50 protein-coding genes and 8 pseudogenes (1 of these 58 running past the window's edge) are annotated in these 57,671 nt (G+C 56.7%); 48 read left to right on the forward strand and 10 right to left on the reverse strand.

Annotated features, from left to right (window positions below; all coding sequences use genetic code 11):
• Window positions 1-131: 131 nt before the first annotated feature.
• The 3 genes and pseudogenes from O8B93_RS24530 to O8B93_RS24540 all read left to right on the forward strand — a co-directional run bounded on the left by O8B93_RS24530 (window position 132) and on the right by O8B93_RS24540 (window position 2,999).
• Window positions 132-1,096, forward strand: a pseudogene (locus tag O8B93_RS24530) (Gfo/Idh/MocA family protein).
• Window positions 1,097-1,106: 10 nt separating this feature from the next.
• Window positions 1,107-1,964, forward strand: a complete 858-nt coding sequence (locus O8B93_RS24535; protein WP_269712434.1) for a sugar phosphate isomerase/epimerase family protein — start codon at window positions 1,107-1,109, stop codon at window positions 1,962-1,964.
• Window positions 1,965-2,060: 96 nt separating this feature from the next.
• Window positions 2,061-2,999: a substrate-binding domain-containing protein gene (locus tag O8B93_RS24540; protein ID WP_269712435.1), complete on the forward strand. Its 939-nt coding sequence runs from the start codon at window positions 2,061-2,063 to the stop codon at window positions 2,997-2,999.
• A 53-nt stretch (window positions 3,000-3,052) separates the two neighbouring features.
• On the opposite strand, the gene O8B93_RS24545 is transcribed toward O8B93_RS24540, so the two are convergent.
• Window positions 3,053-3,178, reverse strand: a complete 126-nt coding sequence (locus tag O8B93_RS24545; RefSeq protein WP_269712436.1) for a hypothetical protein — start codon at window positions 3,176-3,178, stop codon at window positions 3,053-3,055.
• Between O8B93_RS24545 and O8B93_RS24550 the strand changes: the two are divergent.
• From O8B93_RS24550 to O8B93_RS24650, 21 genes and pseudogenes are all read left to right on the forward strand, one after another.
• A pseudogene (locus O8B93_RS24550) lies at window positions 3,150-3,329 on the forward strand (ABC transporter permease); the annotation flags it as partial. The gene O8B93_RS24545 and the pseudogene O8B93_RS24550 sit on opposite strands and share 29 nt — an antisense overlap.
• A 1-nt stretch (window position 3,330) precedes the next feature.
• Window positions 3,331-4,156, forward strand: a pseudogene (locus O8B93_RS24555) (ABC transporter permease).
• 103 nt (window positions 4,157-4,259) lie between these two features.
• Window positions 4,260-5,039, forward strand: coding sequence for a LamB/YcsF family protein (locus tag O8B93_RS24560; protein WP_269712437.1), 780 nt, complete (start codon window positions 4,260-4,262; stop codon window positions 5,037-5,039).
• On the forward strand, window positions 5,032-6,630 hold the full coding sequence (locus O8B93_RS24565; protein WP_269712438.1) for a 5-oxoprolinase subunit B/C family protein: 1,599 nt from the start codon (window positions 5,032-5,034) through the stop codon (window positions 6,628-6,630). The genes O8B93_RS24560 and O8B93_RS24565 overlap by 8 nt, the downstream gene beginning before the upstream one ends.
• Window positions 6,627-8,348, forward strand: a complete 1,722-nt coding sequence (locus O8B93_RS24570; protein WP_269712439.1) for an acetyl/propionyl/methylcrotonyl-CoA carboxylase subunit alpha — start codon at window positions 6,627-6,629, stop codon at window positions 8,346-8,348. The genes O8B93_RS24565 and O8B93_RS24570 overlap by 4 nt, the downstream gene beginning before the upstream one ends.
• 12 nt (window positions 8,349-8,360) lie before the next feature.
• Window positions 8,361-9,317, forward strand: coding sequence for a lipoyl synthase (lipA, locus tag O8B93_RS24575; protein ID WP_269712440.1), 957 nt, complete (start codon window positions 8,361-8,363; stop codon window positions 9,315-9,317).
• Window positions 9,318-9,600: 283 nt separating this feature from the next.
• Window positions 9,601-10,800, forward strand: a complete 1,200-nt coding sequence (locus tag O8B93_RS24580; protein ID WP_269712441.1) for an ABC transporter substrate-binding protein — start codon at window positions 9,601-9,603, stop codon at window positions 10,798-10,800.
• 76 nt (window positions 10,801-10,876) lie between these two features.
• On the forward strand, window positions 10,877-11,647 hold the full coding sequence (locus tag O8B93_RS24585; protein ID WP_269347605.1) for an ABC transporter ATP-binding protein: 771 nt from the start codon (window positions 10,877-10,879) through the stop codon (window positions 11,645-11,647).
• Window positions 11,648-12,382, forward strand: a complete 735-nt coding sequence (locus O8B93_RS24590; RefSeq protein WP_269712442.1) for an ABC transporter ATP-binding protein — start codon at window positions 11,648-11,650, stop codon at window positions 12,380-12,382. It abuts the gene before it with no gap.
• Entirely contained in the window at window positions 12,375-13,289 is a 915-nt protein-coding gene (locus O8B93_RS24595) for a branched-chain amino acid ABC transporter permease (protein ID WP_269712443.1), read from the forward strand. Before O8B93_RS24590 ends, O8B93_RS24595 begins: the two co-directional genes overlap by 8 nt.
• A gap of 11 nt (window positions 13,290-13,300) precedes the next feature.
• A complete protein-coding gene (locus tag O8B93_RS24600; protein WP_269712444.1) occupies window positions 13,301-14,371 on the forward strand; it encodes a branched-chain amino acid ABC transporter permease in 1,071 nt (356 codons plus the stop codon).
• A gap of 38 nt (window positions 14,372-14,409) precedes the next feature.
• Window positions 14,410-16,068: a GMC family oxidoreductase gene (locus tag O8B93_RS24605; protein WP_269712445.1), complete on the forward strand. Its 1,659-nt coding sequence runs from the start codon at window positions 14,410-14,412 to the stop codon at window positions 16,066-16,068.
• Window positions 16,065-16,502 carry a hypothetical protein gene (locus O8B93_RS24610; RefSeq protein ID WP_269712446.1) on the forward strand — a complete coding sequence of 146 codons (438 nt, stop codon included), beginning with the start codon at window positions 16,065-16,067 and terminating at the stop codon, window positions 16,500-16,502. The genes O8B93_RS24605 and O8B93_RS24610 overlap by 4 nt, the downstream gene beginning before the upstream one ends.
• A gap of 24 nt (window positions 16,503-16,526) precedes the next feature.
• Entirely contained in the window at window positions 16,527-17,297 is a 771-nt protein-coding gene (locus O8B93_RS24615; protein WP_269712447.1) for an electron transfer flavoprotein subunit beta/FixA family protein, read from the forward strand.
• A gap of 10 nt (window positions 17,298-17,307) precedes the next feature.
• On the forward strand, window positions 17,308-18,261 hold the full coding sequence (locus tag O8B93_RS24620) for an electron transfer flavoprotein subunit alpha/FixB family protein (protein ID WP_269712448.1): 954 nt from the start codon (window positions 17,308-17,310) through the stop codon (window positions 18,259-18,261).
• A gap of 4 nt (window positions 18,262-18,265) precedes the next feature.
• The gene (locus O8B93_RS24625; RefSeq protein WP_269712449.1) at window positions 18,266-20,191 is read left to right on the forward strand and encodes a heterodisulfide reductase-related iron-sulfur binding cluster; all 1,926 of its coding nucleotides are present in this window, start codon (window positions 18,266-18,268) and stop codon (window positions 20,189-20,191) included.
• Window positions 20,192-20,476: 285 nt separating this feature from the next.
• On the forward strand, window positions 20,477-21,361 hold the full coding sequence (locus O8B93_RS24630; protein WP_269712450.1) for a LysR family transcriptional regulator: 885 nt from the start codon (window positions 20,477-20,479) through the stop codon (window positions 21,359-21,361).
• Between the two features lie 105 nt (window positions 21,362-21,466).
• Complete coding sequence (locus tag O8B93_RS24635) at window positions 21,467-22,462, forward strand: threonine ammonia-lyase (protein ID WP_269712451.1); 996 nt, start codon at window positions 21,467-21,469, stop codon at window positions 22,460-22,462.
• A gap of 21 nt (window positions 22,463-22,483) precedes the next feature.
• Window positions 22,484-23,551, forward strand: coding sequence for a DUF4392 domain-containing protein (locus O8B93_RS24640; protein WP_269712452.1), 1,068 nt, complete (start codon window positions 22,484-22,486; stop codon window positions 23,549-23,551).
• Window positions 23,552-23,559: 8 nt separating this feature from the next.
• Window positions 23,560-24,024 (forward strand): RidA family protein, encoded by a 465-nt coding sequence (locus O8B93_RS24645; RefSeq protein WP_269712453.1) that lies wholly within the window; start codon window positions 23,560-23,562, stop codon window positions 24,022-24,024.
• Window positions 24,025-24,435: 411 nt separating this feature from the next.
• A complete protein-coding gene (locus O8B93_RS24650) occupies window positions 24,436-25,590 on the forward strand; it encodes an alpha-hydroxy acid oxidase (RefSeq protein ID WP_244562691.1) in 1,155 nt (384 codons plus the stop codon).
• Window positions 25,591-25,701: 111 nt separating this feature from the next.
• Here the strand turns inward: O8B93_RS24650 and O8B93_RS24655 are convergent, their stop codons facing one another.
• Both O8B93_RS24655 and bhcR read right to left on the reverse strand, forming a co-directional pair.
• On the reverse strand, window positions 25,702-26,484 hold the full coding sequence (locus tag O8B93_RS24655; RefSeq protein WP_269712454.1) for an FCD domain-containing protein: 783 nt from the start codon (window positions 26,482-26,484) through the stop codon (window positions 25,702-25,704).
• Window positions 26,485-26,622: 138 nt separating this feature from the next.
• Window positions 26,623-27,459 (reverse strand): HTH-type transcriptional regulator BhcR, encoded by an 837-nt coding sequence (bhcR, locus tag O8B93_RS24660; protein WP_269712455.1) that lies wholly within the window; start codon window positions 27,457-27,459, stop codon window positions 26,623-26,625.
• 174 nt (window positions 27,460-27,633) lie between these two features.
• Here bhcR and bhcA point away from each other — a divergent pair, with 174 nt between their 5' ends.
• From bhcA to O8B93_RS24685, 5 genes are all read left to right on the forward strand, one after another.
• Window positions 27,634-28,824, forward strand: coding sequence for an L-aspartate--glyoxylate aminotransferase BhcA (gene bhcA, locus O8B93_RS24665; protein WP_269712456.1), 1,191 nt, complete (start codon window positions 27,634-27,636; stop codon window positions 28,822-28,824).
• A gap of 14 nt (window positions 28,825-28,838) precedes the next feature.
• Window positions 28,839-29,786, forward strand: coding sequence for a beta-hydroxyaspartate dehydratase BhcB (gene bhcB / locus O8B93_RS24670; protein ID WP_269712519.1), 948 nt, complete (start codon window positions 28,839-28,841; stop codon window positions 29,784-29,786).
• A 10-nt stretch (window positions 29,787-29,796) separates the two neighbouring features.
• Window positions 29,797-30,960 (forward strand): 3-hydroxy-D-aspartate aldolase BhcC, encoded by a 1,164-nt coding sequence (gene bhcC, locus O8B93_RS24675; RefSeq protein ID WP_269712457.1) that lies wholly within the window; start codon window positions 29,797-29,799, stop codon window positions 30,958-30,960.
• An 80-nt stretch (window positions 30,961-31,040) separates the two neighbouring features.
• Window positions 31,041-32,006, forward strand: a complete 966-nt coding sequence (gene bhcD / locus O8B93_RS24680; protein ID WP_269712520.1) for an iminosuccinate reductase BhcD — start codon at window positions 31,041-31,043, stop codon at window positions 32,004-32,006.
• A 140-nt stretch (window positions 32,007-32,146) separates the two neighbouring features.
• Window positions 32,147-33,172, forward strand: coding sequence for a type I glyceraldehyde-3-phosphate dehydrogenase (locus O8B93_RS24685; protein WP_269712458.1), 1,026 nt, complete (start codon window positions 32,147-32,149; stop codon window positions 33,170-33,172).
• Window positions 33,173-33,226: 54 nt separating this feature from the next.
• Here O8B93_RS24685 and O8B93_RS24690 read toward each other — a convergent pair.
• Window positions 33,227-34,779, reverse strand: a pseudogene (locus tag O8B93_RS24690) (ISL3 family transposase).
• An 86-nt stretch (window positions 34,780-34,865) separates the two neighbouring features.
• On the opposite strand from O8B93_RS24690, the pseudogene O8B93_RS27980 reads away from it, so the two are divergent.
• Together O8B93_RS27980 and O8B93_RS24695 are read left to right on the forward strand one after the other, a co-directional pair.
• Window positions 34,866-35,009, forward strand: a pseudogene (locus O8B93_RS27980) (sugar phosphate isomerase/epimerase); the annotation flags it as partial.
• On the forward strand, window positions 34,954-35,085 hold the full coding sequence (locus O8B93_RS24695; protein WP_269712459.1) for a hypothetical protein: 132 nt from the start codon (window positions 34,954-34,956) through the stop codon (window positions 35,083-35,085). The pseudogene O8B93_RS27980 and the gene O8B93_RS24695, both read left to right, overlap by 56 nt.
• A 351-nt stretch (window positions 35,086-35,436) precedes the next feature.
• Here the strand turns inward: O8B93_RS24695 and O8B93_RS24700 are convergent, their stop codons facing one another.
• The 3 genes and pseudogenes from O8B93_RS24700 to O8B93_RS24710 form a co-directional block, all read right to left on the reverse strand.
• Complete coding sequence (locus O8B93_RS24700) at window positions 35,437-36,180, reverse strand: NADPH-dependent F420 reductase (RefSeq protein ID WP_269712460.1); 744 nt, start codon at window positions 36,178-36,180, stop codon at window positions 35,437-35,439.
• A 318-nt stretch (window positions 36,181-36,498) separates the two neighbouring features.
• Window positions 36,499-37,164: an ATP-binding protein gene (locus O8B93_RS24705; protein WP_269712461.1), complete on the reverse strand. Its 666-nt coding sequence runs from the start codon at window positions 37,162-37,164 to the stop codon at window positions 36,499-36,501.
• Window positions 37,161-37,472: pseudogene (locus tag O8B93_RS24710) on the reverse strand (IS21 family transposase); the annotation flags it as partial. The pseudogene O8B93_RS24710 and the gene O8B93_RS24705, both read right to left, overlap by 4 nt.
• Between O8B93_RS24710 and O8B93_RS24715 the strand changes: the two are divergent.
• The 6 genes and pseudogenes from O8B93_RS24715 to O8B93_RS24740 all read left to right on the forward strand — a co-directional run.
• Window positions 37,461-37,759: pseudogene (locus O8B93_RS24715) on the forward strand (integrase core domain-containing protein); the annotation flags it as partial. The pseudogenes O8B93_RS24710 and O8B93_RS24715 sit on opposite strands and share 12 nt — an antisense overlap.
• A 411-nt stretch (window positions 37,760-38,170) precedes the next feature.
• Window positions 38,171-40,174 (forward strand): HAMP domain-containing methyl-accepting chemotaxis protein, encoded by a 2,004-nt coding sequence (locus O8B93_RS24720; RefSeq protein WP_269712462.1) that lies wholly within the window; start codon window positions 38,171-38,173, stop codon window positions 40,172-40,174.
• Window positions 40,174-40,515 carry a hypothetical protein gene (locus O8B93_RS24725; RefSeq protein ID WP_269712463.1) on the forward strand — a complete coding sequence of 114 codons (342 nt, stop codon included), beginning with the start codon at window positions 40,174-40,176 and terminating at the stop codon, window positions 40,513-40,515. The genes O8B93_RS24720 and O8B93_RS24725 overlap by 1 nt, the downstream gene beginning before the upstream one ends.
• 175 nt (window positions 40,516-40,690) lie before the next feature.
• A complete protein-coding gene (locus tag O8B93_RS24730) occupies window positions 40,691-42,682 on the forward strand; it encodes a putative bifunctional diguanylate cyclase/phosphodiesterase (RefSeq protein ID WP_269712464.1) in 1,992 nt (663 codons plus the stop codon).
• A 53-nt stretch (window positions 42,683-42,735) separates the two neighbouring features.
• Window positions 42,736-43,983: an ABC transporter substrate-binding protein gene (locus O8B93_RS24735; protein ID WP_269712465.1), complete on the forward strand. Its 1,248-nt coding sequence runs from the start codon at window positions 42,736-42,738 to the stop codon at window positions 43,981-43,983.
• A gap of 426 nt (window positions 43,984-44,409) precedes the next feature.
• Window positions 44,410-45,405 (forward strand): helix-turn-helix transcriptional regulator, encoded by a 996-nt coding sequence (locus O8B93_RS24740; RefSeq protein ID WP_269712466.1) that lies wholly within the window; start codon window positions 44,410-44,412, stop codon window positions 45,403-45,405.
• Between the two features lie 185 nt (window positions 45,406-45,590).
• Here the strand turns inward: O8B93_RS24740 and O8B93_RS24745 are convergent, their stop codons facing one another.
• Window positions 45,591-48,671, reverse strand: coding sequence for an autotransporter outer membrane beta-barrel domain-containing protein (locus tag O8B93_RS24745; RefSeq protein WP_269712467.1), 3,081 nt, complete (start codon window positions 48,669-48,671; stop codon window positions 45,591-45,593).
• A 273-nt stretch (window positions 48,672-48,944) separates the two neighbouring features.
• On the opposite strand from O8B93_RS24745, the gene O8B93_RS24750 reads away from it, so the two are divergent.
• Window positions 48,945-49,388, forward strand: a complete 444-nt coding sequence (locus O8B93_RS24750) for an alpha/beta hydrolase family protein (protein WP_269712468.1) — start codon at window positions 48,945-48,947, stop codon at window positions 49,386-49,388.
• Window positions 49,389-49,593: 205 nt separating this feature from the next.
• Here the strand turns inward: O8B93_RS24750 and O8B93_RS24755 are convergent.
• Window positions 49,594-50,498, reverse strand: a pseudogene (locus tag O8B93_RS24755) (ribokinase).
• A 19-nt stretch (window positions 50,499-50,517) separates the two neighbouring features.
• Here O8B93_RS24755 and O8B93_RS24760 point away from each other — a divergent pair.
• The 10 genes from O8B93_RS24760 to O8B93_RS24805 all read left to right on the forward strand — a co-directional run bounded on the left by O8B93_RS24760 (window position 50,518) and on the right by O8B93_RS24805 (window position 57,279).
• Complete coding sequence (locus O8B93_RS24760) at window positions 50,518-51,408, forward strand: FadR/GntR family transcriptional regulator (RefSeq protein WP_405049089.1); 891 nt, start codon at window positions 50,518-50,520, stop codon at window positions 51,406-51,408.
• A gap of 28 nt (window positions 51,409-51,436) precedes the next feature.
• Window positions 51,437-51,883 (forward strand): ribose 5-phosphate isomerase B, encoded by a 447-nt coding sequence (rpiB, locus tag O8B93_RS24765; protein WP_269712469.1) that lies wholly within the window; start codon window positions 51,437-51,439, stop codon window positions 51,881-51,883.
• Between the two features lie 31 nt (window positions 51,884-51,914).
• Window positions 51,915-52,832 carry an NAD(P)-dependent oxidoreductase gene (locus O8B93_RS24770; RefSeq protein WP_269712470.1) on the forward strand — a complete coding sequence of 306 codons (918 nt, stop codon included), beginning with the start codon at window positions 51,915-51,917 and terminating at the stop codon, window positions 52,830-52,832.
• Window positions 52,829-53,506 carry an amino acid ABC transporter permease gene (locus tag O8B93_RS24775; RefSeq protein ID WP_269712471.1) on the forward strand — a complete coding sequence of 226 codons (678 nt, stop codon included), beginning with the start codon at window positions 52,829-52,831 and terminating at the stop codon, window positions 53,504-53,506. Before O8B93_RS24770 ends, O8B93_RS24775 begins: the two co-directional genes overlap by 4 nt.
• A gap of 13 nt (window positions 53,507-53,519) precedes the next feature.
• On the forward strand, window positions 53,520-54,215 hold the full coding sequence (locus O8B93_RS24780) for an amino acid ABC transporter permease (RefSeq protein WP_269712472.1): 696 nt from the start codon (window positions 53,520-53,522) through the stop codon (window positions 54,213-54,215).
• A 2-nt stretch (window positions 54,216-54,217) separates the two neighbouring features.
• A complete protein-coding gene (locus O8B93_RS24785; RefSeq protein ID WP_269712473.1) occupies window positions 54,218-54,943 on the forward strand; it encodes an amino acid ABC transporter ATP-binding protein in 726 nt (241 codons plus the stop codon).
• A 27-nt stretch (window positions 54,944-54,970) separates the two neighbouring features.
• On the forward strand, window positions 54,971-55,768 hold the full coding sequence (locus O8B93_RS24790; RefSeq protein WP_405049090.1) for a transporter substrate-binding domain-containing protein: 798 nt from the start codon (window positions 54,971-54,973) through the stop codon (window positions 55,766-55,768).
• An 87-nt stretch (window positions 55,769-55,855) separates the two neighbouring features.
• Window positions 55,856-56,656, forward strand: coding sequence for a transporter substrate-binding domain-containing protein (locus tag O8B93_RS24795; RefSeq protein ID WP_269712474.1), 801 nt, complete (start codon window positions 55,856-55,858; stop codon window positions 56,654-56,656).
• 200 nt (window positions 56,657-56,856) lie between these two features.
• Window positions 56,857-57,138 carry an FCD domain-containing protein gene (locus O8B93_RS24800; protein WP_269712475.1) on the forward strand — a complete coding sequence of 94 codons (282 nt, stop codon included), beginning with the start codon at window positions 56,857-56,859 and terminating at the stop codon, window positions 57,136-57,138.
• Between the two features lie 9 nt (window positions 57,139-57,147).
• Complete coding sequence (locus O8B93_RS24805) at window positions 57,148-57,279, forward strand: hypothetical protein (RefSeq protein ID WP_269712476.1); 132 nt, start codon at window positions 57,148-57,150, stop codon at window positions 57,277-57,279.
• Between the two features lie 212 nt (window positions 57,280-57,491).
• Here the strand turns inward: O8B93_RS24805 and O8B93_RS24810 are convergent, their stop codons facing one another.
• Window positions 57,492-57,671: the final stretch of a heme-degrading domain-containing protein gene (locus O8B93_RS24810; protein WP_269712477.1), read on the reverse strand. It continues 282 nt past the right edge of the window; only the last 180 of its 462 coding nucleotides appear in the window; its start codon lies beyond the right edge, outside the window; it ends in the stop codon at window positions 57,492-57,494.

Below are 57,671 nucleotides of genomic sequence, written 5' to 3' on the forward strand. Positions count from 1 at the left end.
AAAATGTAATCGTTGACATTATGATTTTTGTGTTGTTGTATACGTTAACATCACAAATTTGACGGCCTTAATGGCTGCGGGAACTTACGATCAAGGGCATTGATTATGTGCTGCCCAATGGAGGCCTACCAGTGAAGAAGTTGAATGTTGCGCTTATTGGCACGGGGTTCATGGGCAAAGCCCATTCGATAGCGACGGCGGTTGTGCCGATCCTGTTCGGCGCGCCGATCGAGATTGAGCGCAAGGTGGTCGTCGATATCGACGAGGAGTTGGCGCAGAACGCCGCCAAACAATATGGTTTTGCGGAATATGCAACTGACTGGCGGGAAGTCGTTTCACGGCCCGATATCGACATCGTTGATATCTGCACGCCCAACAGTACCCACGCCGAGATTGCGATAGCCGCCGCCAGGGCTGGCAAGCACATCATGTGCGAGAAGCCGATGTCGATGACGGTCGCCGAGGCGGAAGCCATGCTTGCGGCTGCGGAAGAGACCGGCGTTGTGACGATGGTATCTTATAACTACCGCCATACGCCGGCCTTGCAGATGGCCAGGAAGCTGATTGAGGAGGGACGCATTGGCGACATCCTGACCTTCCGCGGTTATTACCTGCAGGACTGGGGCGCGGACCCGGAAAAGCCGCTCTCCTGGCGCTTTAACAAGGCACTGGCGGGCTCTGGTACGCTCGGCGATATCGGGACGCATGTGATTGACGCCGCGCGCCTTCTGGTCGGCGAGTTCGCTTCGGTCAACGCAATCGTCAAGACCTTCATCCCGGAGCGTCCGCTGCCGGCCGCCTCAATGAGCTGCGCGTCGCCTTTGCCGATGATCCGGCCGATGCCTTCGGCTTCCGCACCATCTATTCCGGTCCGAACCAGCCGTTCGGCGACAAGCTCTGGCCGGTTGCCGGCATGGGGCAGGGCTACATCGATATCAAGTCGATCGAATGGTACAACTTCCTGAAAGCCATCGCCGACAAGACTTCGGCTTCGCCGGACTTCAAAGACGGTGTGCAGATCGAGCGCATCGCAGAGGCAATCCTCGTCTCAGGACAGACCGGAGCCTGGGAAAATATCGAACAATCTGCCGTCTGAGGAGTGTTCCATGACCATTAAACTTGCAATGCATACATGGCCTTATGCCAGCAATCCTACATGGCTTCCGGCTTACACGCTCGAAGAAACCATTCGGCGTGTAAAAAAGATCGGCTATGACGCAATCGAAATTGGCTTGGCCAGCCCGCACGTCTTTCCCCAGACTTTGAGCGCTCAGCGCAGGAAGGACCTGGGTCAAATGTTGAAAGATTATCAGTTGGAACTGGCGGCAACCCTGCCGGCTCATGGCGGTGGTCCTGGCAATAACGTCGCTTCGCCCATTCCTGAAGAACGACGTTGGGCCATCGACAATTACAAGGACACAGTGCGGCTTACGTCTGATTGGGGCGGCAACCGCGTGATCTGCCTGCCTGGCTGGTACATCTTTGGCACCACTTACCGGCAGGCGTGGGATTGGGCGAGGGATGCGATCAGCGAGATCGCTCGATTTGCACAGGACTTCGGCGTCGAGATCGTCATTGAGCCCACGCCGGAAGACAGCAACATCGTGAATACATGCGACAACACCATCGACATGATGAAGGACGTTGGCGAAGCAAATGTAAAGCTGATGTTCGATGCGCACCACGTTCTGGCTGAGAAGGAAGTGATGAGCGACTACGCCTATACCATGGGCAAGGACCTCGTCCACATTCACGCATCGGACAACGACCGACTTCCACCAGGTATGGGGCGAGGCGACTGGCCGGCCCTGATCGATGCTCTCTGGGAAACAGGGTTTGACGGTTATCTTTCGATGGAATGCGGCTTTCACAAGCGGGGCATCGAGCCGGATTGGGTTGCTCGCGTGTCGCTGGAGTATCTCAAGCCGCTTGTCGACGCTGCAAATGCTCGCAAACCGAGGTGAATGAGTAATCGGCAACATTTTGGCCGCCCCCGGGAGTGGGCGGTCCGGCAAAATCTTGGTGCCGCCGGACACCAGATATAAAAAGGGGAATATGATATGAAACAATGGATTCTTGGCGCGACCCTGGCAACCTTCACTGCGTCGGTTGCTCATGCAGGCGACATCGGGGTCACGATTTCTCACAGTGACTCCAACCTTGCGGTTCTGGTGCAGGGCATGAAGGATGAAGCCGCAAAGGTGAAGCAGCCGCTTCAGATCGAATTTGCAGAAGGCGATGTGAACAAGCAGCTCTCGCAGGTGCAGAACTTTATCGCAGCTGGCGTGGACGCAATTATTGTAAATACGGTCGAGACGTCGGCGACACCGGCTATGACGAAGATGGCCGCCGATGCAGGCATCCCGCTGGTTTACGTGAACAATACGCCGAGCGATGTGAAAGAACTCGGCCCCAAAGCTGCATTTGTTGGATCCGATGAATATGTTGCGGGAACACTCCAGGCAAACGAAGTGTGCCGTGTTCTCAGGGAGTCTGGCAAGACGAAGGACGCAGGTATCCTGATCATTCAGGGCATCCTGGCGAATGAAACGGCCGTTCTGCGAAGCAAGGCCGTTCACGACGTCGCCGCTGCCCCCGATTGCAATTTCATGAAGATCATCGATGAGCAATCGGCGAATTGGGACCCGGTCAGGGCGCAGGACCTGATGACGAATTGGATAACCGCAGGCTACAAGCCCGCTGCCGTTCTGGCCAACAACGACGAAATGGCGCTTGGCGCCGTCAATTCGCTGAAGGCGGCTGGCTGGGACACGAAAGATGTCGTCATCGCCGGCATCGACGCGACACAGGAAGCGATGCATTACATGCAGAACGGTGACCTTGCCGTGACAGTATTCCAGGACGCTCTTGGACAGGGCGCCGGGTCCGTTGACGCAGCTATCAAGCTTGCGAAGGGCGAAAAGGTCGAGTCGCCGATGTGGATTCCCTACGAACTGGTCAATCCGGCAAACGTTGCGCAGTACCTGAAAAAGAACTGATCACGCTGAACCCGGCAGATGTATCCGTTGCGGATACATCTGCCCTGCTGAGATTATGCCAGAACAGAGAAAGTACAGACGATGACGACTTCATCGGAAGCCACGGCTGTGGCGGAAAAGCGTGCACCGAAAAGGAAGTTCCAGAGCGAGATGTCGATGCTGGTTGTGCTGGTTGGCATTGCCCTGACATTCGAGGTTCTCGGCTGGATCTTTGTCGGCAATTCGTTCCTTGCCAATCAACAGCGGCTGTCGATCATCATCCTCCAGGTTTCGGTGATCGGTATCCTGGCGGTGGGCGTGACGCACGTCATCATTACCGGCGGCATCGATNATGACGACTTCATCGGAAGCCACGGCTGTGGCGGAAAAGCGTGCACCGAAAAGGAAGTTCCAGAGCGAGATGTCGATGCTGGTTGTGCTGGTTGGCATTGCCCTGACATTCGAGGTTCTCGGCTGGATCTTTGTCGGCAATTCGTTCCTTGCCAATCAACAGCGGCTGTCGATCATCATCCTCCAGGTTTCGGTGATCGGTATCCTGGCGGTGGGCGTGACGCACGTCATCATTACCGGCGGCATCGATCTGGCGTCCGGTTCGGTGGTCGGCCTCACCGCCATGGTCGCCGCGTCCCTGGCCCAGAGTTCCACCGATCTGCGCGCGCTTTATCCCGCTCTGACCGACCTGTCGCCCATATGGCCGATCCTCGCCGGTCTGATTGTCGGGCTGTTGGCCGGCTGGATCAGCGGTATGCTGATCGCCAAGACCGCCATTCCTCCCTTCATTGCCACGCTCGGGATGATGGTCTGCGCCAGAGGCGTCGCCAAGTGGTATACGATGGGGCAGCCGATCGCGCTGCTGACGCCGGAGTTCACCTGGCTTGGCAAGAGCTTCCTCATCCTCGGCTTCCCGGTTCCGCACAATGGGCACCGCCTATGAGCTCGATGCGATCGCTGCGGCTGTCATCGGCGGCACCTCGCTCGCCGGCGGCGCAGGTCGCATCACAGGGACCCTGATAGGCACGATCATCCTCGGTGTGATCACCTCAGGCTTCACCTACCTGAAGATCGGCTCCTATTACCAGGAGATCATCAAAGGCGCCATCATCGTCTTCGCCGTCGTCATCGACCAGTACAGACGATCCAGGAAAATAAGGGCCTAGAGCGCGCTGTTCAATCGAGATTTGGTGCAAAGCGCAGCAACTGGCGAACGCCGCTCATGAAGTCGGCTTCTGACGAAGAACGCAAAGGCAATGGATAGTGAAAGTGGCAAGTATCGATTTGAACAGCGACCTTGGTGAAAGCTTCGGTCCTTGGCCGATGGGCGATGACGTGTCGATGTTGTCGCTCGTCACCAGCGCGAATGTCGCCTGCGGTTTTCATGCCGGTGACCCGGCGGGCATCCTCGTCGTGTTGAAGGAAGCAGCGAAGTGTGGCGTTTCAATCGGCGCACATGTCGGTTATCGGGATCTCGTCGGCTTCGGCCGCCGCAACATGGACCCTTCCAGCGCCGAACTCTTCGGCGATACTGTCTATCAGATCGGCGCGCTGATGGGCCTCGCCAAGGCCGCCGGAACTACGGTGCGCTACGTCAAGCCTCACGGTGCTCTCTACAACACAATCGCCCATGACGCCCGTCAAGCCGCCGACGTGATAGACGCCGTCAAGGCGGTCGATCCGTCACTTATGCTCTTGGTTCTTGCTGGCGCGCCGATCGTGGAGCAGGCTCGTGCAGCTGGCCTCACGGTTGTCTGCGAGGCTTTCGCCGATCGCGCCTACAATGCCGACGGCAGTCTCGTCAGTCGACGGCTTCCGGGCTCCGTCATCCATGATCCGGCAGCTGTCGCGGACCGTATTTTGCGCCTCGTGACCGAGGGTCGTATCGCCGCCATAGACGGTTCTGATGTTCGGCTGGAAACTCAATCGATCTGCATTCACGGCGATACGCCGGCGGCCGTAGGGATCGCGCGCAACCTGCGTGAGACGCTCGTCACCCGCGGTGTCGACCTGAAGCCCTTTGCCGAAGGGATTATTGTCCATGCGTGATAGTCTCCGCTTTCTTCCAGCAGGCGGCAACGCTCTCCTCGTCGAGCTTGGGGATCTGGAAACAACGCTGACATTACTCGACGGTCTGCTCGCCGCCCCGCCTGAAGGCGTGACGGAACTGGTGCCGGCTGCACGCACGGTAATGGTGCACTTCGACCCACTATTTACCGATCGCGCTCGCCTTGCGGCAGCGATCTCCGCAATCGACCTGTCCGTTCGTAGCACGCGGCGGGGCGAAGTCTTCGAAATCCCCGTCACCTATGACGGCGAGGATCTCGAGGACGTGGCGGAAATCCTTGGTTGGACGGTGGAGGAGGTCATTCGTCGCCATACCGAAGCGACCTTTACCGTTGCCTTCACCGGCTTCGCGCCGGGCTTTGCCTACATGACGTGCGACGATCCCGGTTTCGACGTACCGCGCCGGAAAAGCCCGCGCGTGCGCATTCCCGCCGGCTCCGTCGCCATAGCGGGCACGTTCGGGGGTGTCTACCCGTCCGACAGCCCCGGCGGCTGGCAGCTTCTCGGCAGAACTCCGCTCGCGATGTGGGACACCAATCGCCCGCGCGCCGCTCTTCTCGCGCCTGGCGACCGTGTACGCTTCCACGGCATGGCGAAGGGCGCGACCATGCCGGTATCCACTGTTTCGGCTCGGCCGGGGCAAGATGCGCGCCCTTCCGAAGGTCTCAAGATCACCCGCGCCGATCGCCCGGCGCTCTATCAAGATTTCGGCCGCCCTGGTCGGGCCGATCAGGGCGTTTCGGAGGCCGGCGCGCTCGACCGTGCAAGCCTCACCGAAGCCAATCTCTGCGTGGGCAATACCCGCGGCGCGGCGGCCATTGAGATTGCCTTTGGCGGCTTCGCGCTCAAGGCGGATCGGCCGGTGACGCTCGCCGTGACCGGCGCTCCCAGCCCGCTTACCATCCGCACGGCGGCCGGGCGCGAAATATCGGCTCCATTCGCTCGCCCTTTCTCGCTTGATGCGGGGGACGAGTTGACACTCGGTTTTCCGCCTGAAGGTACGCGTAGTTATCTGGCATTGCGGGGCGGCTTTGCCGTCGAGTCCATTCTTGGTTCGGCATCCACCGACACGTTGGCGAAAGTTGGGCCCCCGCCTGTTATCGCAGGCGACATACTCTGTGTGGCGAATGCTTGCGCTGCAGCCGTCGATGCCGACCGGCCGCAGCCACAACGCCTGCCGCGTGCGGTTGAGACGGTTACGCTCGATGTCGTTCTCGGGCCTCGTACCGACTGGTTCACGGAGAAGGGCGTGGAAACACTGCTCTCACAGGAATGGCAGGTGACGGCGGAATCGAGCCGCGTTGGTGTGCGGCTTTCCGGCGCCGATCCACTTGAGAGGCGCGATGCGGCCGAGCTTCCCTCGGAAGCCACGGCGCTCGGTGCGATCCAGGTGCCACATAACGGCCAGCCTGTACTCTTCCTCGCCGACCATCCGCTGACCGGCGGTTATCCGGTGATCGGCGTCGTCGCTTGCCATCATCTCGATCTCGCCGGCCAGATTCCCATCGGCGCGCGCATCCGCTTCAATTCTATCACAGCCTTCGATCCTCTTATACGGGAAACCGACCGATGAAAAAGCTGCTCATCGCCAATCGCGGCGAAATCGCCATCCGTATCGCCCGCGCCGCCCGCGACTACGGTGTCGCCTCAGTCGCTATCTACTCGGACGCCGACGCCAGCTCGCTTTATGTTGAGCTTGCCGACGAAGCCTATGGCCTCGGTCCCGGCCGGCCGGCGGACACCTATCTGGACATCGGGAAGATCGTGGAGATCGCGCGGCGTGCGGGTGCGGACGCTGTTCATCCGGGCTATGGCTTCCTGTCGGAACGGGCGGAATTCGCTCAGGCCGTGATCGACGCAGGCCTCATTTGGGTCGGTCCGAGACCTGCGGTCATCACGGCGCTCGGCGATAAGGTAGAGGCCCGTCGCATTGCCGAAAAGGTCGGCGCACCGCTCGTCAAGGGGTCGCCGGGCCCGTTGGCATCGGCGGCGGAGGCTGTCGCGTTCGCCAGGGAAGCCGGCTTGCCGCTTGCCATCAAAGCCGCGTTCGGTGGCGGTGGACGTGGTATGAAGGTGGCGCGCAAACTGGAGGAAGTCGGCGAACTCTTCGACTCCGCCGTGCGCGAGGCCAAGGAAGCCTTCGGCCGGGGTGAATGTTACGCCGAGCAGTTCCTCGACAAGCCACGCCATATCGAGGCGCAAATCGTTGCCGATAGCCACGGCAATACCGTCGTTCTCGGCACGCGCGACTGCTCGCTGCAGCGTCGCAACCAGAAGCTGGTGGAGGAAGCGCCCGCGCCTTTCATCACCGAGGAACAGCGTTCCCGTATTCACGACGCTGCACGCGCCATATGTGCAGCGGCCGGTTATACCGGTGCGGGCACGGTGGAATTCCTGCTGTCGCAGGATGGCGTGATCTCGTTCCTCGAGGTTAACACACGCCTTCAGGTCGAGCATCCGGTGACGGAGGAAACGACCGGTATCGATATCGTCATTGAGCAGTTGCGCATCGCCGACGGCTTGCCGCTTTCAGTGACGAAGACGCCTCCGCCGCGCGGTCACGCATTTGAGTTCCGCATCAATGCCGAAGATCCCGGTCGTGGTTTCCTGCCGACGCCGGGCCTCATCACTCTCTTTCGCGCGCCCTCCGGGCCGGGAATCCGGCTCGATGCGGGGGTGGAAACGGGTTCGGAAATCCCCGGCCTCTACGATTCCATGATGGCTAAACTCATCGTCACCGGTACGACACGCGGGGAGGCACTGATACGCGCCCGCCGGGCGCTCGCCGAGTTCAAGATTGAAGGTGTTGCTTCGGTGCTGCCCTTCCACCGCGCCGTGCTTGATGAGCCTGCATTCACCGGCGAGGATGGCTTTGGGGTCTTCACCAACTGGATCGAAACGGAATTCCGCGGCATTGAGCCCGCCGCTCGTGTGGATGCGGTCGAACGCGGTATTCTGCGCAGCTTTATTGAGATTGACGGAAAACGCCACACGCTCGGCCTGCCAACGGCACTCTTCTCCGGCCTTGCCGCGGCGCCTCCAGGTCCGCAAGCTGCGTCGGGAGTTTCCTTGGCCGAGGGCGCGGTGACAGCTCCCATTCCCGGCACGCTCCAGCAATGGCTGGTTGAGGACGGGGCGGAAGTCGCGCAGGGCGAGGCTGTCGCGCTTATCGAGGCAATGAAGATGGAAACCCGTGTTCTAGCCCCGAAGTCTGGCCGTATTCGAATTCTGGCCTCGGCGGAGCTTGGGAAAACAGTAGGCCTCGGCGAACACCTTGCAACAATCGAGTAGTGGCGGCGGGCTATGGTCACTATTCTCGACAGGACGTCGTCCGACGAAAAGCGTATCCGCCATCCGGAAAAGGCGCATCGGCCCGATACCGAGGTCATGCGCAAGCCGGAATGGATCCGCGTCAAGGCCCCGACTTCCAAGGGCTATCACGAGACGCGCGAACTGGTCCGCTCGCACAAGCTGGTAACGGTGTGCGAGGAAGCCGGCTGTCCGAATATCGGCGAGTGCTGGGAAAAGAAACACGCGACCTTCATGATCATGGGTGAAATCTGCACCCGCGCCTGCGCTTTCTGCAACGTTGCGACCGGTAAGCCCAATGCGCTTGACATGGACGAGCCCGAAAACGTCGCCAAGGCCGTCAAGCAGATGGGGCTTTCGCACGTCGTCATCACCTCGGTGGATCGCGACGATCTCGCCGATGGCGGTGCTGAACATTTCGAAAAGGTCATCTGGGCGATCCGTGCCGCATCTCCGACGACGACCATCGAAATCCTCACGCCCGACTTCCTGAAGAAGCCCGGTGCGCTGGAGCGTGTCGTCGCCGCCAAGCCTGACGTTTTCAACCACAATATGGAAACCGTTCCGGGCAATTACCTCACGGTTCGCCCCGGCGCGCGTTATTTCCACTCCGTGCGCCTGTTGCAGCGCGTCAAGGAACTGGACCCCACCATGTTCACCAAGTCCGGCATCATGGTTGGTCTCGGTGAAGAGCGCAACGAAGTGCTGCAGCTGATGGACGATCTGCGCAGCGCCGATGTGGACTTCCTGACCATCGGCCAATATCTGCAGCCGACCCGCAAGCACCACAAGGTCGAGGCCTTCGTGACGCCGGAAGAGTTCAAGTCCTACGAGACGGTCGCCTATGCCAAGGGCTTCCTGATGGTCTCCTCCAGCCCGCTGACCCGTTCCTCCCACCATGCCGGTGAAGACTTTGCGCGCCTCAAGACCGCGCGCCAACGACTTTCCTAACAAACGTACTAGCCGCGTCTAAATGCGTTAAGCCGTCCCAATATAAGGAAAACCTATGGTTCGACATTAGATAAAATAATTTTCCAAAATGATCTTCGTGCCATTCAATCAACGAAACTCACCTACGGAGGATGAAATACAGAATATATACAGAATAAAAAATCTTCGGTTGTGAATTAATTTGGCCGCATTGAAAAGTTGAAAAAACAATATGTGGCTTATTCGAATATAGCTCGAAGAAAAACATGTAACGAGAATTGTATAGTTCAAAAAAGGGGGAACTATGAAAATTTCGGCGATTGTTACAGGAACATTTTTTTCGGCCTCGACGCTGATGCTTTCGAACCCGGTTGTCGCAAAGGACGGGGAAATTGTCATCGGCATGGCCTACGCGAAAACGGGCTGGATGGAGGCTTACGACGGCGATGGCGCCAAAATGGCCGAACTCTGGATTGAGCGGGTCAATTCATCGGGTGGAATTGGCGGCAAAAAGATCAGGCTTCTGACGGCCGATACGAAGACGGATCGGGTAGAGGCCGCGAAAGCAGGCCAACGGCTCGTATCCGAAGGAGTTGATCTCCTTATCGTATCTGCGGATTATGACTACGGTTCTCCGACCGCCCTACAAGGTCAGAAGGCGGGCGTTATCTCTGTCTCCCTTGGCGCAGGCGACCCCAAAATGGGCGTCGTCGGCATTGGCCCACTAGTCTTCACCTCCGCCGTTGCTGCTCAGTTGGAGGGGGCTACGATGGCCGACTGGGGCATCGAGAAGAAAGGGTTCAAAAAAGGTTATGAACTCATTGATGACATCAACGAATACTCGAAATCAGTCTGTGCGGGATACAAATGGGCATTCGGCTCTAAAGCGAAGGTAGTTGGTAGCGATTCGTTCAAGCTCACCGACGCTGCTGTCAACGCTCAGGTGACACGACTTGCTGAAGCCGTCAAGAACGACGGGGTTGATAACGTGATGGTGTGCTTTAGCGGTACGCCAGCAGCAAGTGTCATCAGGCAGATTCGCGCGGCGGGCATTACTATTCCCATCATGTCAGGCACTTCAATGGACGGAACCTATTGGGTTAATTCTGTTCCGGATTTGAAGGATTTCTATCTTCCGACGTCTGCACTTCCCCAGGGAGATAGCCGGCCGGAAGTCAACAAAATTACCGAAGCGTTCAAAGTGAAGTACGGTTCTGTGCCCAGCACACAGTATCCTTATCCGATCTATGCTTGGCTCGACCTCTGGAGAAAAGCAGTCGAAGCAACCGGAACTACCGACACGAAAGCTGTCGTCGGTGAACTGGAAACCTATTCGGATGTTCCCACAGTACTTGGCCTCCGGAGCTTCAGCACGAAGCTTCACATCCAGACGAGATCACCTCTTTTAATAACACGTTATGCGGATGGGAAACAAGCGTTTGTGGAGGAATGGCGTATCCCGACAGACATCCCGGCCGAGGTTCTCTACAGAACCAAAAAGTGAACCGATACAACTAACTAAGCATCAATTTGGCGTCGCCAGCCGCCGCGCCAAATTGACGCTCAATCGAGTATAATACATGTTGTTATCGAAGCTTTTTGCGAAGGATACCTTCGGAGCCGATGGCGCTCGTCGTGAGTTGACCGTAAACAATCTCACGGTGCGCTTTCAAGGACTTTCCGCGATCTCGAATGTGACGTTGTCAATCGGGGGTAACGAGATTCTCGGCCTGATCGGTCCGAACGGCGCAGGCAAGACGACGCTCGTGAACTGTCTTACCGGCTTTCAAAAGCCGACCGAAGGTCAAATTCTCTTTAATGGCCATGACACCACCCGATGGACCGCGAAAACCTTCAGGCGAAGAGGCGTCGCGCGTACCTTTCAAGCCGGACGCCTTTTCAAAGATATGACCGTCCTTGAGAACGCACTGGTCACTGGTGTTGCCCTTGGCATGGGCAGTCGGGAGGCGAGGGCGCAGGCCCGAGCGCTGTTGGATTGGACAGGGTTGAAGGACAGATACGATCATTTGGCGTCTAGCCTCGCCTACACCGACCAGCGTCGTCTTGGTATCGCGAGGGCGCTGATGGTTTCGCCGAGATTTGTGTTGCTGGATGAGCCGGCCGCCGGCATGTCCGATACTGAGACCGAGGAACTTATGGGAATTATCGGCGAAATGCCGAAGATGTTCGACTGTAGCGTAATGCTGATCGAACATAACATGCATCTGGTGATGAGCATATGTGGTCGGGTTCATGTGCTCGATGGAGGAAAGACCCTAGCCGAGGGTGCGCCTGAAGAGATCAAGCGCCATGAGGCCGTCATCAATGCTTATCTCGGGATGGAGGAGTAATTGACGCCCTTGCTCGCAATTGATGATCTCCATGTCCATTACAATGGAATGATCGCTCTGAGGGGTATTTCCCTTGAGGTCAACATGAATGAGATCGTGTGCATTATCGGCCCGAATGGCGCCGGTAAGTCCACAACGCTGGCCGCCATCGCAGGTGGTGTCAAGGCAACCAAAGGCTCCATTCATTTGGCCGGCACGAATACGGCGGTCTTTGGCCCTGAAAAGCTGGCCGACATGGGCGTCTCGCTTGTCCCGGAGGGAAGACATATATTTTCATCCCTTTCCGTCGACGAGAATTTGATGATCGGGAGCCATCGGCGCACGGACAAGAAGGCGGTTAGAGCAGATCGAGATAGGCTATTGGGCTTGTTTCCCCGGCTGGTCGAGCGGTTGAATTATCCCGCAGGCCGCCTTTCCGGAGGTGAACAGCAAATGCTTGCCATAGCACGAGCGATCATGACGAAGCCGAAGCTCCTGCTGATCGACGAGCCTTCACTGGGTCTGGCGCCGAAGATTGTCGAGCAGATCTACAGTATCGTCACAGAGTTACGGGACCGCGACGGGTTGACCCTTCTGATAAACGAACAGTCATCCAACCGTATCCTGAAGCACGCAGATCGAATCTACGTTCTTCGCTCCGGCCAGATTCAACTGCATGGGCGTGCAGATGATCTGAAGGACGGTGAGCGCATTCGACGTGCATATTTCGGCTTTGAGGGAAACGGTCATGGTTGAATTTCTGCAATACAGCATCGATGCGTTAAGTTTAGGCAGCATCTACGCTTTGACCGCACTGGGTATCGGTCTTCTTTTCGGAATATTGCGGCTCATCAATTTCGCCCATGGGGATCTCATAACGATAGGCGCCTATGCTCTGATCGTTCCGTCCTCCAACGTGGCGGCCGAGATGTTCATCGGGTCCTTCGACATCTACCTGATGATTCCGCTCATCTGTCTTATTGTCGTCGTTGCGGCATTGCTTACGGATATTGCAGTTTTTCGACCGTTGCGGCGCGCCGCATCGCCGACGCTGCTGATCGCGTCTTTTGCAGTAAGCTACATTATTCAGAACGGTATTCTGACAATCTACGGCGGTCGAGCCAAAAGCGTAAACTTGTGGAACAATCTTAACCAGCAGTTCGCGCTGGGCGAGTTGCGGATTCCGATCCTTCAGCTTGTGACCATGATCGCGACCATGGCACTCATGCTGGGCCTGATCCTGTTCCTGAAATGGACCAAGTACGGGAAGCAAATGCGGGCTGCTTCCGAAGATTTCCGTATGTCGCAGTATCTGGGTATCCGAGGCAATCTGGTCATTGGTCTCGCCTTTGTCATCAGCGGCGTTCTGGCGACAGCGGTATCCTTGCTTTACACGACCCAAACAGCCACCGTCAGCTATACGATGGGTGTTCCCTTGGCACTTTTTGCGTTTGTCGCCGTTGTCGTCGGCGGCATGGGAAATCTCGCCGGCTCGGTCATCGGCGGTTATTTGATCGGCTTCCTCGTTACGATGCTCCAGGCATATCTCCCGCCAGATTTGAGAGGGTTCCGCGACTGCTTCGCTTTTGCTCTGGTCATCTTGATTCTCCTGGTACGTCCCTCAGGTCTGATCCCCGGACGAAATACAATTGAACGAGTCTAGGAGATTATATCGTGATTACGGAAAGCCGTTATACTTGGCGCAAGGCGATATTTGACTGGCAGGCGCCTGCAATTCTTGTCTTCTGTATTTCTCTCGTCGTCGTTCTGGCTTCATTCTTTGATTCTAGCGTTATATCGACAACGATTGTTGAGATGATGATTAGAATTGTCGTTGTCGTCGGTATTTACATCTTCATCGGAAATTCCGGCATCGTGTCCTTCGGTCACATTGGCTTCATGTGCATTGGAGCCTATGCGGCCGCCTGGGTGGGCGCCGATCCCCTTTTCAAGGATGTCATGCTTTCCGGCCTGCCGGACATTGTCAGGCTGCATCAATATCCCTTTATGGCTGGAGTTGCACTGGCGGTATTCTTATCGACATGCGTCGCGCTCGTTCTCGGCATTGCGATTATGCGTATTTCCGGCGTCGGTTCATCAATTGCGACTTTTGCGTTCCTGATGATTGTGAATAGTCTCTATTCGAACTGGGAGTCGGTTACGGCCGGCGTCAGCTCCATCACGGGAATTCCCACCGTGGTCGAACCCTGGATCGCCCTGGTCTTTGCCGGAATTGCTATTTGTATCGCTTTCGCTTTCCAGACATCGCGAATTGGCATCATGTTGAAGGCGACCCGGGATGATCCGGTCGCAGCAGTCGCGTCAGGTGTCAGTCTTGTCGGCGTGCGACTATTGGCATTTGTGCTGAGCGCTGCAGTCGTTGGAGCTGGCGGTGGATTATATGCCTATTTCCTCGGCATTCTGACGGTTGATCCATTCTACCTGCAGCTGTGTTTCCTGACGATCGCCATGCTCGTCGTCGGCGGTATGTCGAGCCTGACAGGTGCTGTTTCGGGGGTGATTTTTGTGACCCTTGTTACGGAGTCGCTGCGCGCACTTGAGCGAGGTGATGGGTTTATCGCACTTCCAACGGGAAGTCAGGAGCTCGGACTTGGCGTCCTCATGGCTGTGATGTTGGTGGTGCGGCCGCTTGGGTTGAGCAATGGAAAAGAGATCTTGCTGTTCAAATTTCAAAGGAACAAGCCGCCTCGCAGCCAGCGACGTGACGTTCTCGACTCTATCTGAATGTTAGGTGCGGCGCACTTGTCGATGGGAGAACAATTGTGAACTCAACAAACAAATCGTTTCGTGGTGAAAAGGTTGATGTGTTGATCGTCGGGGCTGGTCCCTCCGGATCAGTTGCAGCGAAGCGTCTCGCCGAAGCAGGCATGTCAGTTGTCTGTCTTGAGCAGGGCGCGATGCCGGATGCTGCGGATTTTCCAGGGGTCCGCGACGAATGGGAACTTGTCAATCAGAAGCAGTGGCATCCTGATCCCAATATACGTGACCGTGTCGCCGACTATCCGATTGAAACCTCGGAATCGTCGATCGCCCCCCTCATGTATGCGGGGGTTGGCGGAAGCGCCATCCTGTATGGCGGACATTGGGCGCCGTTCCTACCATCGGACTTTCGGACGAAGACCCTGGACGATGTGGGGTTTGACTGGCCTTTTACCTATGAGGACATCCTGCCCGATCTGATCGCGGTTGAGCAAGATGTCGGAATTTCGGGGCTGCCCGGCAACACAGCATATCCAGAAAGGGACGACTCTCATCTGATGCCGCCCCTTCCGATCGGCAAGGTCGGTAAAAAGGCCGCTGAGGGAATGAACAAGCTCGGTTGGCACTGGTGGCCCGGCATTCATGCCATCGCTTCTCGCCCTTACAACGGGCTTAACCCTTGCGTTCGTCGCGGCACGTGCATGACGGGATGTACGGAAGGTGCGAAATCGACCACCGACATAACGCACTGGCCGAGCGCCATACGGGCCGGCGCCCAGCTTCTTGCAAACTGTCGGGTCGCTGAAATCGAACTGAACGACGCCGGGTTGGCAAAAGGGGTCGTCTACATTGATAGCCGCGGTCGCAGGCGGCGGCAGGAAGCTGATGTGGTCATCCTGTGCGCCAATGCGGTTGGCACGCCCCGGCTGATGCTGGCGTCAGCGACGGGAAAGCACCCGAATGGGCTGGCCAATAGATCCGACCAGCTGGGACGCAACCTCATGATGCATCCCTATGCCGCCGTGCTTGGGATATTCGATGAGAATCTCGAGAGCTGGCGTGGTCCGTTTGGGCTGTCGCTGGAATCCTACGAGTTCTACGAGACTGACGCCGCCCGCGGGTTCAAGCGCGGCGCAAAGTGGAACATCATGCCGACCGGTGGACCGCTTGGCGTTACGGGCATGTTCGGCAGCGACGTGCTGGGCGAGGCTCACTCGGACCCCTTCGAAAGATGGGGCAAGGCATTTCCAGAAACAATCCTGCGTCGTTTCGGAAAGGGAATTCTCTATGGCATCCAGGGCGAGGATCTTCCGGAGGAGAATAACCGGGTCGTTCTCGACGAACACCTGACGGATAGCGATGGAATACCGGCGCCCAAAGTCATTTACCGTGTATCCGAAAACTCGCGAAAGTTGCTCGAATTTAACGTCGCACGCTGTGTTGAAGCGGCTGAGGCTTCGGGCGCCATCGAAACGCATATCATTCCGCAGGTTCGTGAAACCGGCTGGCACCTTTTGGGAACCGCACGAATGGGGGATGACCCGGAAACCTCGGTCACCGACCAGTGGGGCGCTACGCACGATATCCCCAATCTCTACATTCTCGATGCAAGCACATTTCCCACGTCAGCCGCGGTAAATCCGACGGCAACGATCATGGCCGTCGCCCATCGCCAGGCGGGAAAAATAATTGAAACGCGCAGAGAGTTGGAGAACCGATGAGCAATCCTTCCGATCCCGGTCCTCTGAGCGCCGGTGAAACATCGCGACTGGTACAAATTGGTAATATTCTGATCCCGGCCTACGACAGCTTGCCGAGACTGGAAGACACGCCGGTCATCGAAAATACCATTCAACGGGTCCTGAATTACCGGCCCGACCTGCTGGACGACCTTCGAAAAGGGCTTGCCGCCTCCGCAGATATGGGGCCGCTCCAGGCAGTGAACCACTTGCACAACCAGGATCCCGCCGCGATGCGCGCGATCGGACTTGTGCTCTCTGCCGCCTACCTGATGACCCCCGATATTCGCAATGTAATCGGCTATCCGGGCCAGGAAAGGGTAGAGCGCGAACAGAACGACCCAACCGAGATACCAACACGGGAAATGCTGGCTGGCGTTATCGCCCGCGGCACCATCTGTCGTTTCACTCCCTGACGAGTTGCAAGAAGGTTTAGAGCAATGAAAATCGCCGTATTGATGCGTTTGGTGCCCAATCTCAGTGAGGGTGTGGATCTTAACGAGGACGGAACCGATGTTGATCGGGAGTGGACCGACACCCAGGCCAACGAGACAGACGAGCAGGCCCTCGAAGAGGCGCTCGTCGTCAAGGAAGCGACTGGCGCCACAGTCTCCGCGGTAGCACTGTCGGACGAAGGGGTAGAACGCCTTCTGCGGTCAGCTCTGGCCAAGGGTGCGGATGACGTGGTTGAACTGGATCTCGGGATTGAACAAGCCCAGGCTCTTTCGTCGGCTGCAACCGCTCAGCTCATTGCCGATTGGCTAAGCGACCAGCAATTTGACGTGATCCTGGTTGGAAATCAGAAGGTGGATGATCCCTTCGGAGGCCTTGCCGCACATCTGTCGGCAGCTTTGGAACTTCCTGTCATCGCAGGTGCAACACAGGTGAATGTCCCGGATACTTCACGACTGAGGATACGCCAGGAATACGGTGGCGGGAACTCGGCATGGATTGAGTTTTCAGGAAAAGCAGTCATCGGTGTACAGGCAGCGAGCCGCCCGATCCGCTACATTTCGGGTTCCAAGCTACGTGAAGCGATGGCCAACCCTTCCTATCAAAAGGTTTCGGTATCCAATGATCGGCTTCGCACGAATGTTCCCAGCTTGAAGCTGGAGTTTCCTCAGTCTGTCGAGGGCATCGAGTTGATCGCTGACCCTGCAGAAGCGGCGGCCCGCCTGATGGCCATTCTTGAAGAGCGCAACTACATCTGAGGTGAAAGTGATGACGCAAGTTCTAATTATCGGCGAGACAACTGGCGATGCGGTAGCACGTGGGACGCTCGAGCTGATTTCGCTGGCGAGATCGTTGGCCTCGGCGGCCGAAATTACCATATTGCCTCTCTACGGCAGCGACACGGCGTTGGAGAAGATGGTATCTTACGCTTCCGTCGCTCGACCACAGTCCATTCCCTTGGACTATAATCCGGTTCTGGCGGCCGCTTCCGTGCGTAATGCTGTTCGCCAGCTATCACCCGATCTTGTTCTGATGTCCTATTCGCTTGCCGGTGTGGAACTTGGACCGGTGTCGGCAGCAGCCTGCGATGGATGCTGCATTAGCGGAGTCCAGCATGCAGATATCGCCAGCGGCAGCATAAATTGCGACGTGTTGCTGTATGATGGCAAACTCGTGGGCAAAGCGACAGGTTCGCTCCCTGCCTCGCTTATCATTCTCGTCGGCGCCTATCCACCCGCCGAGCCGCTCGATAGTCGCGCCGCAATAAGCGTCCTCTCCGACCCAGACCAATCCACCATCGTTCCCATGTTGGCGACGCCCGTTCCGCCGGATCTGGAGGTTTTCGATCTCGCCAGCGCCCGCGGTATCGTAAGTGTTGGACGAGGTATAGGCAGCCAAGAAAAACTGGGTGCCTTCCGCGAGTTGGCAAGCCTCCTGGGTGCCGAAATTGCAGGAAGTCGGCCGGTTATCGACAATGGCTGGCTTTCGAAGGATCGTCAGGTCGGCAAATCGGGACAATCCGTGCGGCCGGAGCTGTACTTGTCGATGGGCATTTCCGGTGCGGTGGAGCATCTTGAGGGCATTGTCGGCGCCGAATATGTGGTGGCAGTCAATACGGACGAAAAAGCTCCTATATTCCGCCGGGCCGACCTGGGAATAACATGCGACATTTTTGACTTCGCGGATGCGTTCGGCGAAGCTCTTCGCAAGCGGAACGGATAGTTCAATGTTTCTGGTCGCTGGTTGGATCGCCACTGCCGCATTTGCGGCCATGATGTTTGCAAGGTACTTCCGGCTCTATAAGGCTATAGCGGTTCCGGGTGGACCCTTGCGCAACGAGCGCCGTAGGGAGCGGCTCCTGGGAATGGTGCAGGATATCTTCCTGCACCAGCGATTGCGGCGGTTCACACTTTCCGGCCTGCTGCACGGGCTCATCTTTTTCGGATTCCTGTTTCTCATTACCGCCGCGTTCCAGTCCATATTCGGCGCGCTGTTTCCCGTTTTTGACGAAGCAGTCTCCAGCGTTTCGCTTAGCTGGTTCGGTGCTTTGCAGGAATTTGCCGCCATCTCCGTCTTGGCAGGGGTCGGATTGGCGGCCTGGCACAGATACGTGATAAAGCCGCGTCGTTTTCGCGGGTCAAATGAACGCGACGCATTGTTCATATACGGCTTTGTTTTGGCTATAATTCTGTCGATGATGGTGGAGTTCGCCGCTCTGCGCGTGCTCCACGGTCTACCATTTTCTATGTCCCATCCCATATCCTCGCTTCTAGCCCTGCTTTTTCCTTTATCGCCACCATACGGTCAAATCGTGCTTGAAGCGGCGCGATGGTTGCACATCTTCGCGATTCTGAGTTTTCTCGTTTATATCCCCGGCTCAAAGCATCGACATATCCTTCTCGCTGGCCCTAACATATTCTACCGAAGCCTTGAGCCGAAGGGCTGGTTGCCAAAGCCGAACCAGCGCATTCTAAAAGACGACGCGGAAGTCAAGATTGACTTGTCCTGGAAAGATAAGCTTGACGTTCTGGCGTGCACCGAATGTGGTCGATGTCAGGCCGTCTGTCCCGCCGCGGCCAGTGGTTCGGACCTTAGCCCAAAGCTTTTGATCATGACATTGCGCGATCAAAGTTTAGGGGAGGGAGAAGTCCGATACGAGGCGGGAATTTCGGAAAGTGCACTCTGGGCCTGTACGACCTGTCGTGCCTGCGTGGATGAATGTCCCATCCACATAGAGCATCTTCCCAAGATCGTCGATCTGCGGCGAATGCTTGTGGAGAACGCTGCGGTCGAACCCAAGTTGGCTGCGGCATTTACCAATCTTCAAAAGACCGGCAATTCCTTTGGTAAACCCGGCAAGAGCCGGGCAAAGTGGACTAAAGATCTTGCCTTTCGGATACCCGATGCCCGGGATCAACCGGTCGACTGGCTCTGGTTTGTCGGAGACGTTGCTGCGTTTGATCCCCGCGCCCTGGAGACGACGCGCCGTTTGGCCGAGCTATTTCATCGCGCCGGACTGAATTATGGCATTCTTTATGATGGAGAGAGTAATTCGGGAAATGACGTGAGACGCGCCGGAGAAGAGGGTACGTTTCGTGCTTTGGCATCCAACAACATCGCCGCCTTGTCGGAGGCGCAATTCAACAGGATTGTTACTTCGGATCCGCACAGTTTGAATGCGCTCAGGAACGAATACCCGTCCCTCGGTGGAAATTTCGAGGTTCATCACCATGCGTCGGTCCTTTTGGCGGCGGTAACGGACGGGCGCCTTTCTCCTCCAAAAAATGCCGATAAAACCAAGGTAACCTATCACGATCCATGTTATCTCGGCCGCTACAACGGTGATTACGATGCTCCTCGCGCGCTCATTACCGCTGCGGGGTATGATCTTCTGGAGATGCCGCGAAATCGCGAGAACAGCTTTTGTTGCGGTGCCGGTGGCGGCCGCTTTTGGATGGATGACAGCGATTTTACGGAACGACCGAGTGAAAACCGTATCAAGGAGGCGATTGCACTCGGCGAGATTCAGCGTTTTGTTGTTTCTTGTCCGAAAGACAAGGTCATGTATACTGCGGCGGTGAATAACCTTGGCCTGGCTGACCAGATTAAAGTCGTGGACGTCGTTGATCTTATGTTCGAGGAAATCACGTGAGTTCGGTGAGGGCGGCAACCTGTCCCCGGTTCTTTTCCACATTTCTCAACGCCCTCCACTCAGTCAAATCTTCCCCGGGAGCGCATAAAAGTTGCCACTTAGATGCAAGGACATCTTCGGTCTTTGACCATTATCGTCTCACCCGTCCCGGGTTTGATTTTGGAAGCACCGGCTGACGTCGGGGCTTAAGCATTTTTGATGACGAACCAGGGACGAGAAGTAATATACGATCTTAGTGGAATAACATTCGCAGACGATCTGTGATCAGGCAGGGTAGCGCTAGGCATGTTCAGCTTTCGAAGTCTCGAAGTCTTTTACTGGACCGCGCATCTGCGGAGTTTTTCCCGCGCCGCAGATAAGCTTCACACGACGCAACCAACGATCTCCCAGCGAATTGCGGCGATGGAGGGCTTGATAGGGGCAGCACTTTTCGATCGCTCCGCAAAACCCATAGCGCTCACTGCTGTTGGCCGTATTCTTTTTGGGCATTCGGAATTACTACTGCGGCACGTTGAAGCGATGGAGCGTGATCTCGAACTGAGCAATCGTTTCGAAGGTACCGTGAGGCTTGGGGTCTCGGAAACGATCGTGCAAACCTGGCTCGCGACATTCCTTGAACAAGCCGCCCGCCATTTTCCTCGGCTTGATATCGACATGACGGTGGACGTGACACCATCGATGTTAAACGCTCTTCGCAGCGGTGAAATTGATATGGCGTTGATGCTGGGACCAACGATCGTGGAGGGCTTCAGTTGTCTAAAGCTACGCGATTACGCCCTTAAGTTTTATGCAATCCCTGATCTGGTGTCGACAGATGTTTTCTCGGTCGATTCAATGCCGATGACACCGATTATCACTTATCCACGAAACACATATCCCTATACCTATCTGAGAGAGATCATCTTCAGGGAGATTGGCCGCATCCCGCGCATTTTTACGAACTCGTCAATTTCCACGATCGAGAAAATGGCGCTGGACGGTTTGGGCGTCGCCCTTGTCGCGGAGGGGGCATTGAGCGATCAGGGGCTGGCTAAAATGAAAGTTCTGCAAAGCGACATCGAATTGCAGCCACTGAGCTTTTATGCCTATTTTCAGAACGGTGTGCGTGGAGAGGTATTTGAACAACTCGCTGGTATCGCTCTGGATGTTGCATCGGCAACGGAGCTATGAACGGATTGTGTATTCAATTCTCTAATGAAAATTGATCGAATAATATAATTTCACTTCTATACGTTCCCGCGATTTAATCCTCCCATAACGCCTTGGGAGATTGACTTGCTGAATACCTCGCCCTCCAAAGACTTTAGACCAACCGCCACCGAAATCGCAGAAGCGCGAGCGCGAATTGCAGAATATGCGGTTCGCACACCAATACTCGAGAGTGAAGTTCTTAACCGGCTGACAGACGCCAAGGTCTTCATTAAGCCGGAGAACCTGCAACGGTCGGGATCCTTCAAACTTCGGGGGGCGCTCAACAGGGCTTTGCAACTCAGCCCGGCAGAGCGCGAAGGTGGTATCGTCGCTTGGTCGTCGGGCAACCATGGACTCGCCATTTCCTATGTGGCGAAAGCACTCGGCATAAAGGCGACTGTGCTTATGCCGCAGGAGGCACCGAGAACAAAAATCGATGGTGTCCGGGCTAACGGTGCAACCGTACGTCTCTACGACAAAACGAAGGAAGTACGAGAAGAAATCGGTGCGAAGATTGCTTTAGAAACCGGCGCTGTGATCGTGCCTCCGTATGACGACCCTTATGTCATCACCGGACAGGCGACGTTGGGGCAGGAGATAGCAGAGCAGGTTCAAGATCGAGACTACGAATTGGATCTTGCACTGTTCCCATGTTCGGGCGGTGGGCTTGTCGCCGGTGCCGCCTGTGGCGTCCACACAATCATGCAGCAGGCGTCTATTTTCAGTGTAGAGCCTGACAATTTCGATGGAATGGCCCTCTCGCTCGCAAGTGGGACCCGCCAGAAAGCGCCAGCGACCGGGAATTCTATCTGTGATGCTCTTTTAGTGCCGCTTCCAGGCGATCTCACCTATCCTATCTGCAGATCTCATCTGGCGGGTGGCTTGTCGGTATCGAACGACGAGGTCATTGAGGCAATCAGATTTGCATATCGGGAGTTGAAGCTCGTGGTTGAACCCGGTGGCGCAGTCGCCTTGGCAGCCATTCTCGCTCGCAAACTCGATGTCAAGAAAAAGAAGGTTGCAATCCTTCTCAGCGGCGGAAACGTCGATGCCGAAAAATTTGCTTCATACATTCTGTAACACCTGCCCGGGACACCGATAATGCTCGATCTGGAAAGCGCTAAGGGCAAGAATATTGCTCAAACCATCGAACACTTCATGACACTTGACCTCACGGGGGTGGGGCTCATCGGAAAGATTTATGAAGCCCTGCAGAAACGACAGCCCGGCTTCGCCTGTATGTCGGCCGCAAAGCTTATCGTTGAGCGAGTGCGTGACCATGGCGGGCCAGTCGTCATTGCGACGGGGTTTCCAGAAGGAGCGGGTGTGCCCGAAACTGATGGTCCGGTAGGAGCGGCATTCATCGCTCGGGCCTTATTTCTCGGCCTGGGCGTTGAGAGTGTGATCCTCACCGACAATGATTGGGTCGGAATGATGGAAGGGACGTGCCGCGGTGCGGGTCTTGCACCCTTGCCCTTCCCTGAAGACGGCAAGATAAAGCCGATCGATTTTATTCGTCCGGTCTATATTCGCAGCGTCCCGAAAGACGATGCGGGTTGCAAAGCAATAACGGACGAACTCCTCGATGTTATGAGACCTTCACTGGTGCTCTCCATCGAACGTCCAGGTCGCAATGATAGAGGCCTCTACCATGGTCTTGGGGGCAGGCCGCTTGATAAACTCGTGGCCGATCTCGACCAATTCTTCCTGCGTGCAAAAGAACAAGGCGTACCATTCATTGGTATTGGTGATGGCGGCAACGAATTGGGCATGGGGGTCATCGCGGAGGAGTTGAAAGAGTTCTCGCCGAAGGCGAGGGATAGCGGCCATCCAGGGAGAGGGGGCGTCGCCGCGGCTACTGCCGCAGATCATCTTATCGTCTCCAATGTCTCCAATTGGGGGGCGACCGGTCTTGTGGCGGCGCTTTCAGCCCTGCTCGAAAAGCCGTCGGTGTTTCACGACGGCGAGCTTGAACGCCGGTGTATCGAGCAATGTGTCTCCTTCGGTGGCGTAGACGGCATGTTCATGGGGCCGGAGCCGGCCGTAGACGGCATTTCCGCGCAGGAGTGGGAAGGGCTTGTCAATACACTTCGTAATACCCTGGAGAGACTTGCAGGCAGGGTGACAGGATGGAAAGGGGATAGCGGGGACTGGCGGCAGCTGAAATGAATGGTCAAATGAGCACAATTGAAGACCGGTTGTCAGGCCTCGGAATTGAAATTCCCAAGGTCAATCCTCCCCAGGGCAACTATTTATCCTATGTCCGAACCGGTTCGCTCGTCTTCGTCGCGGGGCAGGGGCCTCGGCAGAACGGCCAATTGCTCTATAAGGGCACCGTTGGCCACGATCTGTCCGTCGAGGACGGTCAAGCCGCAGCACGTCTCTGCGCACTCAATGTTTTGGGACAACTCAAACATGCATGCGAAGGGGATCTCGGCAGAATTGTCAGAATGGTTCGTGTCGGCGGCCTTGTCCGCTGCGCCGATGATTTTGAGGAGCAAGCCCGCGTACTGAACGCAGCCTCAGACTTAATTTGTGATGTTCTTGGGCACGCCGGCAAACATGCTCGCATCTCATTCGGAACCAATGCCCTTCCGTCGGGGATGGCAGTTGAAATTGAGGCTATAGCAGAGGTGGATTAACTTGCCGGGAGGCAAGAATTTCCAATCTGCTTCGTATTTTGATCAATTCCGGGGGTGATTATGGAGGAAATCCAGACATCACCTTCGGTTCACTTGATGCACAGGGTTGACGGGCAGTGCCTGGATTAGCCCGGCAAACTTCCTTGAAAAGATCGTTTGCTGCAAGTCTACCACCAGCCCAGAAGCACAGTGTCTTTGCGTTTTTTCGCTAGGGCTCAGCTATCAGTTCTATCTCAGTCAACCTTACATTGACATATATTTTACCGATTGACATTTGTGGTAAAATTAATTTACCAAAGATCAGCACCATAAGCCACGGGCTGATCTCTAAGGGGACGGCAGAGGGTTAGGCGCTGTGCTGTCGGGGTGATTGCCGGAGCATTTGTTTTTATCCGAAAGGTAGGAAATTCAGTGTCCAGAGCCATTGCCCGTTGCAGAAATGTCGACGATTTTCGTTTGCTTGCCAAAAGGCGCCTTCCCGCTCCAATTTTTCACTATATCGACGGCGCGGCCGACGATGAGATTACATACCGCCGCAACACCGAGGCGTTTGCGACCTGCGATTTGGTACCAAACGTGTTGGCTGGAGTGGAGACTGTAGACATGTCCGTCACGGTCATGGGCAAAAAGCTGGATTTACCGCTGTTTCTTTCACCGACGGCGCTCCAGCGCCTGTTTCATCACGACGGCGAGCGGGCGGTAGCCCGAGCGGCAGAAAAATTTGGCACCTTCTTCGGTGTTTCGTCACTTGGCACAGTGAGTGTCGAGGAGATCGGAAAGACAATTCAGACTCCAAAGATGTTCCAGCTTTATTTTCACAAGGATCGTGAACTGACCTGGAGCATGGTAGAACGGTGCCGTGAGGCAAAATTCGATGCTATCGCTTTGACCGTCGATACCATCACTGGAGGAAACCGTGAACGCGATTTGCGCACTGGATTTACATCCCCTCCAAAACTGACGCTTTCCAGCCTCGCAAGCTTTGCGATGAAACCCAGATGGACATGGAACCATCTGACGAAGGAAAAATTCAGCCTGCCCCAGCTTGACGGTCACGTTAGTCAAGGCACCAACATTGCCATTTCGGTGGGGGAGTATTTTTCAACGATGCTCGACCAATCGATGAGCTGGAAAGACGCTGAACAGGTGAGGGAGCGTTGGGGCGGTCATTTTTGCCTAAAAGGTGTGATGAGTGTCGAAGACGCCAAACGTGCCGTGGACATAGGTGCGACGGCCATCATGATTTCAAATCATGCCGGTCGCCAACTCGACGGGTCCCGTGCGCCGTTTGACCAAATCTCGGAGATCGCCGATGCTGTCGGCGGGCAAATTGAAATTATTTGTGACGGGGGGATCCGTCGGGGGACACACGTACTGAAGGCCATGGCTGCCGGTGCTACTGCCTGCTCGGGTGGTCATCTCTATCTCTACGCGCTGGCCGCGGGTGGTCAGCTTGGTGTGGAAAAAACACTTTCAAATCTAAAAGCTGAGATTGAGCGCGACATGAAGTTGATGGGATTAACGAAACTTGATCAACTCAACTCCGGGCATCTTCGTTTCCGGTAGTCATTATTTCGAGTTTTGAGTTCCCTTCTTTTGAGCGGATAGAGAGCAACCTGCAACAACCAGCCAACCTTGTCCGCGAACGAAATTCGATGAAAATCGCCTCAGACAGCCTCAGCTTTTCGAAGTGCTGAGGCCACCACTTTCAAGACGACGAAGGGAAATCTCGAGTTTTTCTTCCGCCTCTCGAATTTCTCTGGACGCCTGTCTTAGGTAGCTGAGGTGTTCATGTGCGGCGGATTGGGCTGCCTGAGGCTTTCTGTCGATAATTGCTTGCGCAATAGCGATATGTTGATCGCGCAGGAGGTCCCGGACATAGGGGATCGCGAAAAGGCGCCGTCTATTATGCAGAACGTCGGTTCTGAGGTTTTCGGAGAGTGCACGCATGATCTGGAGAATTACCAGATTGTGGCTAGCTTCGTAGATTGCGATGTGCATCTCCGCGTCGGCATCCGCCTCCTCGATTGGGTTGTTGGCTTTGTGCGCCGCTTCGATCTTCAGCACGCATTCTCTAATACGTTGAATCTCTGGTTCGTTTGCTCGTTGTGCCGCCAGCGCGGCAGCTGAGCTTTCTACCACGTCCCGGAACTCGAGGTAGTCGTCCGCGACTTCGCTGCGCTCAGAGAGCATCGCTATCAATGGATCCGTAATAGTTGTCGCACCGATCTGGGCCACCTTCACGCCTTTTCCTTCCATGCTTGTCAGGAAGCCTCGCTCTTCGAGAGATTTTAATGCGTCACGAAGTGTTGGCCGCGAAACGTTAAGCTTCAGCGCCAGTTCTCGCTCGGGGAGCAGTGGCACACCAGGGCGTAAAGAGCCTTCGAGAATAAGGGTCTCAATATGTCTCGCCACGGTGTCCGCCGCTCTTTCTGGTCTGCTTGGTGCGTTCCCATTCATGTTTGCCACCTACCTTCTAATTTCTATTGCGCCGCCCGACGGTAAAGGCCGGGAGGCGGATCACCCATTCGCGCTCCGGCGTCGACCCTTTTGTGCCGAACCGGCGTTGGGGTTGAATGACAGGGCGGTTTGCTCCCATCAGTCTCTGTGGCGAGGAAGGCTGAGCAGCGGAGATCCGAGTTGCCGCGATATTTCGTTCGCAGCGTCCGAAACCAGTTGGCCGATCTCTCGGACCCTTTTGTCCGGCATACGTATTGTTGGACCGGAAACGGAAATTCCCGCCACGGCCTCGCCATAACTGTTCACAATAGAAGCTGCAACGCAGCGCATGCCTATGGTTCTCTCTTCGTCGTCGAAGGAATAGCCAAGACGGCGCGTTTGCTGAATTGATTCGCGCAATTCTTTGATGTTCGCGATAGTCTTATCAGTGAAGCGGGTGAACGTCGCGGTTTTAAGGAACGCTTCCAGCCTATTGTCGTCGAAAGCGCTGAGAAGCGCTTTTCCTATTCCTGACGCATGCAGGGGGGAGCGGGTGCCGGGAGGGAAAAATGCACGGATTGTGTCGTGCGTTTCCACCTGACTTATAAACAATACGTCGCCATCTCGTTCGATGCCAAGATTGGAGGTCTCTCCTGTCCGGGCCATAAGATCGCGCATCACCGGCCGACTTCGTTCGACGATATTCGTTCTGCGCAAGAAAGCGGAGCCCAGGCGAAAGGCTTCCGGTCCAACAAACCACTCTTGCCGTTCCGTGTTGCTTTCAACGTATCTCCGGTTTTCAAGCGTTGCGAGTATGCGGTGAAGAGTTGCCGGGGACTGATTGAGGTAATTGGACAATTCCGTGAGAGTAACGCCATCGTGGGACGCCAGCGCCTCGAGTACATCAAGCGCCCGGGCGAGAGCCTGAATGCTCGCCGCTGGCTGAGTTGGCTTGGCACCCTTTGGGCGTCCTCGTTTTCTGACCGTTTGCTGCATGGCTTTAGGGTAGAAAAAATAATAGCAAAATCAACTTAGGAATAATGAAAAAATACAATGCTATGTTTTTAAACAGCTATTTCTATTTTTTTGAAAAAATGAAAAATCATTTCAAAAAAATTTACTAAATGAGACGTCCGTGGTAACTTTCTTGTTGAACAAGGAGGAGTAGCCATGAGCACCCAGAATCCTATTTTCATTCCCGGCCCGACGAACATCCCCGAGGTGCTCCGTAAAGCCGTCGATATGCCGACCATTGATCACCGTAGTCCGCTTTTTGGCAATATCCTTCATCCTGCGCTTGAAGGCGTCAAAGCGATCCTCAAGACCTCCAAGGCTGAAGTTTTCGTGTTTCCTTCCACCGGTACCGGTGGTTGGGAGACCGCGATTACGAATACCCTGTCGGCAGGGGATAAGGTCCTGGCGACGCGCAACGGCATGTTCAGCCATCGCTGGATCGACATGTGCCAACGCCACGGCCTCGACGTTCAGGTCGTGATGCAAGAATGGGGCGAAGGCGTGCCCGCAGACACTTTTGAAGAAATTTTGACGGCGGACAAAGGTCACGAAATCAAGGTTGTGCTTGCCACACACAACGAAACGGCAACGGGCGTTCGTTCTGATATTGCAGCCGTGCGCCGTGTGCTCGACAATGCAAAACATCCAGCCCTGCTCTTCGTCGATGGTGTGAGCTCGATCGCCTGCTATGACTTTCGGATGGACGAATGGGGTGTCGATGTCGCCGTCACGGGATCCCAGAAAGGCTTCATGCTTCCACCTGGCCTCGCAATCGTTGGTTTCTCCCAAAAGGCTCTGGCAGCGACCGGTTCCGCCAGACTGCCGCGAACCTTCTTCGATGTCCGTGACATGGCCAAGGGTTATGCTGCAAATGGATATCCCTATACACCTCCGGTCGGTCTGCTGAACGGGTTGAAGGTGGCGACCGACATGCTGCTGGATGAAGGGCTCGAAAACGTCTTTGCCCGGCACCATCGGATTGCCGAAGGTGTCCGTCGCGCTGTTTCCGCCTGGGGGCTGAAGCTTTGCGCCGCCCGTCCCGAACTCTATTCGGACAGCGTCAGCGCCATCCGAACGCCAGAAGGGTTCGATGCCAACAAGATCGTCGCTCACGCGCTCAACACGTATGGCGTTGCTTTCGGAACGGGCCTTGGCGATGTTGCGGGGAAAGTGTTCCGTATCGGTCATCTGGGCAGCCTGACCGACGTCATGGCGCTGTCCGGTATCGCCACCGCCGAGATGGTGATGGCGGACCTCGGGCTGCCGGTCACTCTCGGTTCAGGCGTTGCCGCCGCCCAGCAGTATTATCGCCAGAGCGCAGGCAATGCTCAGAGAAAGGCCGCGTGATGAGCGATACAGAAATGTATATTCCCGATTATGATGACATGCTCGCTGCCCATGAGCGGATAAAGCCTCATATCCGGCTCACGCCGATCCGACAGTCGGATTATCTTAACGATCTCAGCGGCGCTCAGCTGTTTTTCAAATGCGAAAATTTCCAGGAGCCTGGTGCCTTCAAGGTACGCGGTGCCGCCAATGCCGTATTCGGGTTGGACGAAGCACGTACAGCAAATGGCGTGGCCACGCATTCTTCTGGCAATCATGCCTCGTGCCTGTCCTATGCGGCGATGCTGCGTGGTATCCCCTGTAATGTGGTCATGCCCCGCACGGCACCTCAGGCCAAAAAGGACACGGTGCGCCGTTATGGCGGCAAGATCACCGAGTGTGAGCCTTCCACCTCATCGCGGGAAGAGACTTTCGCGAAGGTACAAGCCGAAACTGGAGGAGATTTCGTCCACCCTTATAATGATCCCCGTGTGATTGCCGGTCAGGGAACCTGTTCGAAAGAATTCATGGAACAGGCAGATGGACTGGAAGTGGTCGTAGCCCCGATCGGCGGTGGCGGCATGATCTCGGGGACCTGCCTTACTCTGTCGAAGCTGGCGCCCGAGACGAAGGTGATTGCGGCCGAACCTGAGCAGGCCGACGACGCCTATCGCAGCTTCAAGGCGGGTTACATCATCGCCGACGATGCGCCGAAGACCGTCGCGGATGGGCTACTTGTGCCGCTGAAAGATCTCACCTGGCATTTCGTGTCGAACCACGTCTCCGAGATCTATACCGCCTCCGATCAGGAGATCATCGATGCGATGAAGCTCGCCTGGAAGCACCTGCGTGTGGTGCTGGAACCGTCCAGCGCCGTGCCCTTGGCAACCATTCTGAAGAATCGCGAAGCATTTGCCGGCAAGCGTGTCGGCGTCATCATCACCGGCGGTAACGTCGATCTCGACAAGCTGCCCTGGAACTGAAGAGAGAACCATGAACGCCCATACAGAATTCGCCGGCCTAGAAGTCGGATACGATGTCCCTGCCTTTCCGGGCATGGATGAAAAGGACATTCAGACGCCCTGCCTGATCCTCGACCTCGACGCCTTGGAGCGCAACATCAAGAAGATGGGAGACTATGCCAAGGCCCACGGCATGCGCCACCGCGCCCATGGCAAAATGCACAAGTCCGTCGACGTTCTGAAGCTTCAGGAAAAGCTCGGCGGCGCGATTGGCGTATGCTGCCAGAAGGTCTCGGAGGCCGAGGTCTTTGTGCGTGGCGGTATCAAGGACGTCCTCGTATCGAACCAGGTCCGCGACCCGGCCAAGATCGACCGTCTGGCGCGTTTGCCTAAGTTCGGCAGCCGGATCATCGTCTGCGTCGATGATCTCGCCAATGTCGATGATCTGTCGGCCGCGGCGCAAAAGCACGGCGCGACCCTCGAATGCCTCGTCGAAATCGACTGCGGCGCCGGGCGCTGCGGCGTAAAGGCGGCGTCCGAGGTGGTGGAGATAGCCAAGGCGATCGACGCAGCAGTGGGCTTGAAATTCACGGGCATCCAGGCCTATCAGGGCGCGATGCAGCATATGAACAGCTTTGAAGACCGCAAGGCCAAGCTCGATGCGGCGATTTCCCAGGTGACGGAGGCTGTCGAGGCCCTCAAGGCCGAAGGGCTTCACCCGGAACTGGTCTCGGGCGGCGGCACCGGCTCGTATTATTTCGAGTCCAACTCCGGTGTTTACAATGAGCTTCAATGCGGCTCATACGCCTTCATGGATGCAGACTATGGCCGTATTCACGACAAGGACGGCAAGCGGATCGACCAGGGAGAGTGGGAAAACGCCCTGTTCATCCTGACCTCGGTGATGAGCCACGCAAAGCCGCATATCGCCGTTGTTGATGCCGGCCTCAAGGCGCAATCTGTCGATAGCGGTCTTCCGTTTGTCTATGGTCGCGACGATGTCAAATACGTCAAATGCTCCGACGAGCATGGCGTGGTGGAGGATATGAACGGGGTTCTCAAGATCAATGAGAAACTGCGTCTCGTACCCGGCCACTGCGATCCGACCTGCAATGTTCACGACTGGTATGTCGGGGTGCGCAATGGCAAGGTCGAGACCCTGTGGCCGGTCTCGGCGCGCGGCAAGGCCTACTAGAACAGGCGATAGCAACGGATAGAATTCACCGCCGGGGCCATCTGGTGTCCCCGGCGCGCTATCCAGGCGGGAGTAATTTCATGATCATTGTCCCCGAACACGAGATCGAAAGCCTCGTTTCTGCGTCGGATTGCTTTACTGCAGTGGAGCGGGTCTTCGCATCGATGGCGCAGAAATCCGCCTACAACTTCCCGGTGATCCGCGAAGCCATCGGGCATGCCGACGCGCTTTACGGCTTCAAATCGGGTTTTGATCGGGAAAGTCTAGCCCTTGGCCTGAAGTCCGGCGGCTTCTGGCCCAACAACATGGAAAAAGGGCTGACGAACCATCAGTCGACCATATTCCTTTTCGATGCGGATACCGGCAAATGTCGGGCCGTTGTCGGCGGCAACCTGTTGACAGCGTTGCGCACGGCAGCTGCCTCCGCAGTGTCGATCAAATATCTGGCGCGGCGTGACGCCAAAGTGCTTGGCATGGTCGGGGCGGGCCATCAGTCTACCTTCCAACTTCGGGCTGCCCTCGAGCAACGCCCTTTCGAGAAGGTCGTTGGATGGAACATTTATCCCGAGGCGCTCGACCGTCTCGCCAAGATCGCTGCCGAACATGCCGTTCCGTTCGAGGCAGTCGACCTTGATCGACTGGGCGCGGAAGCCGACGTCATTATCACGATCACTTCGTCTTTCGCGCCGATCCTGAAGGCGACGCAAATTCGCCCGGGAACTCATCTTGCCTGCATGGGTACGGATACCAAGGGGAAACAGGAAGTAGAGGCCGAACTGCTGGCGGCGGCGACCGTCTTCAGCGATGAGATCGCGCAATCGGTTACGATCGGAGAAGCGCAGCATCCGGTCGCCAGGGGATTGATCTCTCCCGACAGGATCATCGAGATCGGGGCGGTTATCAACGGCGCTCATCCGGGTCGCTCAAACACTGATGAGATTACAGTCTTTGACGGGACCGGCGTCGGGCTTCAGGACCTGGCCGTGGCGTCGAAAGCGGTCGATCTGGCTGTTCAAAAAGGTGTTGCCGTTGTCGTGGATTTTTAGTCGCCGGAGTAACTGTCAGCCGGGAAGAATAGCGATGTGCATAGGTCTATTCAGGTTGATCGGAGGCCGCAGAACTTCGGAAACTGGCATTACCGTGCTGCAATTTCGATCTTGAAACCCACGATGCAAGGTCTGTTCATATGAGAGTCGCGATAAACGGTTTTGGCCGCATCGGACGGTCAATTTTGCGTCTGGCTGTAAGGTGCGATGATTTCGACATTGCATTGATCAACGATGTCGCCTCCCTCGAAACCTTGGCGTATCTTTTCGAGTTTGACAGTGTATTCGGACCTTGGGCCGGGCGTGTGGAAATAGAGGGAGGTTGCCTCGTAATCGACGGTCGCGCCATTCCATTTCACCACCACCAAGACCTCGGCGCCGTGGATTTATCAGGCGTGGATGTCGTTCTCGAATGTACGGGGCACCGCGACGCACTGGCGTTCTCGCGCTCTTCATTGGCGGCAGGCGCGCGCCGCGTCGTCATATCAGGGCCGGCGAAAGGGGCCGATGTTACCCTTGTGATGGGTGCAAATGACGAGACCTATCGCGGCGAGCATATTGTCTCGAATGGTTCGTGTACGACGAACGCGATTGCTCCTCTGCTTCGGATCGTTGATGAGCAGTTTGGTGTGGTTGGTGGACACCTGACGACGGTCCATTGTTATACCGGAAGTCAGCCTACCGTAGATCAGCCAAGGGGCGATCCGGCGCGTAGCAGAGCGGCGGCATTGTCCATGGTGCCGACAACGACCAGCGCTCATCTTCTGTTAGGTGAAGTTCTTCCTCAACTTGCCGGGCTTATAGAAGCGCGTGCCCTTCGCGTGCCCACGGCAAGTGTTTCGGCAATCGACCTCACTGTTGCTCTACGGGCGCAAACGGATATCGGGAACGTAAGAGATATTCTCCAGGACCTTTGCGAGAGATCATCTGTACTTGGTTGGATCGAGAAACCGCTGGTTTCTGTGGATTTGCGCGGACGTCCAGAGTCGCTGATTGTGAGCGGGCCAGAGCTTTCGATGTCCTCCACTGGCGGATTGCTGAGAATTTTCGGTTGGTACGACAATGAGTGGGGCTTCGCAAATCGTATGCTCGAAATGGCGTTGCGGGTGGGCGAGTGGAATCGGGAGAATCGACAGGTCTTCTATACGGGGCGGGGGCATAATTAACGATCTCGCTGTGTTTCGGCGTGGAATATTGGGTCTGACGTAATCTCGATGACATCAGGGTGCTCCGACGATACGTGCCTCAAGCAAATCGAGTTTCCCGCGCCCGTACATCTGGCGTTTGATGAGTTTCAGCTTGGTGATCTGGCCCTCTGTCTGGCCGTTCGACCAGATTGAGTTATTGCATTCTGAACCGCTGCCCTGTCGCGGATAACGCCGTTGGCGAATGATGCGACCAAGCTTGTTGCTGCGCGGGCGAGCCACGTGTCCAGATCATCTTTAGACTTGCGCCGTAGCATCTCGTGAAAGCTCTCCACGACATCTCGGGCCTCGACGAGGTCTGGTAGTCGCTCCTCGATTGCGGCAACCGTCATCGTTTGAGCCTTGGTCAAATTGTTGCGTTCAAGGGTCATCAGGCGGACGATGGTGCGTGCCGCCGGCGCGTGGCCGAGCCCGTTCTCGGCCTTTTCGGCCCGCCTTCGTCGTGTTGCCCATTCAGTGACAACGCGGAGACCGCCGCCAAACCCAGCCAGCCGAAGCCGACGCCACAGTTCAGCGCCGTTCCGTAATCCGGCATCCCATTGCGCTTCGAGCCACGGCGGATGTGGTTCGAGTGACGTTTGCCGGACTCGAAAGATGTCGGTCCGTTGACCACGAACGACGCTGCGAACCAACTTTCTGCTGTGCCCGGTTCTGCGCACGATTTCTTTGATGGATAAGCCTTCGCCGACGAGCCCACGAATGATAGCGTTTGCCTCTTCTCGTCGCAGATATCCCTCATACTGCAAACGCTCGGCCGCAGTCAGAAGCTTCGGATTTACGGTTGCTGTGCCAACTGCGATGCGGACCTGCCGCATCGACCTGCGCACTGCGTCGAGAAAGGCATGGCTAGCGTTCTCCATCAGATGCCAGCGGTCGGCGACTTGATTGGCATATGGCAGGGCCTGTGTGGCGGCCTGCGCGTATCCGCCACCGCGGTCTCGTGCGACGATCTCGATCTGGGGATGCTGGACCAGCCAGGCCTTGGCAGTCGCCGGTTCTCGGTCGGGCAGCAAGGCGATCGCCTTTCGCCGTTCAAGGTCGCAGATGATCGTGCCATATCGATGGTTGCGACGCCACGCCCAGTCATCAATGCTGATAACGCTTGGCGGCGGTGGCGGTGGGCGATCATATCGGCGAATGGTTCGAAGCAGCGTGTCATTGCTAACCGGAAACCCGAGACGATCTGCGAACCGTGCTGCCGGGCGACCACCCAATGCTAAAGCGAGATGGTGAACCAACGTGTCTAGGCGTGCTGTCCGGCGGGCCATGGGCCGGACGATATCATTACCGAAACGCTCTGCGAAAATCTTTCGGCGGCATTCGTCGGCAGCACAGACGAAGCGTCGGACAGTCAGATGCAGTTCGATCCTTCGACCCGCACACGGCAGATCGGCAATTATCCGAGGATAGCGACTATGAACACGATGGGAGGTCGTACCGCATTCGGGGCACCTACAACCTCCGGACTGACCACATGCCGCGACCACGATCACGTCGGGTCTGTGATGCACTGCCTCCACGTTCAATTCGGCAGGGATCAGATCGGAAAGCCGAAAATGGGCTCGCATGGTGCTGATTCTCCTTCGGAAACCAGGCCAGTAGAATCCCAAACATCATCGAGAATGAGTCAGACCCAACATTCCGCGCCGATTGACACCCAGTTTCCGCTGATGACAGCAAAACACTGCCAATCGCCGCGCAGATGTACACGCTGCGCAGTTCCGGGACGCTGGAGGAACAGTTTGCTATTCTTAACCGCGCAGGTGTTTCGGCTGTGGAAACGCTGGATCGGCACCGGCACGCTCGACTGGAAGACGATCCTGCCCGCAGCCAAACAGGGCAGCGCAAAGTGGTTCATCCTTGAGCACGACTAATCGCTGGATGCGGAAGCAGTACTGACCAAGGGTAACGTGTTCCTCAATAACCATCTCCCAAACGTTAAGTGAGGATCCGTCTTTGGCATCGGGGTGAACAGGCCTAATACAGTCGGTACGGCGCCCGCCGACGCGAGATACATTGAAGCAATGTTCCAAAGAGTGCGGTTTCGGCTTTGTAGCTGGGTGAGTGAGTGGATGGGATGTTCTGTCCAGCCGCGCTTATGCCCTACTGGACGATGGAAAGTGTGTTGCACATCTCAAATTGCTGGGTTTGTTGCTTTCCGTTGAGCGCGCCGATCTGCAACACGACCCCATCATGTTGCAGATCGAAGATAGGCCGCTGTTGCTTTATTGAAGCGGTGCAAACGAACGGTTCATCGCCACGCGGTCCTCGTGGGTCGCGTCCGGCCCTAGCGTTGCCATCTTGCTCTTGAACACGGGCCACCTTGTGTGTGCTTCACCCTCGACTGCGGCGTCGAGTGCCTTGCGCATGGTGGGGGCGTCGAAGTCGCAGCAGTATCCAGGCGTCAACGGTTGCTGCCTCCAGGATTCGGCGAGGGACCCGCCGTCGACAGGGTCGAACCCGACCTCGTTTACGATTGCCATGGCGATCTCCTTCGCGGCGGCGTCTCCCGCAACCGCCACGGCCAGACGACCAGGCGTTCCCTCGGGCTGACCCAGCTCGGCCAGGGAATAGGAGAGGATGTTATTGAAGGCCTTGATGATAGGGCGACCGATCTGTCTGGAGACCCAGACGCCCTCGACCTCGCCCGCATCGAGGTCGGCGATCTGCGGGTCGCGCAGGCCCGGATAGTAGTTGCTAGTATCGATGACCGGGACGTTGGCGGGCAGGTCCTTGAAAAGGTCCTTCGGCAGGTTTTCGATGGCGAGAAGCGGAATTGAAAGGATGACCGCGTCCGTGCCGGAGATCGCGCCCTTCGTGTCCGTCGCCGTGGCTCCGATTTCGTCGGCGAACGGCCTGACAGCGTCGGCTCCCTTCGAGTTCGCCACGCTGACCTCATGTCCTGCCGATGCGAGCTTGCGTGCGAGAGTGCTGCCAATGTAGCCAATTCCGATAATACCGATTTTCATGCTGATGCTCCTGTTGTGCTGCCTACCAAGATAATGGATACTGCGACTACAACAAGAACCGACAGATAAGTGGGTTACCCACTAAAAGGTAAGTATGTCGGCGGGGTATTGTGTGAGCGCTATCACCTGCCCGGACCTCGCACCGGAATTGCGGCATGGCATTGCGTTTGGGATTGCGAGCCGTTCAACGGACATCATACAGATTGGATTTAGAAGCGTAAAAGGTATTCCGCTTTGTCCTTTGACAATGGCCAGCAACAAGAGGCTGCGTTAACGGCGGAGTAAAAACCGCCCACTGGGGGGAGCAAAAGTCGGCCACTATGGCGGCCGCCTGAGACCGCCGGGAGGGCGTAGCCCGAGCGGGGATCTCAGGCGGGGGCGGCGATTTTTTGAGAGGTGTCCGCCGGCCTTGCGGGCGCGGCTTTGGGCGAGACGATAGCTGTCGCCGTTCATCTCGAGGATGTTGACGTGGTGGGTGATGCGATCGAGCAACGCGCCGGTCAGACGCTCGGATCCCAAGGTTTCCGTCCATTCGTCGAAAGGCAGATTGCTGGTGATCAGAGTGGCGGCGGTGGTGAAGCCGACCGACAGACCCCTCTGGCAAGCGGCCAGGCCAAGACCGAGCGCGACATGTGTCTTGCCCGTGCCGCTAGGTCCGAGCGCGATAACGTTCTCTCGACGATCGATCCATTCGCAGCGCGCCAGTTCCAGCACCCGCATCTTGTTGAGCTTGGGGATGGCGGCGAAGTCGAAACTGTCGAGGCTTTTAACGACCGGGGACCTGGCCGCCTTGATGCGGCGCTCGACCTTGCGGCGGTCCCGTTCGATCATCTCCCGCTCGGCAAGACGGGTTAGGTATCCGACATGATCGACGCCTTCCGTGGCACATAGCCGGGCCAGCTTCTGATACTCGCGCTGGAAGGTCGGCAGTTTCAGAGCCTTGAGATAATGAGCGAGTAGAATCTCGGGTGTTTCGGCGCTCATGCCACTTCTCCCGCATCATTCGACAAAAGGCGCATATACGCCTTCGCCGAGGTCTTCTCGACCGTTGCCCTCGGCAGGTAGGGATAGATGGACAGGTCCAGTCGCGGCGGCCGGCGCTCCACCCGGCACAGGATCAGATGCTTGACGGCGTCGACGCTGATCGCGCCGAGCTGGATGGCCTGCTTTACCGCCGCATGCAGGTCTGCCAGTTCGAAGCTTTCCAGCAGGCGGAGAACCTGTACGTATTCCCGCCGCCCATGCTTTGCCATGCGGCCTTCCATCAGCCGGCGCAGCGTCGCGAATGGATCGCGGCGGTGGGTGCCAAGACCCCTACATTATGCCGGGCAGTCCGTGGGAATACGGCTATCGCGAGAGCTTCAATTCGAAGCTTCGAGACGAACTGCTCAACGGTGAAATCTTCTACACACTCAAGGAGGCGAAGATCATTATCGAAAACTGGAGACGGCACTACAACACCGTGCGGTCTCACTCGTCGCTGGGCTACAAGCCACCATCCCCCGAAACGACCATTTGGCCTCGCCAGAACGGACCGGCTTCAACACCAGCGGTGGCCAGCAGGCCAAGCAAGCACTAACATTCCAACCGGATCACCGCACGGGGGCAGACTACAACCGGCCGGACGATTCTATCGGTCCGTGTCGTGAGGAAATGGCAAGGCAGCGTGTCGAGTTTCTGGTTTGCCCTATTCTGCCGATTTCGCATCGTAAAAGCGCACTTTTATCCAGATGTCGCAGAAATTATCAAAGCCGGAAAAATGCGAATAATCTTGTTAAGTTCTATAACTATTCAATAGCCGGGCAAAGGCGCGGATTGTAACGTTCCAAAGAAGAACACAACCTTGGGCCCGCTGGGTAACGGTAAAACTACCCATAGACCCGAATGATCTCGGGCTTCCTTTTCGAAAGTCAATGAATGGAAAATAAACGCCTTCCCGCAGTCGCGGCAGCGGGCGCAGCATTTCTGTTCCTGTAGCTGAGGTATCCATATGTTTTTTGTTCACGCCCTGAAGATTGGCACTAAACTTCTGATTTTGACAAGCATAACAGTCGCCATCGGTGCGAGCGTCAGCATCTATGAAGCGACGAAACTTCAATCCATCGATAATACATACAGCGATGTCCTGGATCGTGATGCGGCCGGCTCCATAAAGCTCGCCGAGATCACCGGAAATTCGGATTCTCTTGGACGCGTTCTCTATCGCATGATCGCTGAATCGGATCCGCCCACCATAAAGGCGATGGAAAAGGAGCTAAACGACGTCTTTGGTGAAACAGAAAATTTCGTGGATCAGGCGGCCTCCCTTTATCCTGATCAAAAGGCTGATTTTGATAGTCTAAAGTCCGATCTTAAGAATTTGCGCGCAACGACCCCGGATATCATTGCCTCAGCTCAGAGCCCCGAAACGGATGCCGCATTGAAGCTCGCCAGCGCAAGTTTTGCGCCGATGCGCCTTAAATTCGATGCCAATGCTACAAAACTTTATGACTGGGCGAAGTCGGAACTGAAACGCAAGAACGATGCGGCAAGCGTGGTAACAGACGCCACGATCTTTACGAGCTATGGGGTACTCGCAGTAGGAGCCGTCCTCGCGATCATTCTGGGAATTTTGATGAGCCTCACGCAGGTTGTGCGGCCGATCAGGCGCCTGACGGATGCCATGGCCGAACTTGCCAGCGACAAGCTCGAGACGGATGTACCCTTTACCGATATGCCCAACGAGATTGGTTCCATGGCGCGGGCTGTGGAAGTATTCAAGCAGAATGGCATCAAGGTACGCGACTTGAGCGCCCAGGAATCGGCGTTGCAAGCCAAGAGCGCCGATCTTCAATCGAGCATCGCGGCGGTCGTGTCCGCCGCTGTGTCCGGCGACTTTACCCAACGTATCACGCAGGACTACGGCAATGACGATCTCAACCGCTTTGCCATGGGTGTGAACGAACTGGTGGCCTCTGTCGATCGCGGAATTGCGGAAACCCGCCGCGTCGTTTCGGCCCTGGCCGAGGGCGATCTGACGGACGCGATGAAAGGCAATTTCCAGGGGGCCTTCGGCGAGTTGCAACAGAACGTCAATGCAACGATGTCCAATTTGGGCTCTGTCCTCGGCGAGGTGCGTTCAGCGATTGATACGATCAATGCCGGTGCCGACGAGATGCGGACGGGATCCGGTGACCTTTCAAAGCGCACCGAGCAGCAGGCTGCGTCTCTGGAGGAAACATCCTCGGCTCTCGAGGAAATCACCGCCGCAGTCAAGAACTCCACCGAGCGGGCGTTCGAAGCAAGCCACATGGTCGATGAGGCGCGCCGAAGCACGGAACTCTCAAGCACGGTCGTCGAGGAGGCCATATCCGCCATGGGTCGCATCGAGCAGGCCTCTGGCGAGATCAGCCAGATTATCAACGTAATCGATGAAATCGCTTTTCAGACCAACCTGCTGGCGCTCAATGCCGGCGTTGAGGCGGCACGCGCTGGCGACGCGGGCAAGGGCTTTGCCGTTGTCGCCCAGGAGGTCCGCGAACTTGCCCAGCGGTCGGCCGCCGCCGCCAAGGACATCAAGGGGCTGATTTCCCGCTCAGGCGATGAGGTCCATTCCGGCGTCAAGCTTGTGACGGAAACCGGCAAGGCGCTTGGACTGATTCAGGGCCATGTGGTCAAGATCAACGAACATGTCCATTCGATCGCCACCGCAGCCAAGGAGCAGTCGACCGGGCTGCATGAGGTTAGTACCGCCGTCAACCAGATGGATCACGTCACCCAGCAAAACGCCGCGATGGTGGAGGAATCGACTGCGGCTACCAATCGGCTGGCCGATGAAGCGGCAAGCCTCGCGCGGCTTATCGCTCGCTTCAAGCTGGATACGCGCTCCGCACCGCAGGCTGCAAGCCGGACGAGCAAACCTACCGCTTCACCTGCCCGAGCCCTGGCTAACAGGCTTGCCGGCGCCTTTGGCAGCCGTGGCGGGCAAGCTCAGACGGAGTGGAGCGAATTCTGATGGTGCGGCGGCCTGACAGCAAAATACGCTGCCAGGCTGCACAGGCCATCATCACGCTGTCACCTCGTTCGTCAGGTGACAGCGCCATGCCAATGAAACACGGACCCATTGTGAAGAGAAACCTGCAAATGCCCCATCGCAAAATAAGTCTCACCCATCCGATTATTCTTGAAGACGCCGACATTCAGGCGTTGCTCGAACATGAGAGGGAAAAACTCATCCAAACGACAAATTTTCTCGAAGCTATTTGCGCGAAACTTTCGGCGCGCCATGGCGTACCGCGCCTGTCTATCGTCGATGGCAACTCTCCGCTCGAGGCTGCGGAAGGTTGCCATGACTGATCGTACTTAACTCGCCCTGCTCAGCGGTCACTGAAATCGATAATCTTCTTTCAACTGCCAGCGACAAGGCAGCGCCCGGATCGGAAATGCTGTGAATTCTCTTCGTAAGCCCCAGACCTCCGTCGAGCTCCATATTCGATCGATCGGCCGTTATTTTGTGATCGCGGTCATCATAATGACGCTACTGATCGTGGCAACCTACAAGACCGTTTCGATTGCGCTTGACCGACATTCACTGCAGCAAGATATCAGTTACCTGCTTGGACGGCAGTTCATCCGCTTTCAGCAACTCTCCAATCAGACACGGGCGATCATGCGTGCTTCTGCGGACCAGACGACTCCTGACTATGTCGTTACGCCCATGATTGACAACGTGCGCGACGCCATCATCACCATCCGCAGACTCAACATTGAACTGGACAAGCTCCATGGGGAAATTGCACAGAATTTCCTAGAACGGCTCAATCCGAGAGACGAGGCCGTGGAAAATCTTCGGGCTGAATTCGAAGGTCGGCTGGAAGATTTTCTCGACCGGGCCGAGCGTGTCATCGCTGCCCCGCGGGAAGACAGGCGCGAGCGCTATTCCTTCTGGGGCCCGATCGATTTTGCCGTCGCTTCCGACAGCCTGCTTATGCGCCAGTTCAGTACGCTGATCGAAAGCGCCCACGACAGAAGTGAAAGCAGCATCAGCCACGCGCGCCTGATAAGCACGCTGCTTCTCAGCCTCAACGCCGCCGCGCTGATTTCAGCGACCGTTCTGCTTTTCCTGCCCCTGCTTCGAAACCTGCGTGACGAACACCGCCGCACCCGCGATTTCGAGGTCAGGCTTACGCATTTGGCGCATTTCGACGCCTTGACGGGCTTGAATAACCGGTCCTCCTTCAATGACGCGTTGAGTGGATTATTCAACAATCTGGAAAAGACCGGTGCTGGTTTCGCCATGCTGCTTGTCGATCTCGATCATTTCAAAGACATTAACGACAGTCTAGGACATCCTGCCGGAGACGTGGTTCTCAAGCAGGTAGCGCACATCCTTCGGAAGATCTTTTATTCAGGCGAGGTCGTTGCAAGGCTGGGAGGTGATGAATTCGCAATCCTTCTGCCCGGAATCGACAATGCATCGACGCTTGAAGCCATTGCGCATAATGCAGTGGCGGCGATTGCAAGTGCCTATCCTCTGGCGGGACGTTTCCTGCCTGTGTCGGCCAGTATCGGAGGCGCTGTGGCTCCCCTGCATGCAAGCGATGAGGGTATGCTGACCCAGATTGCCGATCTTGCGCTTTATGCGGCCAAGGGAAAGCGAAACACGGCGACGATTTTCGACGAGAGCTCACATACTCAGCGCCTCCAGGACATCCAGCTTGCAGCAGGCCTCGCTGCCGCCATCGACCGCGACGAGTTCGTCGTCCATTATCAGCGCAAGATCGACCTTCAGACGGGTGGGCATCTCGGTTTTGAGGCGCTGGTGCGCTGGCAGCATCCCGAACTCGGCCTTCTGCCGCCCGCGCGATTCCTGCATCTCATCAAAAGAAATAATTTCATACGCGGCATGACACGTTGCGTCGTCAACACGGTGGCCTCTGACCTCAGGGCATGGAAGGCAAAAGGGCTGCAGCCGGGATCAGTCGCCATCAACCTTCCCGAAGCGATGCTGGTCGGGAAGGATGGCTTTGAGCTGATCGACGCTACAATCCACGCAAACGGTCTGGATTGGGAAGATCTAGCGGTCGAGGTGACGGAGGACGTCTTCCTCAACCGCGGAGCGGACCAGATACGAGAAACCATCACCGAGTTTCGTCGCAGGGGCATGTCGGTGGCGCTGGACGACTTCGGCACCGGCTTCGCATCGCTGGTGCATCTGCGTGACTTTCCATTCGATGAACTGAAGATCGACAGGAGCTTCGTTACCGATCTCGGCACGGATATCCGATCCGAGCAGATCGTCACAGCCATGATCGATCTTGCACGCAGTCTCGGCAAGCGGTGCGTTGCTGAAGGGATAGAAACCCCGGCGCAGTATGATTTTCTTCTCCGGGCGCGCTGCGACATTGGTCAGGGATATCTTTTCGCCCGACCTGAAGCTGCCAGCGACGTGATCACGCGTCTGACGGCTCGCGCACCCGCACAGTCTAACGTGCTGTTTCACCTGCGTCAGGCTACAGGCTGAACAGTTCGCAAACAGCAAGAGCCCGAGTAGCCAAACCATCGACGGAGACGCATATGAAACTGCATGCAGGTATAAGGCTGGCGATTTCTCTTCTTTTATCCTCCGCTGCGACCGCTGCCGGCGCGGACGACGGGATGTCCGTGGATGTCGTCCACTTCTGGGTGTCGAAAAGCGAATCCGCAGCATTGGACGTTCTCCGTAACAGCTGGTCCGCCGCAGGCAATCAATGGGCGGACATTCCGGTCGAAAACAAGATTGCAGAGCAGCGGCTGGTGAGCGATCGCATCGCCAACGGTTACGCACCGGCAGCCATGCAGTGGAACGCCAATGAAGGTTCCCGGGAACTGCCCGAAATGGGGGTGGTGCAGGACATTGACGACGTCGCCTTGGCTGAAAAATGGCATGATGTCATTCCTGCCTCTGTGCTCGCCCGGATATCCTACAGGGGGAAAGTCTATTTCGCCCCGACCAGTATCCACGCAGAAAACTGGCTGTGGACGAGCACGAAACTCTTCAAGGACATTGCCGTTACTATACCTCGGTCATGGGATGAAATTTTCGATACGGCCGAAAAGATCAGAGCATCAGGAAAGATCGCCATCGCCCTTGGTGGAAAACCATGGGAAACCTCGCTTATCTTCAACGACATCATTTTCGAGGTCTTTGGAGCTGAGGGTTACAAAAGGCTAATCAGTGGCGACCCGGCACTGGTTCAAGGTCCGCAGATGGCCGAGGCACTGACCATCCTACGCCGTCTTTCCCGATATGCCGCGCCGTATGAGGAACGCAAGGGCAAGACATGGGCAGATGCGACAGCTGCCGTCGGCGCGGGCGAGGCAGGCATGCAATTCATGGGCGATTGGGCAAAGGGCGAATTGTTGGCGCGCGGCTACCGTGTTGGTGATGACTTTGACTGCAGCCTCGTTCCGGGGACATCCATAGCATATTTCATGGTGGTCGATGCTTTCGCATTCCCGATTGCCAACCGTGATGGCGTGGCCGACGCCCAGCGCGCATTCGCGCGCATGATCCTCAACAGGGAAAATCAGGTTGCGTTCAGTCGTATCAAAGGGTCATTGCCAGTACGGGTCGACGTCGATCCAACTGCCCTGGACCGTTGCGGGAAGCTCGGGCTGGAAATGATAAGGGCAAAGAAGGGCGAGGTAAGCGCACAGTCTCAGGCGATGCCGAGCCAGATGTCGGAAGGCTGGATCGGCATCATCGGCGACTATTTCAACGATGAAACGATTTCTCCTGAACAAACGCAACAACGGCTTCTCGAACTCCTCAGTCAGCACTGATTGTTTTGGCCTTGTCGCTGTCCCGACGCGCAACGCCGACTTCATAAAGTCTGAAGTGGAATGTCACGGCTTTCAACAGAGTAATCCACGCACTGAAAAATTTCAGTGGAACGCGCACGGCACTGCGGGAAATGAATAATTCCCAGGGGCCTGACCGGGAAACATGTCCGATCAACGCACCTCAAAAACGAGCATTTTTTCACAGACTGGCGGGAAAATCGGTCTATGCAGAGACGAAGATCATGAATTGCTTCGGAAAGCTATAAACGCTTGTAAAGCGAAATCTAATTCAGCTAAGCTTATGGCAGTGAATTCTGAAAAGACATTCTTCAAAATTCAACTATTGATTGGGAATTCGTAAAAGTCATACAGAAGTCGATACGGATATGGTTTATGTTTCAACTATTCTACCTCAGTTAGTATTTCATGCCCGAAAATAAATTAACCGATTTCAATCCACAATTCAAAGGCGAAACCTTCGAGGACATGGTTGACGCGTTGACGGCAGGGTTTGGTCATTTCGAAGCGTCGCGGACCGACAGGCAACAGTTGCTCGATTGGAAAGTCGGTTTCTGGGGTAACGAACAATTGTCGTTGGTAAGCAATCAGGATCTTGGCGGCTGGGGCGCGAGGACGGTAGGGGAAACGCCCGAATGTCTTGCAATTCTTCTGCCACGAATGGGCGCGCTCGATGTCAAACTTGGCAACACCACGGTCGCAGGCATGAAAGGTCGGTTGCTCGTGATGAACAACCGCGAACCGGAAAGCGTCTCCGTTAATAGCGGCTTCCACCGTTCTGATACGGTGAGCCTGAGCTGGAAGACAATATCCCAAACCTTTGCGGCCATGGTGGACACGCCGTTGGTCGGCGGAATGGATTTGTCGCCCGTTGCGGACCTTTCATCAGGTACAGGTCAACTGATCGGCAGTCTGGTGGAGACTATCATTCTCGGAATGCGCAACGATGGGCCGCTGCTCAGATCTCCCATTGCCATGGCGAATTTGACGCAGGCCTTGGCGGATATTGTCATCCGTCTTCTTCCTCATAGGCACTCGTATCTCCTGGACAACAAAGTCCATCTCTTATCGCCAAGGCATGTCAATCGCGCCATCGAATTCATGCATCTGAATATCGGGCAGCCCATAACCATGCGAAACGTGGCCGAGGCGGCGGGTACTTCCCTTCGCGCACTCGAAGTCAGCTTTCGCGACTTCAAGCAGATGACACCATCAGGCTATCTTCGGAAAATCCGCCTGCAAGCTGCGCGCAGCGATTTGCTAAATCCATTAAACCAGCTATCGCTGAGGGACATCAGCCTCAAGTGGGGATTTCTCCATTTCGGACGCTTTTCCGCGACCTATCGCGCCGGCTACGGAGAAAATCCGTCAGATACGAAAAGGCGGTCCAGGATAAGCACGTAACTACAAGTGCTCTGATTTTCGAAATCCCGGAGAAAACTTGGGTCTCAGGTCAGACGCCATGTAGCCTTGTTCCATGGGCGAGGGTGCAATTGGCAGGCCATTTATCGCAGGAATTTCCGGCATTGCCGTTCCGTGCTTTCAAAGCGTGAAGTGCAAGGATGCCGGCGCACCGTAGGAAGCGGATTTTAGAACTTCACCGATAGCGTCGCTTTGACCCCATGCTGTTGGGCGTCTTCAGCAATCTGGCCGGAATAGGCAATACCGAGAGTGGAGCTTGGGTTGAGGTCGTAGTCGAGCCCGGCAGCAAAGATGAAGGCGTTGCGCGCCACCGGGATGCCGGCGACGGTGAAGTCGCCGCCTCCCGCAAAAGTATGCGTCGTCAGCGGAACGGTATCACCGGCCGCATGCYGCCAGCCCGACATGCCGCGCAGGGTGGCATTCGCTTCCCCCAAGCGAATATCCATTTCGGCATGCAGGCCAAGTGTGGCGATGGTGGTATTGGTGAGCGCGGCGGCCCCGCCGTCTTCTGTGAACCCCGCAGTCCGAAGGGCCACGTGAGCGAGATTGACGAAGGGCTCGAAAGACACCGCCGTCGCATCGAAGCGATATCCGAGCTCGGCAAAGGCCTGCAGTGTGCCGGCGCCGTAACTCGCATCAAGCCTCTCCTCTAAGCTTCCGATCACGACGCGGCGGCGAGTATCAAGCTCGTGCCAAGTATGGGCAAGGCCGGAGCGGAAAGCTAGATTGCCCCACTGCGTGCCGGCATAGAGACCAAGGTGATAATCGTCGCTCGATCCCGATGAGGCGTTTTGGCGCGGGTTAAAGCCTGAATTGCCGTAACCCGCCATCAGGCCGAGCCTGAAGTCATCGAAGGTGGTATCGACGCCGACGAGAAATCCACCGGTCTGATGGCGCAGCGTAGCGGCGTTGCCATCCGTGGATGTCTCGCTCAGTCCGCCAAAGGCCGTACTCCAGAAAACCGGCCTTTCCCACGTATCGGCGGCGATCGGTTCCGGACCGCGCGGCTGGAAGGCCTGTATCGGGAATGCGGTGGCACCGGGATCACCGAAAGCGGAGCGCAGGCGCTCATTGGCGGCATCGCGGACAAAGAGGCTATTGGCGATCATCGCCGTCTTGATCGAGGCGTGGATTTCGCCGGAAAGGGCGTTCAAGCTCGCCTGGATCTCTGACCTGTCGTCCGCCAATGTGACGATCGCGTCGTAGACGTTGTTGCCGGTCCCGAGTTGCTCGGCGGTACCCGCCGCCGCAATCTGGTTGCGCGTCGCCGCCATGTCGGTGAAACTCACGTCGTTGCGCGCGATCTGCAGATAGACGTTGTTCAGATCATAGGAGAGGTCGGCTGCCAGGAAGGCGTATTTGGAGGTGACCGCGCCGAATGTGCCACTGATCCCGCCGGTTGCGGTCAGGATAGTATAGGGGGAGAAGGGTTTGTAGTTGCCATTCATCCCAACATGGGTGACGGAGGCGCCGTTTAGAAACGCGGTGCCGGCGACCGAGATGAAATCGCTGGCGGTGCCGGCGGGATCGACCTCGACTTCATAGGTGGAGCCCGGATCGAAAATGAGGTTGCCGCCGACAGTCAATGTTCCGATGGAGTTGCCGGGTGCAACAGTGACGCCCGCGCCGGCGTTCAGCGTACCAATGGCCCCCGAGCCGCCCAGTCTACTGCCCGTCATCGTCAGGGTGCCGCCAAGGCTGCCATTGACGACCAGGCCGCCGCCCGACACGATCGTCGTGCCGGCAAAGCCCGAACTGTTGCCAGTCAGGAACAAGGTGCTGCTGCCGCGTTTGGTGAGATCGCCGCTGCCGGAGAATATGCCGCCATAGGTGCCGTCGCTCGCTTGGTCGATGGTCAAGTCGGCGTTGCCAATCGCGATCTCGCCGCCGTGTCCTGAAAGCTGCCCCATGGTCAGGTTGAATCCACCGAGATCAAGGACACCGCCATTAACCGCGTAGGCGCCGTTCTGCACGAAAGCGCCGGCGCTGCCCGCCAGCAACGTGCCGGTCTCGACCGTCGTCACCCCGCTATAGATGTCGGTGCCGGAAAGCGTCAACGTACCGGTGCCCTGCTTGGTGAGGCCGCCGGTCCCTTGCAGATCTGTTGATATACCGACGGCAAAGCCGTTCGTATCGATAAAGGCGCCACCGGCATCGATCGTTACCTCCCCGGCGCCGAAGCCGCGCAGGAAATTCGCCTCGCTGCCCGTTGCGCGCAGAATCCCGCCGTCGAAAACGAGGTTTGCGTTACCGGCTCCTCTCTCGACGTAACCCGTCTCCAGAACGCCGCGTTCGTTTCCGGCACTTCCGCCAATCTCCACCGTTCCCGTGGAGCCGGAATCGTCGGCAATGACGATCTTGGACGCAGAAACCATGCCGCCATCGCTAATCGTGACACTGCCTCTGCCGAATTCGCCGACGAAGAGTGCACCTGAGCTGATCCAGCTCGAGCCCGTGCCGGTCACGCTCACCACACCACTGCCGACTGAACTGAAGCCGACATAGCCTTGGCTGCCGGCGACGGAGCCGCCATTTGAAATGGTTAGCGTTCCCGTTCCGGCCTCGCCGACTGAGACGTACGTAGCATTGTTCCAGACCGAATTTGCGCCCGTGACGATGACCTCGCCGATGGCGCTGGAATCATTGCTGATATAACCGGATGCGCTATTGACCGTGCCGCCATTCGAGATGGTGAGCGTGCCGGTGCCGCTATCGCCGATGTAGGTGTCCTGGGAGCTGGTCCAGGTCGAACCTGCACCAGTGACCGTGACCGAACCGCTCGCGCCGGAGAAATAGCCGACATGGCTGGCCACACTATCGACCACGCCGCCATCTTCGACGCTGAGCGTGCCGGCGCCCTGATGGCCGACAAAGAGGGTGTCGTAATTAGTCCAGGTGGAGCCCGGCCCCGTCACCGCTACGGTGCCACCCGCACCCGGATCGACGCCGAGCACGCCGATATCATTGCTGACATCGCCGCCATTCCGGATGATGAGGGCTGCGTCGTCACCGCTTTGCTCTCCTATCAAGAGGTCATTATTGATCGTCCATGGGCTTGGTTGCGTGCCCGCACCGGTTGCGCCCGGATCTGTGCCGTCGACAATCTTCGTATCGCTGCCACCGATGACCTGTTGCGCCCATCCCGGCACCACGACGAGCGCCAGCGCCAGCGCCGATGCGCACGACAATGTCATAGCTTGTCGCAGGCCCATTCCTTGGATAGTTGCCTCATCGAGCCATTTGGCCATGTCTTTGTCCGATAGTCGCTTCCTCTAAAGAAGAATAAAGGGCAATCGATTTAATATTTCGTTATGGTTAATATCTAATTTAGTCTATTAGCGATCTTTTTCGTCTCCACAATGAGCGAACGACAGCTTAATTTTTCTGCTCTTGCCAAGTTAAGCTTTGTTACTCGATCAACGCCACGATGACTGAGCGCGATATCAAGGCGGTCGGCGCTGTCACAGGCGCGAACTATGGCCGCCTGATGCGGGGGTAACCCCACTCGGCGCCTGGAGGCAATGGCCAAGCAACGAACCGCCGAGGCTCGGGGCGCAGCCCTCTACGTCGACAATCTCTTGGCCAATTCTGTCGAGGAAGCGAGTGCTGCTGGCGTTACTGACCGCGATCCCCTTGAGGCGACCGATTATTACCGCACGCCGCGTGGCCAGAAGCCGAATGGTTTGAACCGTTCATCCCTGTCGCATCAGGCTGCGGCAGTCAGTTGGGATGCATTCCATCTCGCCGAAGTTCTGTTGACCCAGCCTCTCTACGTCGTGGTGGGCGATCAGGTCGGAGCCTTCGGCGCTTACCGCGATGGCTGCGAGATCGTCGAGCGTGCTACCTCGAAGAAGAAGGAACCGGTCGTCGTTGAAAGGTGGTCGCACTATGATCTCTATGACAAACCGGAGCCGGTCGGAAAGGCGCTGGCAAAGCTGATCCCTTTCTACAAGGAAAACCTCTGAGCATGACCAAGCGGCCGTCATGTAAAGTGGCGACCGCCCAACATGCCCTCCCGCGCAGTCGCCTCGTTTACCTGCCCTAACTGGTCAATCGCTAGTGATAGGTATCTACACCGCTAAAAATCATGCATTTGTCGAAAACCGCGATTGTCAGTCTTGGTTCGATTCCCTTCAAGGCGAATTCTTCACGTCGCTGAATTGCTGCCGATCAAAGGGGGGCGACACAAGGTGCACTCTCCAGATCTTCTGCGCGTGGTATCGCCGATTGCGCGCCTTTCGACAAGCATGTGATCGCCGCCGCGGTTGCCGCTCGTTCCAGTGACTGTGAGAAGGTCATGCCCTGATCGAGGCCACTGACGAGATAGCCGCAGAACGTGTCGCCCGCTCCGACAGTATCGACCGGTTGAATACTTGCGCTTTTCACTTTTATGAGTTCTCCATTCCGAATGGCAATCACGCCGTCCTTGCCAAGCGTCACGACGAAGGTCTGTCCACTCTTTGCATGAAGACGGCGGAGCGCCTCCACACGCCCCTGTTCGTTGATCGCGGGAGAACCCGCAAGCATATCGAATTCGGTCTCGTTCGAGATGACAATGTCCGCGAGCGCGGCCAGCCGAAGTGCATCTTCGCCGTGTTCAGTATCGTGATGGCGCCGTGCTCGCGTGCGGCAGTAAGAGCATGCTCGACCGTGGTTGCCGGGATTTCCAGCTGCATCATCATTAGGTCTCCCGCATCAGCCCCTTCGAATGCTGCGTTGGCACGACGGACATCAACTGCGTCGTTTGCTCCTGCAATGACAGTGATCATGTTTTCGCCCGATGCATCGACAAGGATGACGGCCGTTCCGGTCGCCAAGCATACTGTCTTGACCATTGACAGATACGTCCCTGCCTCGCGTAGGAGGTTTAACGCAGTCTCGGCGAAGTGGTCACTACCGACGGCACCAACCATGCGTACCTTTCTTCCTGACCGCGTCGCCGCCAGCGCCTGATTGGCGCCTTTGCCGCCGGGCGAGGTCTCGAAGGTGCGACCTACAACTGTCTCTCCCGCGACAGGTAGCCGTTCGGCAGTGGCAACAAGATCCAAGTTTATTGATCCCAGAACTGTGATCATGTGTGCAATTCCTCTCGCGATGTCCATTGAAATTGCCGATGTGTCTCAACCAAACATGTTTTCGACCAATGGGTTGAACGATTCTCTGTATCTGCAGCTTGACACTGTCACGACCGTGGATAGTGTAGTGGTCATACCACGGTATGGACAAATGATGACAGAGAAAAAATCGATCAGACGTGAAACGCAGGAAGCAGGAGCCCACAATCGGGTTTCCGCGTTCCTTCGTGACCAACTGTTGTCCGGCGAACTGAAGGTAGGAGACTGTCTCTTGCCGGAGCGTGAGCTTGCGAGACTTTTGAATGTCAGTCGGCCCGTCCTGCGCGAGGCTTTACGCGCTCTGTCCATGATTGGTGCTGTCGAAATACGGCATGGTGTCGGCACGATCGTGAAGAGGCCGGATGCATCGGCTCTCGGCGACGTCTTCAGCTTCATGCTTGCGCACGAGTCCAACGTTACGGCCGATATCATGGAGGCGAGAAGGGCGATCGAGCATCATGCCGTGCGGCTGGTGTGCCAGCGGGCGACTGAGCAGGACCTGGCGAATATCGCCAATGCGCTCAGGCATATTGTTGAGACGATCGACAATCCGGACGCTGGTGGCGTCGCGGACTTCCAGTTCCATGAGGCCATCGTCAACGCTGCGCACTCAACAACGCTGTCGACGATCTATGCGTCGATCTCGCAGTTGATGATGCGTTCGCACCTTGAGCGCCGCGAAAAAATCATTCGTGTCGATGGAATCGAGGAATTCCTGATCGACCACCATCGGTTGATCCTTGAGGCTCTGGTAGCCCGTGACCGGGTTCGAGCCGATGATTTGCTGCACCAACATTTCGAGATCGGCGCCGATTTCCGTCGCCGGGCAAGTCTGCACGAACTGGCAAAAGGAGCAGTTGCTCCAGCCTAGTTCATTCATTCAAATAGGGAGGATATTCATGAATATTGTCATCGGTAGCGACCACGCGGGTTTTCCGTTGAAGGCTGAAGTAGTCGCGGTACTCAAGGAGCTCGGTCACAAGGTCAAGGACATCGGCAGCTTTACGCCGGATCCGGTCGATTTTCCGGATATTGCAGGGCTCCTCTGCAAGAAGGTGCGTGACGGTTCTGCGGAACGCGGCATCCTCGTCTGCGGAACCGGTGTCGGTGCTGCCATCGCCGCCAACAAGATCAACGGCATCCGCGCAGCGGTCTGCCACGACGTGCACTCGGCGCACCAGAGTGTCGAACATGACGACGTCAACGTGATGTGTATTGGCGCGAAGATCGTAGGGCCGTGGCTCGCACGCGATCTGGTCGTCTCGTACCTGGACGCTCAATTCGACCGAAACGAGGATTTCGTCCGTCGCGTCGAAAAGCTCTCGGCATTGGAAAAGGCGCAGTAAGCCGCCTTACCAATTCAATGGGAGATCAGACATGACGACTAGCAATTTTCCGAAGCTCGCGTTTATCGGGCTTGGCGTGATGGGCAGGGAGATGGCCTGCCACCTCATCGCCGCCGGATACCGGGTTCGGGTTTTTGACATCTCGACGGACGCTGTTTCAGCACTCGTAAGTCAGGGCGGTATTGCGACCGAGAGCGTGGCCGATGCGGTCTCCGATGCGGAGATTGTCATCTCGATGTTGCCGAACACGCCCCAGGTCGAAGAGGTCGTCTATCGTGACGGCGTGGTCGACCATATGCCAAGCGGCGGCATCTTCATTGACATGAGCACGATTTCGCCTGAGGCGACGCGGTCTATGGCTTCGGATCTATCCGCGAAATCCATTGCCATGCTTGACGGTCCGGTTTCGGGTGGTCCGATCGGTGCGAAAAACGGCGCTCTGTCGATCATGGTCGGAGGCGACGGTACCGCCTTCGCACGCGCCGAAACGGTGCTGAAGGTTATGGGTACGACCGTCACCCATGTTGGTGCGCCCGGTGCAGGCCAGACCGTGAAGCTCTGCAATCAGCTCATCTGCGCCGTCAACATTCAGGCGATCTGCGAGGCCTTGGCCCTTGGCAGGGCAAGCGGTGTTGATCTTGACCAGATGCGCGACGTGCTGCTCGGCGGTTCCGCATCCTCCTGGATGCTCGAAAAGCTTGGTCCGGCGATGATTGCAGGGGATGCCAGTGCAGGCTTCCGCATCGACCTGATGCTGAAGGATCTCAGGTTAGTACTGGAGATGGCGGGGCAGAAGGATGTCCCGATGCCGGCAACGTCGCTCGTCACCTCGCAATATGTCGAGGCGAGGGCGCATGGGGAGGGATCTAACGGCAATCAGGCGTTGTTCCGGGTTTATGACCGGATGACGGGACAGAACCAGCCACAACTCACGGCAGCTCACCCATGACGTTCGATTTCTCGGTAGTCCTCCTGCGCTGGCAGATGCTTGTCGATGGCATGGCGCTGACGGCACAGTTGGCTTTGATCACGACGGTGACCGGCTTCCTGATCGGAACGGCGTGCGCGATCGCTCGCCGTTCCGGCGGGCCGGTGCTTCGGAGGATCGCAACGGTCTATGTCGAGAGCATCCGCAACACGCCGTTTCTGGTGCAGATCTTCGTGATCTATTTCGGGCTTTCGAGCCTGGGCTATTCCTTCGGAGCGATTGTCGTCGCTGTCCTTGCCCTGACGGTCAATGTCGGAGCCTATACCGCAGAGATCATGCGTGCAGGTTTCGACTCCATCCAGAAAGGACAATGGGAGGCGGGCGAATGCCTTGGCCTGTCACCGGTGCAGCTCTACTGGCATGTCGGATTGCGTCCTGCGATGGAGCGTGTGTATCCCGCGCTGACCAGCCAGTTCATTCTTCTGATGCTTGCCTCGTCGGTGACTTCACAGATTTCGGCGGAGGAGTTGACCGCTGCCGGCAACTTCATCCAGTCGGAAACCTATCGGCCATTCGAGACCTATCTCGTCATCGCCGTGATCTATCTTTTCCTGTCCCTCGTCATGCGTGCGCTCTTCTGGGCGCTGGGCATGGCCTTGTTCCCGCGCCGCCGCAGGCTCGGAACGCCGTTGTAAAGGGAGGCGACCAGTGACAACAGCATTCAACCAAAATCATCTGATGTTCCTTCTGGAAGGCGCTCTATGGACCATTGTCCTGAGCGGGATGGCATTCATCGGAGGAGGGATCGTCGGCTTCCTCGTCGCGCTTGGCCGCATCACGCCCTCGCGTGCCGTCCGCCTTATCACGGCGACCTACGTTCAATTGATCCAGGGCACACCGCTTCTGGTCATCATGTTCATCATTTATTTCGGTCTGCCGACGCTCGGGCTCTCGATCACGCCTCTCTTCGCCGCCGGTATTTCATTGACGATCTACGTCAGCGCATATCTGGGTGAGATCTGGCGGGGATGCCTGGAATCCGTTCCAAAGGCACAATGGGAGGCAGCAGAGTGCCTGGCGCTTTCCCGCACTCAGCGGATGTTCAAGGTGATCCTGCCGCAAGCGGTCCGGATCGCAACGCCACCGACCGTCGGCTTTAGCGTGCAGATCGTCAAGAATACCTCGCTCGCGTCTGTTGTCGGCTTCGTGGAGCTGACCCGCGCAGGGCAGCTCATCAACAACTCGATCTTCGAGCCTTTCCTCATCTACCTCACCGTTGCCGCCCTCTATTTCTGCCTCTGCTTCCCTCTGTCGGCATTCAGCCAGCGGCTTGAGAACATGGGGTCGAGGCGACGTATTCAGGCGGAGCCGGAAACGCAGAGCGCAGCAATTCAGGGAGGCTGATCATGTCGATGATCGCATTAAAACAAGTCAAAAAAAGCTTCGGCGCGCTGACGGTATTGCAGGGCGTGAGCTTCTCGGTCGAAAAGGGCCAGGTCGCGGCACTGATCGGTGCCAGCGGATCCGGAAAGAGCACCGCGCTTCGTTGCGTCGACCGTCTCGAAGTGATCGATAGCGGCGAGATCATCGTTGCTGACCACAAGGCGCACGACCCCCAGCTTGATCTGCGAAAGCTTCGTCTCGACGTGGGCATCGTGTTCCAGAGCTACAATCTTTTCCCGCATCTCACGATCGAAGAAAACGTCATGCTTGCCCCGCGTTCCGTGAAAAATGTGCCGAAGCATCAGGCACGCGACCTTGCGCGGGCAGCACTCGAGCGCGTCGGTCTCGGCGAAAAGGCCAACCACTATCCAGAGCAGCTATCGGGTGGACAGCAGCAGCGCGGCGCTATCGCCCGATCGCTGGCGATGGAGCCCAAGGTGATGCTGTTCGACGAAGTGACCTCGGCACTCGATCCGAAGCTGACGGGAGAAGTACTGCGTGTCATCGAGAAGCTAGCCGAGAGCGGCATGACGATGATCATGGTGACGCATGAGATGAATTTCGCACGCAAGGTCGCAGATCGCGTGATCTTCATGCACCGGGGACTCGTCCACGAGGAGGGCGATGCGTCGATCCTGAGTGCACCAACCACTTCGGAGCTGCAGGATTTCCTGAGTCACGATCTCTGAAATTAAAACAAAACGGAGGAGAATAAAATGTTGAAGAAATTTCTAGCATTGGGCGCCGTGGGGGCCATGCTGACAGCCCAGGCACTGCCGGCCATGGCCGACACATATGCCGATATCATCGCTGCAAAGAAGATCCGCGTGTCGACCGATCTTGCCATCCCGCCCTCCGGCATGCTTGATGCCAACCTCAAGCCTGTTGGTTCGGACGTGGAAACCGCGCAGCTCCTCGCCAAGGATTGGGGCGTCGAGCTGGAGTTCGTGCAGACGACCGGCTCTACACGCATTCCGAACCTTCAGACGAATAAGGCCGACATTGTCATCTCGACGCTTTCTGTAACGCCGGAGCGAGCGCAGGTCATCGATTTCTCGAAACCCTATGCGGGTCTTCTGTCTGTGATTGCCGCGCCGGCAGCCTCTCCAATCAAGGACTGGGCTGATCTGAAAGGCCAGTCGGTCACAGTGACACGTGGCACGACGCAGGACAGCGAGTTAACGAAACTGGCGAGCGAACACGGCTTCACCGTCACTCGTTACGATGACGATGCGACCATGGTCACCGCAGCCGTCTCAGGACAGGCAAAGGCGATCGCAACATCGGCCACATTGGTGAAGCAGGTTCACGATAAAAATCCGACGCTTGCTTTCGAGCCGAAGATCACCATTCGCGTTCTGAACCTGGCTATCGGCCTTAAGAAGAGCGAGCCGGAATTGCTGGCCAAGCTGAACGAATGGGTCGCGGCGAACCTGAAGAACGGCAAGCTGAACGAGATCTACCAGAAGTACCACGGCACCCCGCTGCCGGAGGAGATCGTCGACGCGAAGTGACCGATCGGCGTGGGCGGTCGGCACAGGGAGGGTTCTTTTCGGCCGTTCACGTTTCACACATGACTTAACCAAATGGGAGGAAAAAGCATGACAATCAGAAAATTCCTGACGATGGGTGCCGTTCTGGCAGTGGCCGCCTTCGCAGTGGCTCCGGCTTCGGCCGATACGCTTGCGGATATCAAGGCAGCAGGCAAGCTGCGCGTCTCGATCGATTTGGCAAGCCCACCGAATGGTATGCTGGACGGAGGCCTCGAGGCGACCGGATCGGATGTCGAGACAGCGGAGCTTCTGGCGAAGGACTGGGGGGTAGAGCTCGAAATCGTTCAGACGACGGGCGCGACCCGCATTCCGAACCTGCAGACGAATAAGGCGGATATCGTCATTTCGACGCTGGCGGTCACGGAAGAACGCAAACAGGCCATTGATTTCTCGACACCATATTCTGGCCAGCTCTCAATGGTCGGTGGGCCAGCCTCGATGCAAGTCAAGGATTGGTCCGATCTCAAGGGCAAGGTGGTTACCGTATGCCGGGGCACAACCCAGGACGTTGATATGACCAAGAGGTCTTCCGAGGTCGGATTCACGATCGCCCGCTACGATGACGAAGGTGCCATGGTGACCGCCGCCGTCTCCGGCCAGGCCACGATTGTCGCCTCATCCGAGGCTCTCATCAAGCAGATCGCGATCAAGGCGAAGTCGCAGGCCTTCGAGCCGAAATTCACGATCCGTGTCTTCGATCTCGCGGTCGGTGTACGTAAGAACGAGCCTCAACTCCTTGCAGCCGTCAACGATTGGGTTTCCACCAATCTGAAAAACGGCAAGTTGAATGAGATATACGAGCGTTACCACGGACATCCGCTACCCGACGAGATCGTAAAAGGCAAATAGTGAACGCGCTCCGGGAGGTAGCAAACTCCAGGAGCGTCAGAATATCACAGCAAGTTAAGCGTTTACTGAGAAATTAAGCCAACCAGCGTCCAGACTTCTGTCGGCCCGAATTATGCTTTTCATTAGGGCTAACCTCATGTTTATTTTATGAAACAAACACCAATCGGGGTGCGCGCGTCAGGCCTATCGACGAAGATTTCGTGCAGGATATCTGTGAGATAGAAGTGCTGATCGAACCTGCCTTGCCCCGCTGCTTCGTGGACATCGCCACCAAGGCCGGGATCGAGAGTCTGGAAAATCTGCAGCAGCAGATCGAAGAACAGAGCTTCTCGGATGAGACGAAGCATTCCAACCTCGATTTTCAGTTTCATCGACTGATGTATGACCGGCACTATAATCGCCACGCCGTCGATCTCTGGGTGCGCCACGGCCAGATTCTCGGCGCGATCAGCCGCCAGTTTTCCACTTCTGTCAAGCGCTAGCGGGACGTGATGGAGGAGCATAAGGAACTGGTGCGCTACCCGAAACTGCACGACGCCGATGCAGCGTCGGCGGCCATTGCCAAGCATGTTTCAGGCTTAGGCGCCCATATCATCGAGCATATGCGCGCGCGTCGCTGGTAAAAGCATGACCGCTGTATGACAGCAGGTTCGGTCGCGCGCGGCGCTTTTGCAAATGCGATTTACCTTTGATCGGCCAGTCGACCAACATTTGCGGGGAATATGGGATCGGCCTTTATACTGTCGGGTCGATGCAACGGTGAATTCGTCTCAACTCAGCGTTACACTTGTGTGGCAGAACCACGACCTTGTCCTTTGTGTTTTAACTTGTTTCGTTACGCGGGTCTAAGCGCCCGTAGAGCTTCGACAAGCAATCTATGATCATCAGTATCGGGCAAGCCACTGACACAAGCGGTTCCAATGAGAGTGCCGCCGCGCAGGATCAATGGAAATCCTCCTCCGCTTGCGACAAACTTTTCTTTCGGCAGGCGAAAACGGTCGTTGAAATCGTAGTT

The sequence above is a fragment of the Martinezella rhizogenes genome, assembly GCF_027460065.1.
In the GTDB taxonomy this organism is placed as follows: domain Bacteria; phylum Pseudomonadota; class Alphaproteobacteria; order Rhizobiales; family Rhizobiaceae; genus Agrobacterium; species Agrobacterium rhizogenes_C.

Excerpts from the sequence above, each read along its gene's own strand:
- O8B93_RS24535 (WP_269712434.1), top strand. The coding sequence starts at position 1,107 with ATGACCATTAAACTTGCAATGCATACATGGCCTTATGCCAGCAATCCT.
- O8B93_RS24540 (WP_269712435.1), top strand. The coding sequence starts at position 2,061 with ATGAAACAATGGATTCTTGGCGCGACCCTGGCAACCTTCACTGCGTCG.
- O8B93_RS24545 (WP_269712436.1), bottom strand. The coding sequence starts at position 3,178 with ATGCCAACCAGCACAACCAGCATCGACATCTCGCTCTGGAACTTCCTT.
- O8B93_RS24565 (WP_269712438.1), top strand. The coding sequence starts at position 5,032 with ATGCGTGATAGTCTCCGCTTTCTTCCAGCAGGCGGCAACGCTCTCCTC.
- O8B93_RS24570 (WP_269712439.1), top strand. The coding sequence starts at position 6,627 with ATGAAAAAGCTGCTCATCGCCAATCGCGGCGAAATCGCCATCCGTATC.
- lipA (WP_269712440.1), top strand. The coding sequence starts at position 8,361 with ATGGTCACTATTCTCGACAGGACGTCGTCCGACGAAAAGCGTATCCGC.
- O8B93_RS24580 (WP_269712441.1), top strand. The coding sequence starts at position 9,601 with ATGAAAATTTCGGCGATTGTTACAGGAACATTTTTTTCGGCCTCGACG.
- O8B93_RS24585 (WP_269347605.1), top strand. The coding sequence starts at position 10,877 with ATGTTGTTATCGAAGCTTTTTGCGAAGGATACCTTCGGAGCCGATGGC.
- O8B93_RS24595 (WP_269712443.1), top strand. The coding sequence starts at position 12,375 with ATGGTTGAATTTCTGCAATACAGCATCGATGCGTTAAGTTTAGGCAGC.
- O8B93_RS24610 (WP_269712446.1), top strand. The coding sequence starts at position 16,065 with ATGAGCAATCCTTCCGATCCCGGTCCTCTGAGCGCCGGTGAAACATCG.
- O8B93_RS24615 (WP_269712447.1), top strand. The coding sequence starts at position 16,527 with ATGAAAATCGCCGTATTGATGCGTTTGGTGCCCAATCTCAGTGAGGGT.
- O8B93_RS24620 (WP_269712448.1), top strand. The coding sequence starts at position 17,308 with ATGACGCAAGTTCTAATTATCGGCGAGACAACTGGCGATGCGGTAGCA.
- O8B93_RS24625 (WP_269712449.1), top strand. The coding sequence starts at position 18,266 with ATGTTTCTGGTCGCTGGTTGGATCGCCACTGCCGCATTTGCGGCCATG.
- O8B93_RS24630 (WP_269712450.1), top strand. The coding sequence starts at position 20,477 with ATGTTCAGCTTTCGAAGTCTCGAAGTCTTTTACTGGACCGCGCATCTG.
- O8B93_RS24640 (WP_269712452.1), top strand. The coding sequence starts at position 22,484 with ATGCTCGATCTGGAAAGCGCTAAGGGCAAGAATATTGCTCAAACCATC.
- O8B93_RS24645 (WP_269712453.1), top strand. The coding sequence starts at position 23,560 with ATGAGCACAATTGAAGACCGGTTGTCAGGCCTCGGAATTGAAATTCCC.
- O8B93_RS24655 (WP_269712454.1), bottom strand. The coding sequence starts at position 26,484 with ATGAATGGGAACGCACCAAGCAGACCAGAAAGAGCGGCGGACACCGTG.
- bhcR (WP_269712455.1), bottom strand. The coding sequence starts at position 27,459 with ATGCAGCAAACGGTCAGAAAACGAGGACGCCCAAAGGGTGCCAAGCCA.
- bhcA (WP_269712456.1), top strand. The coding sequence starts at position 27,634 with ATGAGCACCCAGAATCCTATTTTCATTCCCGGCCCGACGAACATCCCC.
- bhcB (WP_269712519.1), top strand. The coding sequence starts at position 28,839 with ATGTATATTCCCGATTATGATGACATGCTCGCTGCCCATGAGCGGATA.
- bhcC (WP_269712457.1), top strand. The coding sequence starts at position 29,797 with ATGAACGCCCATACAGAATTCGCCGGCCTAGAAGTCGGATACGATGTC.
- bhcD (WP_269712520.1), top strand. The coding sequence starts at position 31,041 with ATGATCATTGTCCCCGAACACGAGATCGAAAGCCTCGTTTCTGCGTCG.
- O8B93_RS24685 (WP_269712458.1), top strand. The coding sequence starts at position 32,147 with ATGAGAGTCGCGATAAACGGTTTTGGCCGCATCGGACGGTCAATTTTG.
- O8B93_RS24700 (WP_269712460.1), bottom strand. The coding sequence starts at position 36,180 with ATGAAAATCGGTATTATCGGAATTGGCTACATTGGCAGCACTCTCGCA.
- O8B93_RS24705 (WP_269712461.1), bottom strand. The coding sequence starts at position 37,164 with ATGAGCGCCGAAACACCCGAGATTCTACTCGCTCATTATCTCAAGGCT.
- O8B93_RS24720 (WP_269712462.1), top strand. The coding sequence starts at position 38,171 with ATGTTTTTTGTTCACGCCCTGAAGATTGGCACTAAACTTCTGATTTTG.
- O8B93_RS24725 (WP_269712463.1), top strand. The coding sequence starts at position 40,174 with ATGGTGCGGCGGCCTGACAGCAAAATACGCTGCCAGGCTGCACAGGCC.
- O8B93_RS24730 (WP_269712464.1), top strand. The coding sequence starts at position 40,691 with ATGACGCTACTGATCGTGGCAACCTACAAGACCGTTTCGATTGCGCTT.
- O8B93_RS24735 (WP_269712465.1), top strand. The coding sequence starts at position 42,736 with ATGAAACTGCATGCAGGTATAAGGCTGGCGATTTCTCTTCTTTTATCC.
- O8B93_RS24740 (WP_269712466.1), top strand. The coding sequence starts at position 44,410 with ATGCCCGAAAATAAATTAACCGATTTCAATCCACAATTCAAAGGCGAA.
- O8B93_RS24750 (WP_269712468.1), top strand. The coding sequence starts at position 48,945 with ATGGCCAAGCAACGAACCGCCGAGGCTCGGGGCGCAGCCCTCTACGTC.
- O8B93_RS24760 (WP_405049089.1), top strand. The coding sequence starts at position 50,518 with ATGTCCATTGAAATTGCCGATGTGTCTCAACCAAACATGTTTTCGACC.
- rpiB (WP_269712469.1), top strand. The coding sequence starts at position 51,437 with ATGAATATTGTCATCGGTAGCGACCACGCGGGTTTTCCGTTGAAGGCT.
- O8B93_RS24770 (WP_269712470.1), top strand. The coding sequence starts at position 51,915 with ATGACGACTAGCAATTTTCCGAAGCTCGCGTTTATCGGGCTTGGCGTG.
- O8B93_RS24775 (WP_269712471.1), top strand. The coding sequence starts at position 52,829 with ATGACGTTCGATTTCTCGGTAGTCCTCCTGCGCTGGCAGATGCTTGTC.
- O8B93_RS24785 (WP_269712473.1), top strand. The coding sequence starts at position 54,218 with ATGTCGATGATCGCATTAAAACAAGTCAAAAAAAGCTTCGGCGCGCTG.
- O8B93_RS24790 (WP_405049090.1), top strand. The coding sequence starts at position 54,971 with ATGTTGAAGAAATTTCTAGCATTGGGCGCCGTGGGGGCCATGCTGACA.
- O8B93_RS24795 (WP_269712474.1), top strand. The coding sequence starts at position 55,856 with ATGACAATCAGAAAATTCCTGACGATGGGTGCCGTTCTGGCAGTGGCC.
- O8B93_RS24805 (WP_269712476.1), top strand. The coding sequence starts at position 57,148 with ATGGAGGAGCATAAGGAACTGGTGCGCTACCCGAAACTGCACGACGCC.